General features: G+C 66.8%; 55 protein-coding genes, 1 tRNA gene and 2 pseudogenes. 53 read left to right on the plus strand and 5 right to left on the minus strand.

The window, feature by feature from the left end:
• Nucleotides 1-170: 170 nt before the first annotated feature.
• The gene (locus ABZV38_RS27305; protein WP_356331109.1) at nucleotides 171-782 is read left to right on the plus strand and encodes a TetR/AcrR family transcriptional regulator; all 612 of its coding nucleotides are present in this window, start codon (nucleotides 171-173) and stop codon (nucleotides 780-782) included.
• A 50-nt stretch (nucleotides 783-832) separates the two neighbouring features.
• Here the strand turns inward: ABZV38_RS27305 and ABZV38_RS27310 are convergent, their stop codons facing one another.
• Nucleotides 833-1,855: an adenosine deaminase gene (locus tag ABZV38_RS27310; protein ID WP_356331110.1), complete on the minus strand. Its 1,023-nt coding sequence runs from the start codon at nucleotides 1,853-1,855 to the stop codon at nucleotides 833-835.
• 159 nt (nucleotides 1,856-2,014) lie between these two features.
• Nucleotides 2,015-3,241: a pyridoxal phosphate-dependent aminotransferase gene (locus tag ABZV38_RS27315; protein ID WP_356331111.1), complete on the minus strand. Its 1,227-nt coding sequence runs from the start codon at nucleotides 3,239-3,241 to the stop codon at nucleotides 2,015-2,017.
• Between the two features lie 225 nt (nucleotides 3,242-3,466).
• Between ABZV38_RS27315 and ABZV38_RS27320 the strand changes: the two genes are divergently transcribed.
• From ABZV38_RS27320 to tuf, 14 genes are all read left to right on the plus strand, one after another.
• A tRNA-Trp gene (locus ABZV38_RS27320) sits at nucleotides 3,467-3,539 on the plus strand.
• Nucleotides 3,540-3,645: 106 nt separating this feature from the next.
• Complete coding sequence (gene secE, locus ABZV38_RS27325) at nucleotides 3,646-3,933, plus strand: preprotein translocase subunit SecE (RefSeq protein ID WP_267003030.1); 288 nt, start codon at nucleotides 3,646-3,648, stop codon at nucleotides 3,931-3,933.
• A gap of 73 nt (nucleotides 3,934-4,006) precedes the next feature.
• Nucleotides 4,007-4,885 (plus strand): transcription termination/antitermination protein NusG, encoded by an 879-nt coding sequence (gene nusG, locus ABZV38_RS27330; RefSeq protein WP_356331112.1) that lies wholly within the window; start codon nucleotides 4,007-4,009, stop codon nucleotides 4,883-4,885.
• A 176-nt stretch (nucleotides 4,886-5,061) separates the two neighbouring features.
• Nucleotides 5,062-5,499, plus strand: a complete 438-nt coding sequence (gene rplK / locus ABZV38_RS27335) for a 50S ribosomal protein L11 (protein WP_356331113.1) — start codon at nucleotides 5,062-5,064, stop codon at nucleotides 5,497-5,499.
• Between the two features lie 79 nt (nucleotides 5,500-5,578).
• Complete coding sequence (gene rplA, locus ABZV38_RS27340; protein WP_356331114.1) at nucleotides 5,579-6,301, plus strand: 50S ribosomal protein L1; 723 nt, start codon at nucleotides 5,579-5,581, stop codon at nucleotides 6,299-6,301.
• Between the two features lie 168 nt (nucleotides 6,302-6,469).
• Complete coding sequence (locus ABZV38_RS27345; protein WP_356331115.1) at nucleotides 6,470-7,366, plus strand: hypothetical protein; 897 nt, start codon at nucleotides 6,470-6,472, stop codon at nucleotides 7,364-7,366.
• Nucleotides 7,367-7,641: 275 nt separating this feature from the next.
• Nucleotides 7,642-8,202 (plus strand): 50S ribosomal protein L10, encoded by a 561-nt coding sequence (gene rplJ, locus ABZV38_RS27350; RefSeq protein ID WP_030914107.1) that lies wholly within the window; start codon nucleotides 7,642-7,644, stop codon nucleotides 8,200-8,202.
• A gap of 85 nt (nucleotides 8,203-8,287) precedes the next feature.
• Complete coding sequence (gene rplL, locus ABZV38_RS27355; RefSeq protein WP_030914109.1) at nucleotides 8,288-8,671, plus strand: 50S ribosomal protein L7/L12; 384 nt, start codon at nucleotides 8,288-8,290, stop codon at nucleotides 8,669-8,671.
• Between the two features lie 600 nt (nucleotides 8,672-9,271).
• On the plus strand, nucleotides 9,272-12,757 hold the full coding sequence (gene rpoB, locus ABZV38_RS27360) for a DNA-directed RNA polymerase subunit beta (RefSeq protein WP_352265674.1): 3,486 nt from the start codon (nucleotides 9,272-9,274) through the stop codon (nucleotides 12,755-12,757).
• A gap of 99 nt (nucleotides 12,758-12,856) precedes the next feature.
• A complete protein-coding gene (locus ABZV38_RS27365; protein WP_356331116.1) occupies nucleotides 12,857-16,756 on the plus strand; it encodes a DNA-directed RNA polymerase subunit beta' in 3,900 nt (1,299 codons plus the stop codon).
• A 358-nt stretch (nucleotides 16,757-17,114) separates the two neighbouring features.
• A complete protein-coding gene (gene rpsL, locus ABZV38_RS27370; RefSeq protein WP_003948652.1) occupies nucleotides 17,115-17,486 on the plus strand; it encodes a 30S ribosomal protein S12 in 372 nt (123 codons plus the stop codon).
• Nucleotides 17,487-17,488: 2 nt separating this feature from the next.
• Nucleotides 17,489-17,959 (plus strand): 30S ribosomal protein S7, encoded by a 471-nt coding sequence (gene rpsG, locus ABZV38_RS27375; protein ID WP_030977935.1) that lies wholly within the window; start codon nucleotides 17,489-17,491, stop codon nucleotides 17,957-17,959.
• A gap of 38 nt (nucleotides 17,960-17,997) precedes the next feature.
• The gene (gene fusA / locus ABZV38_RS27380; RefSeq protein WP_356331117.1) at nucleotides 17,998-20,127 is read left to right on the plus strand and encodes an elongation factor G; all 2,130 of its coding nucleotides are present in this window, start codon (nucleotides 17,998-18,000) and stop codon (nucleotides 20,125-20,127) included.
• Between the two features lie 160 nt (nucleotides 20,128-20,287).
• Nucleotides 20,288-21,481, plus strand: coding sequence for an elongation factor Tu (gene tuf, locus ABZV38_RS27385; RefSeq protein ID WP_356331118.1), 1,194 nt, complete (start codon nucleotides 20,288-20,290; stop codon nucleotides 21,479-21,481).
• Nucleotides 21,482-21,588: 107 nt separating this feature from the next.
• Here tuf and ABZV38_RS27390 read toward each other — a convergent pair.
• Nucleotides 21,589-23,516, minus strand: a pseudogene (locus ABZV38_RS27390) (PIG-L family deacetylase).
• A 194-nt stretch (nucleotides 23,517-23,710) separates the two neighbouring features.
• Complete coding sequence (locus tag ABZV38_RS27395; RefSeq protein WP_356331119.1) at nucleotides 23,711-24,211, minus strand: GNAT family N-acetyltransferase; 501 nt, start codon at nucleotides 24,209-24,211, stop codon at nucleotides 23,711-23,713.
• Between the two features lie 542 nt (nucleotides 24,212-24,753).
• On the opposite strand from ABZV38_RS27395, the gene rpsJ reads away from it, so the two are divergent.
• The 33 genes from rpsJ to ABZV38_RS27560 all read left to right on the plus strand — a co-directional run bounded on the left by rpsJ (nucleotide 24,754) and on the right by ABZV38_RS27560 (nucleotide 43,131).
• Entirely contained in the window at nucleotides 24,754-25,062 is a 309-nt protein-coding gene (gene rpsJ / locus ABZV38_RS27400; protein ID WP_003948644.1) for a 30S ribosomal protein S10, read from the plus strand.
• 13 nt (nucleotides 25,063-25,075) lie between these two features.
• Nucleotides 25,076-25,720, plus strand: coding sequence for a 50S ribosomal protein L3 (gene rplC, locus ABZV38_RS27405; protein ID WP_030914132.1), 645 nt, complete (start codon nucleotides 25,076-25,078; stop codon nucleotides 25,718-25,720).
• Nucleotides 25,721-25,724: 4 nt separating this feature from the next.
• A complete protein-coding gene (rplD, locus tag ABZV38_RS27410) occupies nucleotides 25,725-26,375 on the plus strand; it encodes a 50S ribosomal protein L4 (RefSeq protein ID WP_356331120.1) in 651 nt (216 codons plus the stop codon).
• The gene (gene rplW / locus ABZV38_RS27415) at nucleotides 26,375-26,698 is read left to right on the plus strand and encodes a 50S ribosomal protein L23 (RefSeq protein WP_030914135.1); all 324 of its coding nucleotides are present in this window, start codon (nucleotides 26,375-26,377) and stop codon (nucleotides 26,696-26,698) included. Before rplD ends, rplW begins: the two co-directional genes overlap by 1 nt.
• A gap of 40 nt (nucleotides 26,699-26,738) precedes the next feature.
• Nucleotides 26,739-27,575: a 50S ribosomal protein L2 gene (rplB, locus tag ABZV38_RS27420; protein WP_093773282.1), complete on the plus strand. Its 837-nt coding sequence runs from the start codon at nucleotides 26,739-26,741 to the stop codon at nucleotides 27,573-27,575.
• A 12-nt stretch (nucleotides 27,576-27,587) separates the two neighbouring features.
• A complete protein-coding gene (gene rpsS / locus ABZV38_RS27425; RefSeq protein WP_003966956.1) occupies nucleotides 27,588-27,869 on the plus strand; it encodes a 30S ribosomal protein S19 in 282 nt (93 codons plus the stop codon).
• 40 nt (nucleotides 27,870-27,909) lie between these two features.
• Nucleotides 27,910-28,257 carry a 50S ribosomal protein L22 gene (gene rplV, locus ABZV38_RS27430; RefSeq protein WP_004571827.1) on the plus strand — a complete coding sequence of 116 codons (348 nt, stop codon included), beginning with the start codon at nucleotides 27,910-27,912 and terminating at the stop codon, nucleotides 28,255-28,257.
• The gene (gene rpsC / locus ABZV38_RS27435) at nucleotides 28,257-29,093 is read left to right on the plus strand and encodes a 30S ribosomal protein S3 (RefSeq protein ID WP_037688007.1); all 837 of its coding nucleotides are present in this window, start codon (nucleotides 28,257-28,259) and stop codon (nucleotides 29,091-29,093) included. Before rplV ends, rpsC begins: the two co-directional genes overlap by 1 nt.
• A gap of 5 nt (nucleotides 29,094-29,098) precedes the next feature.
• A complete protein-coding gene (gene rplP / locus ABZV38_RS27440; RefSeq protein WP_014047785.1) occupies nucleotides 29,099-29,518 on the plus strand; it encodes a 50S ribosomal protein L16 in 420 nt (139 codons plus the stop codon).
• Nucleotides 29,518-29,742 (plus strand): 50S ribosomal protein L29, encoded by a 225-nt coding sequence (rpmC, locus tag ABZV38_RS27445; protein ID WP_356331121.1) that lies wholly within the window; start codon nucleotides 29,518-29,520, stop codon nucleotides 29,740-29,742. Before rplP ends, rpmC begins: the two co-directional genes overlap by 1 nt.
• Nucleotides 29,742-30,026 carry a 30S ribosomal protein S17 gene (gene rpsQ, locus ABZV38_RS27450; protein WP_030977953.1) on the plus strand — a complete coding sequence of 95 codons (285 nt, stop codon included), beginning with the start codon at nucleotides 29,742-29,744 and terminating at the stop codon, nucleotides 30,024-30,026. Before rpmC ends, rpsQ begins: the two co-directional genes overlap by 1 nt.
• Before the next feature lie 106 nt (nucleotides 30,027-30,132).
• The gene (rplN, locus tag ABZV38_RS27455) at nucleotides 30,133-30,501 is read left to right on the plus strand and encodes a 50S ribosomal protein L14 (protein WP_003966950.1); all 369 of its coding nucleotides are present in this window, start codon (nucleotides 30,133-30,135) and stop codon (nucleotides 30,499-30,501) included.
• 2 nt (nucleotides 30,502-30,503) lie between these two features.
• Nucleotides 30,504-30,827, plus strand: a complete 324-nt coding sequence (gene rplX / locus ABZV38_RS27460; RefSeq protein WP_266982596.1) for a 50S ribosomal protein L24 — start codon at nucleotides 30,504-30,506, stop codon at nucleotides 30,825-30,827.
• Nucleotides 30,827-31,384 (plus strand): 50S ribosomal protein L5, encoded by a 558-nt coding sequence (gene rplE, locus ABZV38_RS27465; protein WP_006126888.1) that lies wholly within the window; start codon nucleotides 30,827-30,829, stop codon nucleotides 31,382-31,384. The genes rplX and rplE overlap by 1 nt, the downstream gene beginning before the upstream one ends.
• A gap of 2 nt (nucleotides 31,385-31,386) precedes the next feature.
• Entirely contained in the window at nucleotides 31,387-31,572 is a 186-nt protein-coding gene (locus ABZV38_RS27470; protein ID WP_024491590.1) for a type Z 30S ribosomal protein S14, read from the plus strand.
• Nucleotides 31,573-31,796: 224 nt separating this feature from the next.
• Nucleotides 31,797-32,195 carry a 30S ribosomal protein S8 gene (gene rpsH, locus ABZV38_RS27475; protein WP_030977958.1) on the plus strand — a complete coding sequence of 133 codons (399 nt, stop codon included), beginning with the start codon at nucleotides 31,797-31,799 and terminating at the stop codon, nucleotides 32,193-32,195.
• A gap of 21 nt (nucleotides 32,196-32,216) precedes the next feature.
• Nucleotides 32,217-32,756 carry a 50S ribosomal protein L6 gene (gene rplF, locus ABZV38_RS27480; RefSeq protein WP_356331122.1) on the plus strand — a complete coding sequence of 180 codons (540 nt, stop codon included), beginning with the start codon at nucleotides 32,217-32,219 and terminating at the stop codon, nucleotides 32,754-32,756.
• Nucleotides 32,757-32,758: 2 nt separating this feature from the next.
• Nucleotides 32,759-33,142 (plus strand): 50S ribosomal protein L18, encoded by a 384-nt coding sequence (gene rplR / locus ABZV38_RS27485; protein WP_356331123.1) that lies wholly within the window; start codon nucleotides 32,759-32,761, stop codon nucleotides 33,140-33,142.
• Nucleotides 33,143-33,189: 47 nt separating this feature from the next.
• Nucleotides 33,190-33,795, plus strand: a complete 606-nt coding sequence (rpsE, locus tag ABZV38_RS27490; RefSeq protein ID WP_030977962.1) for a 30S ribosomal protein S5 — start codon at nucleotides 33,190-33,192, stop codon at nucleotides 33,793-33,795.
• On the plus strand, nucleotides 33,795-33,977 hold the full coding sequence (gene rpmD, locus ABZV38_RS27495; protein WP_030914154.1) for a 50S ribosomal protein L30: 183 nt from the start codon (nucleotides 33,795-33,797) through the stop codon (nucleotides 33,975-33,977). Before rpsE ends, rpmD begins: the two co-directional genes overlap by 1 nt.
• A gap of 1 nt (nucleotide 33,978) precedes the next feature.
• A complete protein-coding gene (gene rplO / locus ABZV38_RS27500) occupies nucleotides 33,979-34,434 on the plus strand; it encodes a 50S ribosomal protein L15 (RefSeq protein WP_356331124.1) in 456 nt (151 codons plus the stop codon).
• Between the two features lie 224 nt (nucleotides 34,435-34,658).
• Complete coding sequence (gene secY / locus ABZV38_RS27505) at nucleotides 34,659-35,978, plus strand: preprotein translocase subunit SecY (RefSeq protein ID WP_030914158.1); 1,320 nt, start codon at nucleotides 34,659-34,661, stop codon at nucleotides 35,976-35,978.
• The gene (locus ABZV38_RS27510) at nucleotides 35,978-36,637 is read left to right on the plus strand and encodes an adenylate kinase (protein ID WP_356331125.1); all 660 of its coding nucleotides are present in this window, start codon (nucleotides 35,978-35,980) and stop codon (nucleotides 36,635-36,637) included. The genes secY and ABZV38_RS27510 overlap by 1 nt, the downstream gene beginning before the upstream one ends.
• 138 nt (nucleotides 36,638-36,775) lie before the next feature.
• Nucleotides 36,776-37,612, plus strand: a complete 837-nt coding sequence (map, locus tag ABZV38_RS27515; RefSeq protein WP_356331126.1) for a type I methionyl aminopeptidase — start codon at nucleotides 36,776-36,778, stop codon at nucleotides 37,610-37,612.
• A gap of 290 nt (nucleotides 37,613-37,902) precedes the next feature.
• Complete coding sequence (infA, locus tag ABZV38_RS27520) at nucleotides 37,903-38,124, plus strand: translation initiation factor IF-1 (protein ID WP_003956442.1); 222 nt, start codon at nucleotides 37,903-37,905, stop codon at nucleotides 38,122-38,124.
• A 60-nt stretch (nucleotides 38,125-38,184) separates the two neighbouring features.
• On the plus strand, nucleotides 38,185-38,298 hold the full coding sequence (gene rpmJ, locus ABZV38_RS27525) for a 50S ribosomal protein L36 (RefSeq protein ID WP_003956441.1): 114 nt from the start codon (nucleotides 38,185-38,187) through the stop codon (nucleotides 38,296-38,298).
• A gap of 197 nt (nucleotides 38,299-38,495) precedes the next feature.
• Nucleotides 38,496-38,876 carry a 30S ribosomal protein S13 gene (gene rpsM / locus ABZV38_RS27530; RefSeq protein ID WP_014047799.1) on the plus strand — a complete coding sequence of 127 codons (381 nt, stop codon included), beginning with the start codon at nucleotides 38,496-38,498 and terminating at the stop codon, nucleotides 38,874-38,876.
• Nucleotides 38,877-38,981: 105 nt separating this feature from the next.
• Nucleotides 38,982-39,386: a 30S ribosomal protein S11 gene (gene rpsK / locus ABZV38_RS27535; protein ID WP_006376016.1), complete on the plus strand. Its 405-nt coding sequence runs from the start codon at nucleotides 38,982-38,984 to the stop codon at nucleotides 39,384-39,386.
• A gap of 29 nt (nucleotides 39,387-39,415) precedes the next feature.
• Nucleotides 39,416-40,042, plus strand: a complete 627-nt coding sequence (gene rpsD, locus ABZV38_RS27540; protein ID WP_030914174.1) for a 30S ribosomal protein S4 — start codon at nucleotides 39,416-39,418, stop codon at nucleotides 40,040-40,042.
• Nucleotides 40,043-40,151: 109 nt separating this feature from the next.
• Nucleotides 40,152-41,174, plus strand: a complete 1,023-nt coding sequence (locus ABZV38_RS27545) for a DNA-directed RNA polymerase subunit alpha (protein ID WP_030914177.1) — start codon at nucleotides 40,152-40,154, stop codon at nucleotides 41,172-41,174.
• A 232-nt stretch (nucleotides 41,175-41,406) separates the two neighbouring features.
• Complete coding sequence (gene rplQ / locus ABZV38_RS27550) at nucleotides 41,407-41,910, plus strand: 50S ribosomal protein L17 (protein ID WP_352267911.1); 504 nt, start codon at nucleotides 41,407-41,409, stop codon at nucleotides 41,908-41,910.
• Nucleotides 41,911-41,998: 88 nt separating this feature from the next.
• Nucleotides 41,999-42,853 carry a tRNA pseudouridine(38-40) synthase TruA gene (truA, locus tag ABZV38_RS27555; protein WP_356331127.1) on the plus strand — a complete coding sequence of 285 codons (855 nt, stop codon included), beginning with the start codon at nucleotides 41,999-42,001 and terminating at the stop codon, nucleotides 42,851-42,853.
• A 38-nt stretch (nucleotides 42,854-42,891) separates the two neighbouring features.
• The gene (locus ABZV38_RS27560; RefSeq protein ID WP_356331129.1) at nucleotides 42,892-43,131 is read left to right on the plus strand and encodes a hypothetical protein; all 240 of its coding nucleotides are present in this window, start codon (nucleotides 42,892-42,894) and stop codon (nucleotides 43,129-43,131) included.
• 28 nt (nucleotides 43,132-43,159) lie between these two features.
• Here the strand turns inward: ABZV38_RS27560 and ABZV38_RS27565 are convergent, their stop codons facing one another.
• Nucleotides 43,160-44,014 (minus strand): hypothetical protein, encoded by an 855-nt coding sequence (locus tag ABZV38_RS27565; protein ID WP_356331130.1) that lies wholly within the window; start codon nucleotides 44,012-44,014, stop codon nucleotides 43,160-43,162.
• Between the two features lie 58 nt (nucleotides 44,015-44,072).
• Here ABZV38_RS27565 and ABZV38_RS27570 point away from each other — a divergent pair, with 58 nt between their 5' ends.
• From ABZV38_RS27570 to ABZV38_RS27590, 5 genes and pseudogenes are all read left to right on the plus strand, one after another.
• Nucleotides 44,073-45,701 carry an ATP-binding cassette domain-containing protein gene (locus ABZV38_RS27570; protein ID WP_356331132.1) on the plus strand — a complete coding sequence of 543 codons (1,629 nt, stop codon included), beginning with the start codon at nucleotides 44,073-44,075 and terminating at the stop codon, nucleotides 45,699-45,701.
• A 312-nt stretch (nucleotides 45,702-46,013) separates the two neighbouring features.
• Nucleotides 46,014-46,457: a 50S ribosomal protein L13 gene (gene rplM, locus ABZV38_RS27575; protein ID WP_037688030.1), complete on the plus strand. Its 444-nt coding sequence runs from the start codon at nucleotides 46,014-46,016 to the stop codon at nucleotides 46,455-46,457.
• 44 nt (nucleotides 46,458-46,501) lie between these two features.
• Nucleotides 46,502-47,029: a 30S ribosomal protein S9 gene (gene rpsI, locus ABZV38_RS27580; protein ID WP_030979658.1), complete on the plus strand. Its 528-nt coding sequence runs from the start codon at nucleotides 46,502-46,504 to the stop codon at nucleotides 47,027-47,029.
• A 241-nt stretch (nucleotides 47,030-47,270) separates the two neighbouring features.
• Nucleotides 47,271-48,632 carry a phosphoglucosamine mutase gene (gene glmM, locus ABZV38_RS27585; RefSeq protein ID WP_356331131.1) on the plus strand — a complete coding sequence of 454 codons (1,362 nt, stop codon included), beginning with the start codon at nucleotides 47,271-47,273 and terminating at the stop codon, nucleotides 48,630-48,632.
• 19 nt (nucleotides 48,633-48,651) lie between these two features.
• A pseudogene (locus ABZV38_RS27590) lies at nucleotides 48,652-48,745 on the plus strand (glycosyltransferase); the annotation flags it as partial.

A 48,745-nucleotide genomic window follows, 5' to 3' on the forward strand; every position in this document is an offset into this window, starting at 1 on the left:
GCATTTTCAGCCCGTGCCGCTAGCCGCAACGCGCTGACCAGCATCGATCCCCGACCTGACCCACCGAAACCCCGCCGAACTGTGGAAGCCGGGTCCCAGGGTGGGTAAGTATTCACTCACCTCTGGAGTGAGTGGATACTCACCACGCGTCAAGCCTCATTGGAGTGCACATGGAGCAGAAGCCGGCCCGCGTCCGCATCATCGACGCCGCCCACCAGCTGATGCTCACCATCGGCCTGGCCCGGGCCACCACCAAGGAGATCGCCAGGGCCGCGGGCTGCTCGGAGGCGGCGCTCTACAAGCACTTCCCCAGCAAGGAAGAGCTGTTCGTGGCGGTGCTCAAGGAGCGGCTGCCCAAGCTCAACCCACTGCTGCGGCGGTTGACCGCCGACCCGGGGGCGGGGGAGCGGACCGTCGAGGAGAACCTCACCGACATCGCCCGCGAGGCTGCGCGTTTCTACGCCCAGAGCTTCCCGATCGCGGCCTCGCTCTACGCCGAGCCGCGGCTCAAGAACCGCCACGACGCGGCCCTGCGCGAGCTCGGCACCGGCCCGCACATGCCGATCCGGGGCCTTGCCGGCTACCTGCGCAGCGAACAGGCGGCCGGCCGGGTGCGGCCCGGCGCCGACACCTACGCGGCCGCGTCGCTGCTGCTCGGCGCCTGCGTCCAGCGCGCGTTCGCGTACGACGCGACGGAGGAGGGCCGACCGCCGCAGTCACTGGACGAGTTCGCCGCCTCCGTCGCGCGGACGGTGCTGCACGGGATCGGCACACAGACCTGAGCCGATACACAGAGAAGGCCCAGGCCCATAAGGGTGCCCGGAGGGGGCGGCTAGTCGGCCGGCTTCGCCAGCCAGTCGTCGACTCCCGCCAGCAGCCGTGCCCGCACGTCGGAGGGCGCTGCCGACCCCCGCACCGACTGCCGCGCCAGCTCCGCCAGCTCCTCGTCGGTGAATGCGTGGTGACGTCGTACGAGCTCGTACTGCGCGGCGAGGCGGGACCCGAAGAGCAGCGGATCGTCCGCGCCGAGCGCCATCGGCACCCCGGCCTCGAACAGAGTGCGCAGGGGTACGTCCGCAGGCTTCTCGTAGACACCCAGGGCCACATTCGACGCCGGGCACACTTCGCAGGTCACCCCGCGCTCCGCAAGCTTGCGCAGCAGCCGCGGGTCCTCGGCGGCCCGAACGCCGTGGCCGATCCTGGCCGCGTCGAGGTCGTCCAGGCAGTCCCGCACGCTCGAAGGGCCGGCCAGTTCGCCACCGTGCGGGGTCGCCAGCAGGCCGCCCTCCCTGGCGATGGCGAAGGCCCGGTCGAAGTCGCGCGCCATCCCGCGGCGCTCGTCGTTGGAGAGCCCGAAGCCGACGACACCCCGGTCCGCGTAGCGCACCGCGAGCCGGGCCAGCGTCCGTGCGTCCAGCGGGTGCTTCATCCGGTTCGCCGCGATCACCACACGGATCCCGAGCCCGGTCTCGCGCGCCGCGGAGTCCACCGCGTCCAGGATGATCTCGATCGCCGGGATGAGTCCGCCGAGCAGCGGGGCGTACGAGGTGGGGTCGACCTGGATCTCCAGCCAGCCGGAGCCGTCCGCGACGTCCTCCTGGGCACTCTCGCGCACGAGCCGCTGGATGTCCTCGGGCGACCGCAGGCAGGACCGGGCGATGTCGTAGAGCCGCTGGAAGCGGAACCAGCCGCGCTCGTCCGTCGCGCGCAGCCTGGGCGGCTCGCCGCTGGTCAGCGCCTCGGGCAGCCGTACGCCGTACTTGTCGGCGAGTTCGAGCAGTGTCGTGGGCCGCATCGACCCGGTGAAATGCAAGTGCAGGTGGGCCTTGGGCAACAGCCGTACGTCACGCTCCATTCGAAGATCCTGCCGCACCCGTGGGCTGTCGCGGTAGCGGGTTTCCCCATCGAGTTGGCTCTCGAACGCAAGCTCGAACGGCAGCTCGATCGAAAACGTGAACAAAAAAGGTGCCCCGCGGCCTCGGCCGGGGGGCACCTGCGCGGCAGGGCGCGGAGGTCAGTCCTTCGCCTCGCCCAGCAGCTTCTGGAGCCGCGCCACGCCCTCGACGAGGTCCTCGTCGCCCAGTGCGTACGACAGCCGCAGGTAGCCCGGTGTGCCGAAGGCCTCGCCCGGAACGACCGCGACCTCGGCCTCGTCCAGGATCAGCGCCGCCAGCTCGACCGAGCTGGCCGGGCGCTTGCCGCGGATCTCCTTGCCGAGCAGCGCCTTCACCGACGGGTACGCGTAGAACGCGCCCTCGGGCTCCGGGCACAGCACGCCGTCGATCTCGTTGAGCATCCGCACGATGGTCTGCCGGCGGCGGTCGAAGGCGGTCCGCATCTCGGCGACCGCGTCCAGGCTCCCCGAGACGGCGGCCAGCGCGGCGACCTGAGCGACGTTGGAGACGTTGGACGTGGCGTGCGACTGCAGGTTGGTCGCGGCCTTGACGACATCCTTCGGGCCGATGAGCCAGCCGACGCGCCAGCCGGTCATGGCGTAGGTCTTGGCGACACCGTTGACCACGATGCACTTGTCGCGCAGGGCGGGCACGAGCGCGGGCAGCGAGGTGAACGTCGCGGTGCCGTAGACCAGGTGCTCGTAGATCTCGTCGGTCAGCACCCACAGACCGTGCTCGACGGCCCACTCGCCGATCGCCTTGGCGTCGGCCTCGCTGTACACCGCACCGGTCGGGTTCGACGGGGAGACGAACAGAACGACCTTCGTGCGCTCGGTGCGCGCCGCCTCCAGCTGCTCGACGGAGACCCGGTAGCCGGTGGTCTCGTCGGCCACGACCTCCACCGGGACACCGCCGGCAAGACGGATCGACTCGGGGTAGGTGGTCCAGTAGGGCGCAGGGACGATGACCTCGTCGCCCGGGTCGAGGATCGCGGCGAACGCCTCGTAGATTGCCTGCTTGCCGCCATTGGTCACCAGGATCTGGGAGGCGTCGACCTGGTAACCGGAGTCGCGCAGCGTCTTCTCTGCAATGGCGGCCTTGAGCTCGGGGAGCCCGCCCGCCGGGGTGTAGCGGTGGTACTTCGGGTTGCGGCAGGCCTCGACCGCGGCATCGACGATGTAGCCGGGGGTCGGGAAGTCGGGCTCACCGGCACCGAAGCCGATCACCGGACGGCCGGCGGCCTTGAGGGCCTTGGCCTTGGCGTCGACGGCCAGAGTGGCGGACTCGGAGATTGCACCGATGCGGGCTGAGACCCGGCGCTCGGAGGGAGAAGTTGCAGCGCTCATGGGCCTCATGCTCCCAGACCGCAATCCCTGCCGGCACATGGGTTTCAGGGACCGGACAGCACCCGGACAGCATGCGGACAAGAACCGGACAGGAGTTGTCCGGAGCTATCTGTTCGACGCCGGGCCGCTGAGCACGTACACTCACCTGTCGTTGGCCTTCACCAGCCACACCGTTCCTGCACCCGGAGCATCGGGGAAGATGCGGTAGGTTGGTGGAAACCACAAAGGGTCGTAGCTCAATTGGTAGAGCACTGGTCTCCAAAACCAGCGGTTGGGGGTTCAAGTCCCTCCGGCCCTGCTACACACTCCTTCGCCAGGATGTGTGCGCATGTACGTACTTCAATGCACCGCCGTGCGGCTCCACCGGGCGCGGCACGGCCATGACCCGGAATCAGGTGAGTAGCGTGACGGACGCCGTGGGCTCCATCGACATGCCTGATGCCGAGGACGAAGTACCCGAGTCGAAGAAGAGGACTCGGAAGGGCGGCAAGCGCGGTAAGAAGGGCCCCATGGGCCGTCTCGCGCTGTTCTACCGCCAGATCGTCGCCGAGTTGCGCAAGGTTGTCTGGCCGACTCGCAACCAGCTGACGACGTACACGTCCGTGGTGATTGTCTTCGTGGTCGTCATGATTGGTCTTGTGACCGTGATTGACTTCGGATTCCAGCGGGTCATCAAGTACGTCTTCGGCTGATCCCGCGGAGGGCGCCTCATGGGCGCCCCTTTCGCATGTTCCACCCATTTGTATCCAGGAAGAAGCAGCCACCGTGTCTGACCCGAACCTGAACGACGCTGTCGAGCCGACGGCGGGCGCCTTCGAGTCCGCCGAGGCCGAGGCCGAGATCGTCGAGGCGGCTGACGCTGTGGAGCCGGACCAGGCCGAAGCTGCCGACGCCGACGCCGCGGGTGAGCCCGCCGTGAACGTCGAGGACGAGGCCGCCGAGGACGACTCCGATGAGGAGTCCGGCGAGGACGAGGCCGCCGAGGACGACGACGAGACCGAGGAAGAGGCCGAGCCGGCCGCTCCCATCGACGCCGTCACCGCTCTGCGTGAAGAGCTCCGTGGTCTCCCCGGCGAGTGGTACGTCATCCACACGTACGCCGGTTACGAGAAGCGTGTGAAGGCCAACCTGGAGCAGCGCGCCGTCTCGCTCAACGTCGAGGACTTCATCTACCAGGCCGAAGTGCCCGAGGAAGAGATCGTCCAGATCAAGAACGGCGAGCGGAAGAACGTCCGTCAGAACAAGCTCCCGGGTTACGTCCTGGTGCGCATGGACCTGACGAACGAGTCCTGGGGCGTCGTGCGCAACACTCCCGGTGTCACCGGCTTCGTGGGCAACGCCTACGACCCGTACCCGCTGACCCTGGACGAGATCGTCAAGATGCTCGCCCCGGAGGCCGAGGAGAAGGCCGCCCGCGAGGCTGCCGAGGCCGAGGGCAAGCCGGTTCCGTCCCGCAAGGTCGAGGTCCAGGTGCTGGACTTCGAGGTGGGCGACTCGGTCACCGTCACCGACGGCCCGTTCGCGACGCTGCAGGCGACGATCAACGAGATCAACGCCGACTCGAAGAAGGTCAAGGGCCTCGTCGAGATCTTCGGTCGCGAGACCCCGGTCGAGCTCAGCTTCGACCAGATCCAGAAGAACTGACGGTTTTCGCCGACTTCTGGACACATGCCTACCGAGCAGGTCAGACAGGCTGTAGAGCCTCTCTGACCTGCTCGGTTTTTGGTCGCGCAGCTATACCCGTTATCGTTGTGCGGTATGCCTGCATCCGGATGATCCGGATGACGGCGAAAAACTCTCACTAGGACCCGGAGAGAGCAATGCCTCCCAAGAAGAAGAAGAAGGTCACGGGGCTTATCAAGCTCCAGATCAACGCCGGCGCGGCCAACCCGGCCCCGCCGGTCGGCCCCGCGCTCGGCCAGCACGGCGTCAACATCATGGAGTTCTGCAAGGCCTACAACGCCGCGACCGAGTCGCAGCGTGGCATGGTCGTGCCGGTGGAGATCACGGTCTACGACGACCGCTCCTTCACCTTCGTGACGAAGACCCCGCCGGCTGCCAAGCTCATCCTCAAGGCCGCAGGTGTGGACAAGGGCTCCGGCGAGCCGCACAAGACCAAGGTCGCGAAGCTCACGAGCGCCCAGGTCCGCGAGATCGCCACGGTCAAGATGCCCGACCTGAACGCCAACGACCTGGACGCCGCGTCGAAGATCATCGCCGGCACCGCCCGTTCCATGGGCATCACGGTCGAGGGCTGATCAGCCCCGTAGTCCCCCAGTGGTAGGGCCAAGCGCTGGCCCGTACCACGCCTCCACACTTGAAACCACAGGAGCAGCAGTGAAGCGCAGCAAGAACCTCCGCGCTGCGGACGCCAAGATCGACCGGGAGCGCAACTACGCCCCCCTCGAGGCCGTCCGTCTCGCCAAGGACACCGCCAGCACCAAGTTCGACGGCACCGTCGAGGTCGCGTTCTGCCTGGGTGTAGACCCGCGCAAGGCCGACCAGATGGTCCGTGGCACCGTGAACCTCCCGCACGGCACCGGCAAGACCGCCCGGGTCCTGGTCTTCGCGACCGGTGACCGTGCTGCGGCCGCGGAAGCCGCGGGCGCCGACATCGTCGGCGCCGACGAGCTCATCGACGAGGTGGCGAAGGGCCGTCTGGACTTCGACGCCGTCGTCGCCACTCCGGACCTCATGGGCAAGGTCGGCCGCCTCGGCCGCGTGCTCGGTCCGCGTGGTCTGATGCCGAACCCGAAGACGGGCACCGTCACCCCCGACGTCGTGAAGGCTGTCAACGAGATCAAGGGCGGCAAGATCGAGTTCCGCGTCGACAAGCACTCGAACCTGCACTTCATCATCGGCAAGGTCTCCTTCGACGAGACGAAGCTGGTCGAGAACTACGCCGCGGCGCTGGACGAGATTCTCCGTCTCAAGCCGTCCGCCGCCAAGGGCCGCTACATCAAGAAGGCCACCCTGGCCACCACGATGGGCCCCGGCATCCCGCTGGACGCCAACCGCACCCGTAACCTCCTCGCCGAGGAGGACCCGGCCGCCGTCTGAGCCTTCGCGCTCGGCGACAAGCCGCGTCACGTGTGACATGGGACGGGCCCCGCAACCTTTCGAGGTGCGGGGCCCGTCCTCGTTTTTGTACGCAGCAGTGGCGGTCGGAACCGTGCGTTAGCGTGAAGCGACCGTAAGGAGCGAGGGGTGGAGAACAAGGTGACGACCATGACCGTGCGACGCGTGTGTCTGTCGGCTGCGGTGGCAGTGGCGCTGACGTCGGTGGCGGCCTGCGGGGGAGGGGACGACACCAGCAGCGGCAAGAGCGGCGCCGGTGGCGTCGTCAAGGCCGACCCGATCGCGGCGCTGCGCAGTGTGCAGAAGAAGACCAGCGGTGCCAGCTCGGCGAGGATCGAAGGCACCACGGTGATGGGCACGACGATGTCCATGAAGCAGACCGGTGTCATGGACTGGTCCGACGGCATGACCGGCTCGATGAAGATCACGTACACCGGCGGCACCATGGGCGATGCGCTGAAGCAGTCCGGCGGCGACGGCACGATGCAGGCCCGCTACTTCAAGGACGGGTACGTCGCCAACATGGGCGAGGCGTTCGCGAGGCAGTCGGGCGGCAAGCACTGGATCCGCTACTCCTACGACGACCTGGCCAAGCTGGCGGGCGCCTCCGGCGAGGTGATGAAGGACCAGCTGCAGAGCAGCACCCCCGGCCAGGGAGTGAAGGCACTGCTGGCCTCGGGCGACGTGAAGAAGGTCGGCCAGGAGGACGTACGGGGCGTCACCACGACGCACTACTCCGGCACGGTCGACGTCGCCGAGCTGACCGCGAAGAACTCCGCCATCGATGCCGATCAGCTCGCCGAGTTCAAGAAGCAGCTGAGCGACGCCGGCATCACGACGGAGAAGGTCGACATCTGGGTCGACAAGGACGATCTGCTGGTGAAGAAGACCGAGCGCGGCCGGATGAAGACCGGCGAGCTGAACTCCACGGTGTTCTACAGCGACTACGGCACCGACGTCACGGTCGAGGAGCCCCCGGCCTCCGACACCGTCGACTTCCAGAAGCTCCTGGAGCAGCAGCAGGGCAGCACCGCGGGCGCGTCTTAAACCTCCCGCACCGCCCGAACCGGGACGGATTTGCTCGGCGCGACCCCGGTCGCGTACTCTCCTACAGAAGCCAAAGACCGCTGGTCGTTGCTGTGCTCTCGCAAGAGGGGACAGTGACCGAAGGATCCGTTGAGTGCGGACGACCTGCGCAGGTGACTGTGGAAAGCTCCCGGACCTCGTCCGGTCGAGCTGCGCCCTGGCACTTGTGCCGGGGCGTTTCGTCTTTCCCGGCCCCTTCTGAGCGGTCCTCATCACCCGGAAGGAGGCCGACGCTCATGGCAAGGCCCGACAAGGCTGCCGCGGTAGCCGAGCTCGCGGACCAGTTCCGCAGCTCGAACGCCGCTGTGCTGACCGAGTACCGGGGTCTCACCGTGGCACAGCTCAAGCAGCTGCGCCGTTCGCTCGGTGAGAACGCCCAGTACGCCGTGGTGAAGAACACGCTGACCAAGATTGCGGCCAACGAGGCCGGGATCGACACGCTGGACGACCTGTTCGCAGGTCCGACGGCGGTTGCCTTCGTCACCGGTGACCCGGTGGAGTCGGCGAAGGGTCTTCGTGACTTCGCCAAGGACAACCCGAACCTCATCATCAAGGGCGGTGTCCTTGACGGTAAGGCGCTGTCCGCCGATGAGATCAAGAAGCTTGCGGACCTCGAGTCCCGCGAGGTTCTGCTCGCCAAGGTGGCCGGTGGAATCAAGGCGTCGATGGCCAAGGCCGCGGCGACTTTCCAGGCCCCTCTGTCGGAGTTCGTCCGCACCGCGGACGCCCTTCGCGCCAAGGTCGAGCAGGGCGGTGCCGGTACGCCGGCTCCCGCCGACGCCGAGGTGGCGGAGTAACACTCCGCCCCACGGCTCGCAGCGGGCCCGTACGCCCGCCTTCATATACACCCGGCACCTGCCGACTTAGTGGAAGGACGCCATCATGGCGAAGCTGTCCCAGGACGAGCTGCTCGAGCAGTTCGAGACCCTGACCCTCATCGAGCTCTCCGAGTTCGTCAAGGCGTTCGAGGAGAAGTTCGACGTCAAGGCTGCCGCTCCGGTCGCCGTTGCCGCCGCCGGTGGCGCTGCTGCCGCCGCCGAGGCCGTCGAGGAGCAGGACGAGTTCGACGTCATCCTCACCGGCGCCGGCGAGAAGAAGATCCAGGTCATCAAGGTCGTGCGTGAGCTGACCTCGCTGGGTCTCAAGGAGGCCAAGGACCTCGTCGACGGCACCCCGAAGCCGGTCCTCGAGAAGGTCGCGAAGGAGGCCGCCGAGAAGGCTGCCGAGTCCCTCAAGGCCGCTGGCGCCTCGGTCGAGGTCAAGTGACCCTGAGAGTCTTCTGACTCGTCTGGACTGCTCGTGCCGCACGGCACGGACGTCACATCGCGAAGGGCGATCACCCATCCGGGTGGTCGCCTTTCGGCGTACCCGAGGCGCTCGCCTTGCTCTTCCGTGGCTGACGAGTAGGGTGATCTTCGCCGTACGCCTCTGACGGAGGCTTGCGGCCGGTGCCGAGGGGCGGCGGATGAGGGTCTCGGGGCTCTGTCCTGGCAGGGGGGCCTTGACGAACCGCACGCGGCGCGCAATTCTCAGGACGCGTCGTCACATCGATCCGGATCCGAGGCATGGATCGTTGACGAAGAGGGCAGTAAAGAAGAGCGCATCCGCGCGAGGGCGATTCATAGGTGTTGAGAACAGCTGTTGCGAGCTTCGAGGGTCTCTGAGAACCCGGACTGGACATCAGTGTGCCGTTTGGCTACACTGACCCTTTGCGCTGCCTGTTAGCTGCCTCCTGCCCGTCACCAGGGGCATGCCCACGCTTGAGCACCGATGACTGATTCTCCACTGACCTGGGATTTCCGTCTTCGTGTCCAACGTGGGACCGGTACGCGCGTAGTGAGTCCGAGCCCTCGGAAGGACCCCCTCTTGGCCGCCTCGCGCAACGCCTCGACCGCGAATACGAACAACGGTGCCAGCACCGCCCCGCTGCGCATCTCTTTTGCAAAGATCAAGGAGCCCCTCGAGGTTCCGAACCTCCTCGCGCTGCAGACCGAGAGCTTTGACTGGCTCCTCGGCAATGCCGCGTGGAAGGCTCGCGTCGAGGCTGCTCTGGACAGTGGACAAGACGTCCCCACCAAGTCCGGCCTGGAGGAAATCTTCGAGGAGATTTCACCGATTGAGGACTTCTCCGGGTCGATGTCGCTTACGTTCCGCGACCACCGCTTCGAGCCCCCGAAGAACTCGATCGACGAGTGCAAGGAGCGCGACTTCACGTTCGCCGCCCCGCTCTTCGTCACGGCCGAGTTCACCAACAACGAGACCGGCGAGATCAAGTCCCAGACGGTCTTCATGGGCGACTTCCCGCTCATGACCAACAAGGGCACCTTCGTCATCAACGGCACCGAGCGTGTCGTCGTGTCGCAGCTCGTGCGCTCGCCGGGTGTCTACTTCGACTCCTCGATCGACAAGACGTCCGACAAGGACATCTTCTCCGCCAAGATCATCCCGTCCCGGGGTGCCTGGCTGGAGATGGAGATCGACAAGCGCGACATGGTCGGTGTCCGCATCGACCGCAAGCGCAAGCAGTCCGTGACCGTTCTCCTGAAGGCTCTCGGTTGGACCACCGAGCAGATCCTCGAGGAGTTCGGCGAGTACGAGTCCATGCGCGCCACCCTGGAGAAGGACCACACCCAGGGCCAGGACGACGCGCTCCTCGACATCTACCGCAAGCTGCGCCCGGGCGAGCCGCCCACCCGCGAGGCTGCTCAGACGCTGCTCGAGAACCTCTACTTCAACCCGAAGCGCTACGACCTCGCGAAGGTCGGCCGCTACAAGGTGAACAAGAAGCTCGGCGCCGAAGAGCCGCTGGACGCCGGCGTGCTCACCTCCGACGACGTCATCGCGACCATCAAGTACCTGGTCAAGCTGCACGCCGGGGAGACCGAGACGGTCGGTGAGTCCGGTCGTTCGATCGTCGTCGAGACCGACGACATCGACCACTTCGGCAACCGTCGCCTGCGTAACGTCGGCGAGCTCATCCAGAACCAGGTCCGTACGGGTCTCGCCCGTATGGAGCGCGTCGTGCGTGAGCGCATGACGACCCAGGACGTCGAGGCGATCACGCCGCAGACCCTGATCAACATCCGGCCGGTCGTCGCCTCCATCAAGGAGTTCTTCGGCACCAGCCAGCTGTCGCAGTTCATGGACCAGAACAACCCGCTGTCGGGCCTCACCCACAAGCGCCGTCTGTCGGCTCTTGGTCCGGGTGGTCTCTCCCGCGAGCGGGCCGGCTTCGAGGTCCGTGACGTGCACCCGTCCCACTACGGTCGCATGTGCCCGATCGAGACCCCTGAAGGCCCGAACATCGGTCTGATCGGTTCGCTCGCCTCGTACGGACGTGTCAACGCGTTCGGCTTCATCGAGACGCCGTACCGCAAGGTCGTCGACGGCCGGGTCACCGACGAGGTCGACTACATCACCGCCGACGAGGAAGACCGCTTCGTGATCGCCCAGGCGAACGCGACGCTCTCCGAGGACATGCGGTTCACCGAGCCCCGCGTCCTGGTCCGCCGTCGTGGCGGAGAGGTCGACTACATCCCGGGCGACGACGTCGACTACATGGACGTCTCGCCGCGCCAGATGGTGTCCGTCGCCACCGCGATGATCCCCTTCCTGGAGCACGACGACGCCAACCGTGCCCTCATGGGCGCGAACATGATGCGTCAGGCGGTGCCGCTGATCAAGTCGGAGGCCCCGCTCGTCGGCACGGGCATGGAGTACCGCTGCGCCACCGACGCCGGTGACGTCCTGAAGGCCGAGAAGGACGGTGTCGTCCAGGAGGTCTCCGCGGACTACATCACCGTCACCAACGACGACGGCACGTACACCACGTACCGCATCGCCAAGTTCTCGCGCTCCAACCAGGGCACCTCGGTCAACCAGAAGGTCGTCGTCTCCGAGGGCGACCGGGTCATCGAGGGTCAGGTCCTCGCCGACGGGCCGGCCACCGAGAACGGTGAGATGGCGCTCGGCAAGAACCTGCTCGTGGCGTTCATGCCGTGGGAGGGTCACAACTACGAGGACGCGATCATCCTGTCGCAGCGCCTCGTGCAGGACGACGTCCTCTCCTCGATCCACATCGAGGAGCACGAGGTCGACGCCCGTGACACCAAGCTCGGCCCGGAGGAGATCACCCGGGACATCCCGAACGTCTCCGAAGAGGTCCTCGCGGACCTCGACGAGCGCGGCATCATCCGTATCGGTGCCGAGGTCGTCGCCGGTGACATCCTCGTCGGCAAGGTCACGCCCAAGGGCGAGACCGAGCTGACCCCCGAGGAGCGTCTGCTCCGCGCGATCTTCGGTGAGAAGGCGCGCGAGGTGCGCGACACCTCGCTGAAGGTCCCGCACGGCGAGATCGGCAAGGTCATCGGCGTCCGCGTCTTCGACCGCGAAGAGGGCGACGAGCTGCCGCCGGGCGTGAACCAGCTGGTCCGCGTCTACGTCGCGCAGAAGCGCAAGATCACCGATGGTGACAAGCTTGCCGGCCGTCACGGCAACAAGGGCGTCATCTCGAAGATCCTCCCGATCGAGGACATGCCGTTCCTGGAGGACGGCACCCCGGTCGACATCATCCTCAACCCGCTGGGTGTCCCCTCCCGAATGAACCCGGGACAGGTCCTGGAGATCCACCTCGGCTGGCTCGCCAGCCGCGGCTGGGACGTCTCCGGCCTCGGTGACGAGTGGGCCAAGCGCCTGCAGGCCATCGGCGCCGACCAGGTCGCCCCCGGCACCAACGTCGCCACGCCCGTCTTCGACGGTGCGCGCGAGGACGAGATCTCCGGTCTCTTCGAGGCCACGATCCCGAACCGCGACGGCGACCGCCTGGTGCAGCCCTCCGGCAAGGCCCATCTGTTCGACGGCCGCTCCGGCGAGCCGTTCCCGGAGCCGGTTTCGGTCGGGTACATGTACATCCTCAAGCTCCACCACCTCGTCGACGACAAGCTGCACGCTCGCTCGACGGGTCCCTACTCCATGATCACCCAGCAGCCGCTGGGTGGTAAGGCTCAGTTCGGTGGACAGCGCTTCGGTGAGATGGAGGTGTGGGCGCTGGAGGCATATGGCGCCGCTTACGCCCTCCAGGAGCTGCTGACGATCAAGTCCGACGACGTGACCGGCCGCGTGAAGGTCTACGAGGCCATCGTCAAGGGCGAGAACATCCCCGAGCCGGGCATCCCCGAGTCCTTCAAGGTGCTCATCAAGGAAATGCAGTCGCTCTGCCTCAACGTGGAGGTGCTCTCCTCGGACGGCATGTCCATCGAGATGCGTGACACGGACGAGGACGTCTTCCGCGCGGCGGAGGAGCTCGGTATCGACCTGTCCCGGCGCGAGCCGAGCAGCGTCGAAGAGGTCTGACGGGTCTGGCCGGGGCCTCGCTCATGAGGCCCCGGCCCTGCCCCGGACCCGTTCAGACCATTGATTGAGACTCGACCCCGAAAGAGGGATTGACGACAAGTGCTCGACGTCAACTTCTTCGACGAGCTGCGGATCGGCCTTGCCACCGCGGACGACATCCGGACCTGGTCGCACGGCGAAGTGAAGAAGCCGGAGACCATCAACTACCGCACGCTCAAGCCCGAGAAGGACGGACTCTTCTGCGAGAAGATCTTCGGTCCGACCCGGGACTGGGAGTGCTACTGCGGCAAGTACAAGCGTGTCCGCTTCAAGGGCATCATTTGTGAGCGTTGTGGCGTGGAGGTCACGCGCGCCAAGGTGCGTCGTGAGCGCATGGGCCACATCGAGCTTGCCGCTCCCGTCACCCATATCTGGTACTTCAAGGGCGTCCCGTCGCGCCTCGGCTACCTGCTTGATCTCGCGCCGAAGGACCTCGAAAAGGTCATCTACTTCGCCGCGTACATGATCACGTTCGTGGACGAGGAGCGCCGTACGCGTGACCTGCCCTCGCTGGAGGCGCACGTCTCCGTCGAGCGTCAGCAGGTGGAGAACCGTCGCGACTCCGACCTGGAGGCCCGCGCCAAGAAGCTCGAGACCGACCTGGCCGAGCTCGAGGCCGAGGGCGCCAAGGCCGACGTGCGCCGCAAGGTGCGCGAAGGTGCCGAGCGTGAGATGAAGCAGCTGCGCGACCGTGCGCAGCGCGAGATCGACCGTCTCGACGAGGTGTGGAACCGCTTCAAGAACCTCAAGGTCCAGGACCTCGAGGGCGACGAGCTGCTCTACCGCGAGCTGCGTGACCGCTTCGGCACGTACTTCGACGGCTCCATGGGTGCCGCTGCCCTGCAGAAGCGCCTGGAGTCCTTCGACCTCAACGAGGAGGCCGAGCGCCTCCGCGAGATCATCCGTACCGGCAAGGGCCAGAAGAAGACCCGTGCGCTCAAGCGCCTCAAGGTCGTCTCCGCGTTCCTGCAGACCAGCAACAGCCCCAAGGGCATGGTGCTCGACTGCGTGCCGGTCATCCCGCCGGACCTGCGTCCGATGGTGCAGCTGGACGGTGGCCGCTTCGCGACCTCCGACCTGAACGACCTGTACCGCCGCGTGATCAACCGCAACAACCGCCTCAAGCGTCTCCTTGACCTCGGTGCCCCCGAGATCATCGTGAACAACGAGAAGCGGATGCTGCAGGAGGCCGTCGACGCGCTGTTCGACAACGGCCGCCGTGGTCGCCCGGTCACCGGTCCCGGTAACCGCCCGCTGAAGTCCCTGAGCGACATGCTCAAGGGCAAGCAGGGTCGTTTCCGTCAGAACCTTCTCGGTAAGCGTGTGGACTACTCCGCGCGTTCCGTGATCGTCGTCGGTCCGCAGCTGAAGCTGCACCAGTGCGGTCTGCCGAAGGCCATGGCACTGGAGCTCTTCAAGCCGTTCGTGATGAAGCGCCTGGTCGACCTGAACCACGCGCAGAACATCAAGTCGGCCAAGCGCATGGTCGAGCGCGGCCGCACCGTGGTGTACGACGTCCTCGAAGAGGTCATCGCTGAGCACCCGGTGCTGCTGAACCGTGCACCGACCCTGCACCGCCTCGGCATCCAGGCCTTCGAGCCGCAGCTGGTCGAGGGCAAGGCCATCCAGATCCACCCGCTCGTCTGCACCGCGTTCAACGCGGACTTCGACGGTGACCAGATGGCCGTGCACCTGCCGCTCTCCGCGGAGGCGCAGGCCGAGGCCCGCATCCTGATGCTGTCCTCGAACAACATCCTGAAGCCGGCCGACGGTCGTCCCGTCACCATGCCGACCCAGGACATGGTGCTGGGACTGTTCTTCCTCACCACGGACGAGGAGGAGCGCAAGGTCATCGGTCAGGGCCGCGCGTTCGGTTCCACCGCCGAGGCGATCATGGCGTTCGACGCCCGGGAGCTCTCGCTCCAGACGCAGGTCGACATCCGCTTCCCGGTGGGCACCATCCCGCCGCGCGGCTGGGTGCCGCCGGTCGCCGAAGAGGGCGAGCCCGAGTACCAGCCGGGTGACACCTTCCGGCTGCGTACGAGCCTGGGCCGCGCGCTCTTCAACGAGCTGCTGCCCGAGGACTACCCGTTCGTCGACTACTCGGTGGGCAAGAAGCAGCTCTCCGAGATCGTCAACGACCTGGCCGAGCGCTACCCCAAGGTCATCGTGGCGGCGACGCTCGACAACCTGAAGGCGGCCGGTTTCCACTGGGCGACCCGTTCCGGCGTCACCGTCTCCGTTTCGGACATCGTCGTGCCGGAGGCCAAGAAGGCCATCGTCCAGGGCTACGAGGCGCAGGACGAGAAGGTCCAGAAGCAGTACGAGCGCGGTCTGATCACCAAGGACGAACGCACGCAGGAACTCATCGCGATCTGGACCAAGGCGACCAACGAGGTTGCCGAGGCGATGAACGCGAACTTCCCGAAGACGAACCCCATCTTCATGATGGTTGACTCGGGTGCCCGAGGAAACATGATGCAGATGCGTCAGATCGCGGGTATGCGTGGTCTGGTGTCGAACGCGAAGAACGAGACGATCCCGCGTCCCATCAAGGCGTCGTTCCGTGAGGGCCTGACCGTTCTGGAGTACTTCATCTCCACGCACGGTGCCCGTAAGGGTCTGGCGGACACCGCCCTGCGTACCGCCGACTCGGGTTACCTGACCCGTCGTCTGGTGGACGTCTCGCAGGACGTGATCATTCGCGAGGAGGACTGCGGCACCGACCGCGGCCTCAAGCTGAAGATCGCCGTCAAGGGTGCGGACGGTGTGCTCCGCAAGACGGAGGACGTCGAGACCTCGGTCTACGCCCGCATGCTCGCCGAGGACGTCGTCGTCGACGGCAAGGTCATCGCGCCTGCCAACGTCGACCTCGGTGACGTCCTGATCGACGCCCTGGTGGGCGCCGGCGTCGAGGAGGTCAAGACCCGTTCGGTCCTGACCTGTGAGTCCGCGGTCGGCACCTGTGCCTTCTGCTACGGACGCTCGCTCGCCACCGGCAAGCTGGTCGACATCGGTGAGGCGGTCGGCATCATCGCCGCCCAGTCCATCGGTGAGCCCGGTACCCAGCTGACGATGCGTACCTTCCACACCGGTGGTGTGGCCGGTGACGACATCACCCAGGGTCTGCCCCGAGTCGTCGAGCTCTTCGAAGCCCGTACGCCCAAGGGTGTCGCCCCGATCTCGGAGGCGGCAGGCCGCATCCGGATCGAGGAGACCGAGAAGACCAAGAAGATCGTCGTCACCCCGGACGACGGCAGCGAAGAGACGCCGTTCCCGATCTCGAAGCGCGCCCGTCTGCTGGTGGGCGAGGGCGACCACGTCGAGGTGGGCCAGAAGCTCACCGTGGGTGCCACCAACCCGCACGACGTGCTGCGGATCCTCGGTCAGCGCGCGGTCCAGGTCCACCTGGTCGGCGAGGTCCAGAAGGTCTACAACTCGCAGGGTGTGTCGATCCACGACAAGCACATCGAGATCATCATCCGGCAGATGCTGCGCCGGGTGACGATCATCGAGTCCGGCGACGCGGAGCTGCTGCCGGGCGAGCTCGTCGAGCGCTCGAAGTTCGAGACCGAGAACCGTCGTGTGGTCACCGAGGGCGGTCACCCCGCCTCCGGCCGTCCGCAGCTGATGGGTATCACCAAGGCCTCGCTCGCCACCGAGTCGTGGCTGTCGGCGGCGTCCTTCCAGGAGACGACCAGGGTTCTGACCGACGCGGCGATCAACGCCAAGTCGGACTCCCTGATCGGCCTCAAGGAGAACGTCATCATCGGTAAGCTCATCCCGGCCGGTACGGGTCTGTCCCGCTACCGCAACATCCGGGTCGAGCCGACCGAGGAGGCCAAGGCCGCGATGTACTCGGCCGTCGGCTACGACGACATCGACTACTCGCCGTTCGGCACGGGCTCCGGCCAGGCCGTTCCGCTGGAGGACTACGACTACGGTCCGTACAACCAGTAAGGCGCGTGTCCCGTCCGCAGGGCGGTCACCCCGTTTCGCACGGGGTGGCCGCCCTGCGGCGTTGTCCGTCGGTGCGGGAACCAGGGTACTGTCGGCAATGTCACGCGCGGTGCGTCGTCGTGGACAGCATTTGTTTTGACCGGAGTCCGTGAGGTAGGTACGCTCAGACCTTGTGCCTGGGGTGTGCCTGGGCTCGTGTGCGTGTCCTCAACCGCATGGCGAGCCTGTCTTTTGGCCACCGCAATCTGCGCCCCTCCTGTCTTAGGGCAGGAGCCTGCAGCATTCGACACACCCGACCGCGTGGGTCGGCGACGTTCCAGGTTAGTTTCACGAACGGCACACAGAAACCGGAGAAGTAGTGCCTACGATCCAGCAGCTGGTCCGGAAGGGCCGGCAGGACAAGGTCGAGAAGAACAAGACGCCCGCGCTCGAGGGTTCGCCCCAGCGCCGCGGCGTCTGCACGCGTGTGTTCACGACCACCCCGAAGAAGCCGAACTCGGCACTCCGTAAGGTCGCGCGTGTGCGTCTGACCTCCGGCATCGAGGTCACGGCCTACATCCCGGGTGAGGGACACAACCTGCAGGAGCACTCCATCGTGCTCGTGCGTGGTGGCCGTGTGAAGGACCTGCCGGGTGTTCGTTACAAGATCATCCGCGGCTCCCTTGACACCCAGGGCGTCAAGAACCGCAAGCAGGCCCGCAGCCGCTACGGCGCCAAGAAGGAGAAGTAAGAATGCCTCGTAAGGGCCCCGCCCCGAAGCGCCCGGTCATCATCGACCCGGTCTACGGTTCTCCTCTTGTCACCTCGCTGATCAACAAGATCCTGCTCAACGGCAAGCGTTCCACTGCCGAGCGGATCGTGTACGGCGCCATGGAAGGCCTCCGCGAGAAGACCGGCAACGACCCGGTCATCACGCTGAAGCGCGCGCTTGAGAACGTCAAGCCCTCGCTCGAGGTCAAGTCCCGCCGTGTCGGTGGCGCCACCTACCAGGTGCCGATCGAGGTCAAGCCCGGTCGCGCCGCCACCCTCGCGCTGCGCTGGGTCGTGGGTTACTCCCGCGCCCGCCGCGAGAAGACGATGACCGAGCGCCTCATGAACGAGCTGCTCGACGCCTCCAACGGTCTTGGCGCTGCTGTCAAGAAGCGCGAGGACACCCACAAGATGGCCGAGTCCAACAAGGCCTTCGCGCACTACCGCTGGTAGTCGCTACCCACATCGAGACCGAGAGAAGATTGAGCCTTATGGCCACCACTTCGCTTGACCTGGCCAAGGTCCGCAACATTGGGATCATGGCCCACATCGACGCGGGCAAGACGACCACCACTGAGCGGATCCTGTTCTACACCGGCGTTTCGTACAAGATCGGTGAGGTCCACGACGGCGCTGCCACGATGGACTGGATGGAGCAGGAGCAGGAGCGCGGCATCACGATCACGTCCGCCGCGACGACCTGTCACTGGCCGCTCGATGATGTTGACCACACCATCAACATCATCGACACCCCGGGTCACGTCGACTTCACCGTCGAGGTGGAGCGTTCGCTCCGCGTCCTCGACGGCGCTGTCACCGTGTTCGACGGTGTCGCCGGCGTCGAGCCGCAGTCCGAGACCGTCTGGCGTCAGGCGGACCGCTACGGCGTCCCGCGTATCTGCTTCGTCAACAAGCTCGACCGTACGGGTGCCGAGTTCCACCGCTGCGTCGACATGATCGTCGACCGCCTCGGTGCGGTCCCGCTCGTCATGCAGCTCCCCATCGGTGCCGAAGCCGACTTCAAGGGCGTCGTCGACCTCGTGTCGATGAAGGCCTTTGTGTGGCCGGAAGAGGCCATCAAGGGCGAGATGTACGACACCGTCGACATCCCGGACACCCACATCGAGGCGGCTCAGGAGTGGCGCGGCAAGCTGCTCGAGGCCGTTTCCGAGAACGACGACCAGATGATGGAGCTGTACCTGGAGGGCGTTGAGCCCACCGAGGAGCAGCTGTACGAGGCGATCCGCCGGATCACCCTCGCATCGAAGGGCGGCGCGGGCTCCGTGACCGTCACCCCGGTGTTCTGTGGCACGGCGTTCAAGAACAAGGGCGTCCAGCCCCTGCTCGACGCGGTCGTCCGCTACCTGCCTTCCCCCCTGGACGTCGAGGCCATCGAGGGCCACGACGTCAAGGACCCCGAGGTTGTCGTCAAGCGCAAGCCCTCGGACGACGAGCCGTTCTCCGGCCTGGCGTTCAAGATCGCGAGCGACCCGCACCTCGGCAAGCTCACCTTCGTCCGGATCTACTCCGGTCGCCTCGAGGCCGGCACCGCGGTGCTGAACTCGGTCAAGGGCAAGAAGGAGCGCATCGGCAAGATCTACCGCATGCACGCGAACAAGCGTGAGGAGATCCCCTCGGTGGGTGCCGGTGACATCGTCGCCGTCATGGGTCTGAAGCAGACCACCACCGGTGAGACGCTGTGCGACGACAAGCAGCCGGTGATCCTGGAGTCCATGGACTTCCCGGCGCCGGTCATCCAGGTCGCCATCGAGCCGAAGTCCAAGGGTGACCAGGAGAAGCTGGGTGTAGCCATCCAGCGTCTCTCGGAGGAGGACCCCTCCTTCCAGGTCCACTCGGACGAGGAGACCGGCCAGACCATCATCGGTGGTATGGGCGAGCTTCACCTCGAGGTGCTCGTCGACCGCATGAAGCGCGAGTTCCGCGTCGAGGCGAACGTCGGCAAGCCCCAGGTCGCGTACCGCGAGACGATCCGCAAGGCCGTCGAGCGCATCGACTACACGCACAAGAAGCAGACTGGTGGTACCGGCCAGTTCGCGAAGGTGCAGATCGCCCTTGAGCCCATCGAGGGTGGCGACGCGTCCTACGAGTTCGTCAACAAGGTCACCGGTGGCCGCATCCCCCGTGAGTACATCCCCTCGGTGGACGCGGGTGCTCAGGAAGCCATGCAGTTCGGCATCCTGGCCGGTTACGAGATGGTCGGCGTCCGCGTCACCCTTCTCGACGGTGGTTACCACGAGGTCGACTCCTCCGAGCTCGCCTTCAAGATCGCCGGTTCGCAGGCGTTCAAGGAGGGTGCTCGCAAGGCGTCCCCCGTGCTCCTCGAGCCGATGATGGCCGTCGAGGTCACCACGCCCGAGGACTACATGGGCGATGTCATCGGTGACCTCAACTCCCGCCGTGGCCAGATCCAGGCCATGGAGGAGCGCAGCGGCGCTCGCGTCGTGAAGGGCCTCGTGCCCCTCTCGGAGATGTTCGGCTACGTCGGAGACCTCCGCAGCAAGACCTCGGGTCGCGCAAGCTACTCGATGCAGTTCGACTCCTACGCCGAGGTTCCGCGGAACGTCGCCGAGGAGATCATCGCGAAGGCCAAGGGCGAGTAACTCTCCCGAGCTCACGCTTTAGGCTTGTCACCGGAGCCTGACGGGGCATTCGTCGCAGAGCGCAAGCAATGCGGTGAATGCCCCCGGCCCCGGCATCCCAGCAAAGATCACCTGGCGCCGATGAAGCAAGGCGTACAGAACCACTCCACAGGAGGACCCAGTGGCGAAGGCGAAGTTCGAGCGGACTAAGCCGCACGTCAACATCGGCACCATCGGTCACATTGACCACGGTAAGACGACCCTCACGGCCGCCATTACCAAGGTGCTGCACGACGCGTACCCGGACCTGAACGAGGCCTCGGCCTTCGACCAGATCGACAAGGCTCCTGAGGAGCGCCAGCGCGGTATCACGATCTCGATCGCGCACGTCGAGTACCAGACGGCGTCGCGTCACTACGCGCACGTCGACTGCCCGGGTCACGCCGACTACATCAAGAACATGATCACGGGTGCGGCGCAGATGGACGGCGCCATCCTCGTGGTTGCGGCCACCGACGGCCCGATGCCGCAGACCAAGGAGCACGTGCTCCTGGCCCGCCAGGTCGGCGTTCCGTACATCGTTGTCGCCCTGAACAAGGCCGACATGGTGGACGACGAGGAGATCCTGGAGCTCGTCGAGCTCGAGGTCCGTGAGCTCCTCTCCGAGTACGAGTTCCCGGGCGACGACCTTCCGGTCGTCAAGGTCTCGGCGCTCAAGGCTCTTGAGGGTGACAAGGAGTGGGGCCAGACCGTCCTCGACCTGATGAAGGCCGTCGACGAGTCGATCCCGCAGCCCGAGCGTGACGTCGAGAAGCCGTTCCTGATGCCGATCGAGGACGTCTTCACGATCACTGGTCGTGGCACCGTCGTCACCGGTCGTATCGAGCGTGGCGTCCTCAAGGTCAACGAGACCGTTGACATCGTGGGCATCAAGCAGGAGAAGACCACCACCACGGTCACCGGCATCGAGATGTTCCGCAAGCTGCTCGACGAGGGCCAGGCCGGTGAGAACGTCGGTCTGCTTCTTCGTGGCATCAAGCGCGAGGACGTCGAGCGCGGCCAGGTCATCATCAAGCCGGGTTCGGTCACGCCGCACACCGAGTTCCAGGCGCAGTCCTACATCCTGTCGAAGGACGAGGGTGGCCGTCACACCCCGTTCTTCAACAACTACCGCCCGCAGTTCTACTTCCGTACCACGGACGTGACGGGCGTTGTGACCCTTCCCGAGGGCACCGAGATGGTCATGCCGGGTGACAACACCCTCATGAACGTCGTGCTGATCCAGCCGGTCGCCATGGAAGAGGGCCTGAAGTTCGCCATCCGTGAGGGTGGCCGGACCGTGGGCGCCGGCCAGGTCACCAAGATCGTCAAGTAATTACCTGACTGTCTGACCTGGTTGCTCCGCACAGAGCACCAAGGAGGGCCCCGGCCCGCCGCGCAAGCGGTGGACCGGGGCCCTTCGGCATTCCCCGGTGCTCGCCCTCACGGACGCCAGAGCCAGGGACGGGCGTCCGGTCCCAGGCCGACCACCGCCGGGCGTCCTGCGACGTACAGCGCGGGACCGTCGAGCGCCACCGGCCCTCGCGTCCGGACGGACAGCCGTTCGCCGGTACGCAGCTGGATCCGGCCCTCCTCGGTGCGGCCCAGCAGCACCGGCCCGAACGGCGAGTCGGCGGCGGTCACCGGCCCGTACCCGTCGAAGTCCGTCCGCTTCACGGCCGTCCTCCCGGTGACGGCCGTCAGCCGGGCCTGTGCTGCCGCCCGGTACAGCAGCTCGACGGAGCCCGTCCGCGGTGATCCGCGCGGCGGGCCCGTCACCCGGCACCGGCGCCCCGTCGATCTGCACATGGGCGGTCAGCCGCGCGCCAGGTGTCTCCTGCGTCCAGTGGTGCACCGCGTGATGCCCGGCGCCGTACACATGGACCAGACCGTGCCCGTCCACCACGGCGCTCAGCCCGTTCTGGATCTCGCAGCCTCCCAGGTCCGTCCACTCGCCCCACCGGCCGAACGCGCCCCGCACCCGCGTACTCACGTCCTTGTCCGCGTTCCGTACGAAAAGATGGACCCGCCCGTCGGGTGCGGTCACCGCCACCGGGACCCCGATCCGGCGGCCCCGGTCCGGGGGCGGTTCCGGGTTGCCCAGCCCGTGCCAGGCGCGGAAGGAGCCGCCCCGGGTTCGCTGTTCCAGGAGCACGATCTCCCGCTCGTTCTCCGCCCCGTGTCCGACGAGCGCCGCGAAGCGCAGCCCGAACAGGAGCAGCCTGCCGTCCGCCGTGACGACCTGGCCCAGCACCGGCGCGAGCGGCCCGCCTCCGAGATCGTCCGGCCCGTCCCAGACCCCGCTGCCGGGCGCGCTCTCGCGCCAGCGCACCAGCCGCAGCCCCAGCACCCCGTAGACGGCGAGCCGTCCGTCCGGCTCGGCGGTGACGGCGGGACGGGGTCCGGGATAGCAGTAGCGGGTGGAGCGGACCCAGCCTTTCCGGTTGGTCAGCGGCCGGTCGCCGCCCACGTTGTAGTCGCCGCAGCCCGCCCGGTTGCCGCATCTCCAGCCGGCCTCGCCGCCGTACGGGACCAGACGCGCGGCCTTCTCCTTCAGCACCCCGTGCGGCAGGTTCTTCGGCCAGTGCCGGTTGTAGTAGCCGTGGAAGGAGGTGGTGACGAACCGCGGCACGTTCCCACCGTCCTCGGTCGCGCGGGCCACCCAGCGGAGCAGCGCCGCCCAGGCGAACGAGGCGGCCGCGGTGTGGTCGGCATGGTCGGAGTAGCCCGGCTGCTCGATGTCCTGCCGGCGGACGGCCTCGGTGCTGTGCTGGATGTCCGGGTCCGGGTCGAGCGTGTGGACGACGGTCGGCCGGTACCGGTCGAACAGCCCGACGAGGACATCGAGCAACCCGTCGTACGTGTACGCACCCGCCCGCTCCAGCGGCGAGCCGTCGGCGACGACGGTTGCGCAGGTTCAGCGCCCGGTCGTGCCAGAGGCTGGGCAGACCGAGCCGCCCGCGGCCGATGTGCATCGCCGTATTGAGGAAGATCAGCTCGACCCGTCGGCCGCCGTCCGGCAGAGTGTTGATCTGCGCCCGGTGTCCGCCGGCCAGCCCGATGACGGACCTGTGCCAGCGGGTGAACACCGGCATCCCCAGCTGGGCCGCGTAGGACTGGCGCAACCCCTGGTGCCGGGCCGAGGAGTAGGCGGCCTTGTCGGGGGCGGGCAGCGGCCGGCCGGGGATCCTGTTGAGGCCGACGGACTCACCGGCGGTGAGGTACACACAGACCAGTGGTGTCCCGGCGGCCAGGGCCTGCTGCGTGTCCGGGTTCATGAAGTACAGATCGTCGTCCGGGTGGGCGAGGATCTGCATCATCAGGGCCGGCCGGGGGCCGGCGATCGGGAGACCGGGGGCCGGGTTGGCCATGGGGTCGCTGCGCCGCGGAAACGGTACCGGACAGGCACCGACGCCCACCAGGGCGGCCGCCGCGGCCACTCGGACGACGCTGCGCCGACGCACCCCGCCACCGCCGCGCTCCGGGCCGGATCGATCCGTCACGCGCCGTACTCCGTCCGCTCACTCCGTCGAAGCGGCCGGTCGGTACCGCTCCTCGCGGCAGATTAGACGGCGATCGGGGCGCTCACGGTGAGTGCCGCGGCTACACGCCGGACCGACCGGCGCACCAGATAGACATCGATCGGGTCCTCGCGCTCCAGCGTGAACCCGTGGCGCTCGTACAGCCGACGGGCCGCGCTGCCCTGCACGACGTCGAGGCGGACGTCCGCCCCGTCCGCGTCGGCGCGCTCCAGCAGGGTCCGCAGAACGGCGGAGCCGATCCCCTGGCCCTGCAGAACGGGGGAGAGGTAGAAGTTCTCCAGCCACCAGCCGTTGTCGACCGGACGCAGGGTGACGCAGCCGGCGATCTCGCCGTCCGCGAGGACGACCGAGGTGTGCTCCGGCGCGAAGATGTCCCGCAGCCGCTGCCGCACACGATGCTCGTCGTACCGGCCGAGGCGCTCCAGATCCGGGCGCATGACGAGGGCCCGGAGTTCGGTCATGGCCTCGAGATCCGCGGACTGCGCCGGGCGCAGCGTCCAGGCCGGCTTGGTGCTCGTATCCATGTCCGGAGTATCCCAGCGGCCGTGCGGCGGGCCTGAGCGGACCCGGTCACGCGCGTGCGGCGTGCTGTTGGTCACGGCGGCCGGTAGGTCCGCATCGGCCGTATCCGGACCTACCGGCATCGCCGCAGCTCCCCGGCGATGCCCGGCCGCGTTTGACCAGTCGGCCACGGGGGGTAAGATCCTCCGCCCGATTGGCCAGCGCCGTGCTGGCTATGGCACACTGACCAGGTTGCTCGGTTGAGTGTCAATGCTGCGCGCCTCCCGCCGGGAGGACCGGAAGCGAGTCCCACAGTACTCGTCGGCCCCATGCGGGCCGGACGTACGGGAATCTTCCGGGAAGTGACAGTGGGGCGTCGACCAGGCACCCGGTGGGTGTTCCGCCCCCGGTTCCGCGGTCCCACGGCCCGCACCCCCTTGGTTGGGAAATCCTTCGGGATTTCTGCGTAGAGGGGATGCGACACGCCCGACCGCGTGGGTCGGAGGTGGAGTTACGAGAGCCCTCGGGTTCCAGAGCGTTACGAGAGACAGGACTACTAGTAGCCATGGCGGGACAGAAGATCCGCATCCGGCTCAAGGCCTACGACCACGAGGTCATCGACTCCTCGGCGAAGAAGATCGTCGAGACGGTGACCCGCACTGGTGCGTCGGTCGCAGGCCCGGTGCCGCTGCCCACTGAGAAGAACGTGTACTGCGTCATCAAGTCGCCGCACAAGTACAAGGACTCGCGCGAGCACTTCGAGATGCGCACGCACAAGCGCCTCATCGACATCCTCGACCCCACGCCGAAGACGGTTGACTCGCTCATGCGTCTCGACCTGCCTGCCGGCGTCGACATCGAGATCAAGCTCTGAGGTGACGCGCGAGATGGCTAAGAACATTAAGGGCGTCCTGGGCGAGAAGCTCGGCATGACCCAGGTCTGGGACGAGAACAACCGGGTTGTCCCGGTGACCGTCGTCAAGGCCGGGCCCTGCGTCGTCACTCAGGTCCGCACCAACGACAGCGACGGCTACGAGTCGGTCCAGATCGCCTTCGGCGAGATCGACCCGCGCAAGGTGAACAAGCCCCTCAAGGGCCACTTCGCCAAGGCCGACGTGACCCCGCGCCGCCACCTGGTGGAGCTCCGCACCCCTGACGCCAGCGAGTACACGCTGGGCCAGGAGGTCACTGCCGCAGTGTTCGAGTCCGGCGTCAAGGTTGACGTCACGGGCAAGAGCAAGGGCAAGGGCTTCGCCGGTGTGATGAAGCGCCACAACTTCAAGGGTGGCAAGGCGTCCCACGGTGCCCACCGTGTGCACCGTATGCCCGGCTCCATCGGTGGCTGTGCCACCCCCGGCCGTGTCTTCAAGGGCATGCGCATGGCGGGTCGCATGGGCAACGAGCGCGTCACCACCCAGAACCTGACCATCCACGCGGTTGACGCGGAGAAGGGTCTGCTCCTCATCAAGGGCGCAGTCCCCGGTCCGAACGGCGGCCTCGTCCTGGTCCGTACCGCGGCCAAGGGGGCTTGAGGTAATGAGCACCATTGACATCCTTTCGCCGGCAGGCGACAAGGCCGGTACCGTCGAGCTCCCCGCGGAGATCTTCGACGCGAAGACCAGCGTTCCGCTGATCCACCAGGTCGTTGTCGCTCAGCTGGCTGCTGCCCGCCAGGGCACGCACAAGACCAAGCGTCGCGGCGAAGTCCGTGGTGGTGGCCGCAAGCCGTACCGCCAGAAGGGCACCGGCCGCGCCCGCCAGGGTTCGACCCGTGCGCCGCAGTTCGTCGGCGGTGGCGTCGTCCACGGCCCGCAGCCGCGTGACTACTCGCAGCGCACCCCGAAGAAGATGAAGGCTGCCGCCCTGCGCGGTGCCCTCTCCGACCGGGCACGCCACTCCCGCATCCACGTCGTCACCGGCGTGGTCGACGGTGCTGTCTCCACGAAGGCCGCCAAGACGCTGCTCGGCAAGATCTCGGAGCGCAAGAACGTGCTCCTGATCGTCGACCGCGCCGACGAGGCCGCGTGGCTGTCCGCCCGCAACCTGCCCCAGGTGCACATCCTGGAGCCGGGCCAGCTCAACACGTACGACGTGATCGTCTCCGACGACGTGGTCTTCACCCAGGCCGCTTTCGAGTCCTTCGTGTCTGGCCCCAAGGCCGATGAGACCGAAGGGAGCGACGCCTGATGAGCGAGGCGACCGTAACCAGCAAGACCTTCACGGACCCGCGCGACGTTCTCGTCAAGCCGGTCGTTTCCGAGAAGAGCTACGCGCTGCTCGACGAGAACAAGTACACGTTCATCGTCGCGCCCGGCTCCAACAAGACCCAGATCAAGCAGGCCGTGGAAGCGGTCTTCTCGGTCAAGGTCACCGGGGTCAACACGATCAACCGGCAGGGTAAGCGCAAGCGCACCAAGACCGGTTTCGGCAAGCGCGCCGACACCAAGCGCGCCATCGTGACCCTCGCCGAGGGCGACCGTATCGACATCTTCGGCGGTCCGACCGCCTAAGGGCGGTCTGGATCGTCCGAAATCGGACGAGGACTGAGAAATGGGTATCCGCAAGTACAAGCCGACGACCCCGGGCCGTCGTGGCTCCAGCGTCGCCGACTTTGTCGAGATCACGCGGTCCACGCCGGAGAAGTCGCTGGTCCGCCCCCTGCACAGCAAGGGCGGCCGTAACAACGCCGGTCGTGTGACCGTTCGCCACCAGGGCGGTGGCCACAAGCGCGCCTACCGAGTGATCGACTTCCGTCGTCACGACAAGGACGGCGTGCCGGCCAAGGTCGCGCACATCGAGTACGACCCGAACCGCACCGCGCGCATCGCGCTCCTGCACTACGCGGACGGCGAGAAGCGCTACATCATCGCGCCGCGTGGACTGACGCAGGGCGACCGTGTCGAGAACGGCCCGGCCGCCGACATCAAGCCCGGTAACAACCTGGCGCTGCGCAACATCCCGGTCGGTACGACCATCCACGCCATCGAGCTGCGGCCCGGCGGCGGCGCGAAGTTCGCCCGTTCCGCGGGTGCCTCCGTGCAGCTGCTGGCGAAGGAGGGCACCATGGCCCACCTTCGTATGCCGTCGGGTGAAATCCGCCTGGTCGACGCCCGCTGCCGCGCCACCATCGGTGAGGTCGGCAACGCCGAGCAGTCGAACATCAACTGGGGCAAGGCCGGCCGCATGCGCTGGAAGGGCGTTCGCCCGACCGTCCGCGGTGTTGCGATGAACCCGGTTGACCACCCGCACGGTGGTGGTGAAGGCAAGACCTCCGGTGGTCGCCACCCGGTCTCGCCGTGGGGTCAGAAGGAGGGTCGTACTCGCTCGCCGAAGAAGGCATCGAGCAAGTACATCGTCCGCCGCCGCAAGACGAACAAGAAGCGCTAGGAGCGGGTTTAGATGCCGCGCAGTCTCAAGAAGGGGCCCTTCGTCGACGGCCACCTCATCAAGAAGGTGGACGTACAGAACGAGGCAGGCACCAAGAACGTCATCAAGACCTGGTCCCGTCGCTCGATGATCGTCCCGGCCATGCTGGGTCACACCATCGCGGTGCACAACGGCAAGATCCACGTCCCGGTGTTCGTCACCGAGTCGATGGTCGGCCACAAGCTCGGCGAGTTCTCGCCGACTCGCACCTTCCGCGGCCACGTCAAGGACGACCGGAAGTCGAAGCGCCGCTAACGCGGGGTGACTGACTATGACTTACACCGAAGGGACAACCATGGAAGCCAGGGCCCAGGCGCGGTACATCCGCGTCACGCCCATGAAGGCCCGCCGAGTGGTGGACCTCATCCGTGGCATGGATGCCACGGAGGCTCAGGCGGTCCTGCGTTTCGCCCCGCAGGCCGCGAGCGTGCCGGTTGGCAAGGTGCTTGACAGCGCCATTGCCAACGCTGCACACAACTACGACCACACCGACGCCTCTTCGCTGGTCATCAGCGAGGCGTACGTGGACGAGGGCCCGACCCTGAAGCGGTTCCGTCCGCGTGCTCAGGGCCGTGCCTACCGGATCCGTAAGCGGACCAGCCACATCACCGTGGTCGTCAGCAGCAAGGAAGGAACCCGGTAATGGGCCAGAAGGTAAACCCGCACGGGTTCCGGCTCGGCATTACCACGGACTTCAAGTCCCGTTGGTACGCCGACAAGCTGTACAAGGACTACGTCAAGGAAGACGTTGCCATTCGTCGCATGATGACGAAGGGCATGGAGCGGGCCGGCATCTCGAAGGTCGAGATCGAGCGCACCCGCGACCGCGTCCGCGTTGACATCCACACCGCCCGCCCGGGCATCGTCATCGGTCGCCGTGGCGCCGAGGCCGACCGCATCCGTGGCGAGCTGGAGAAGCTGACCGGCAAGCAGGTCCAGCTGAACATCCTCGAGGTCAAGAACCCCGAGGTGGACGCTCAGTTGGTGGCCCAGGCCGTCGCCGAGCAGCTCTCCTCCCGCGTCTCCTTCCGTCGTGCCATGCGCAAGAGCATGCAGAGCTCGATGAAGGCCGGCGCCAAGGGCATCAAGATCCAGTGCGGTGGCCGCCTCGGCGGCGCCGAGATGTCCCGTTCGGAGTTCTACCGCGAGGGCCGCGTGCCCCTGCACACGCTCCGTGCGAACGTCGACTACGGCTTCTTCGAGGCCAAGACGACCTTCGGCCGCATCGGTGTGAAGGTCTGGATCTACAAGGGCGACGTCAAGAACATCGCCGAGGTCCGCGCCGAGAACGCTGCTGCCCGCGCTGGCAACCGCCCGGCCCGTGGCGGCGCTGACCGCCCGGCCGGCCGTGGTGGCCGCGGTGGCGAGCGTGGCGGTCGCGGTCGCAAGCCGCAGCAGTCCGCGCCGGCAGCCGAGGCCCCCAAGGCCGACGCTCCCGCCGCCGCTGCTCCGGCTGAGAGCACCGGAACGGAGGCCTGACCGAAATGCTGATCCCCCGTAGGGTCAAGCACCGCAAGCAGCACCACCCGAAGCGCAGCGGTATGTCCAAGGGTGGCACGCAGGTTGCGTTCGGCGAGTACGGCATCCAGGCGCTGACCCCGGCGTACGTGACGAACCGCCAGATCGAGGCAGCTCGTATCGCGATGACCCGCCACATCAAGCGTGGCGGCAAGGTCTGGATCAACATCTACCCGGACCGCCCCCTGACGAAGAAGCCTGCCGAGACCCGCATGGGTTCCGGTAAGGGTTCTCCCGAGTGGTGGATCGCGAACGTCAAGCCCGGTCGGGTGATGTTCGAGCTGTCCTACCCGAACGAGAAGATTGCTCGTGAGGCGCTTACCCGCGCTGCTCACAAGCTTCCGATGAAGTGCCGGATCGTTCGGCGCGAGGCAGGTGAGTCGTGATGTCGGCCGGTACCAAGGCGTCCGAGCTGCGCGAGCTGGACAACGAGGAGCTCCTCAACAAGCTCCGCGAGGCCAAGGAAGAGCTGTTCAATCTCCGCTTTCAGGCGGCGACCGGACAGCTCGAGAACCACGGCCGGCTCAAGTCCGTCCGTAAGGACATCGCCCGGATCTACACCCTGATGCGCGAGCGCGAGCTGGGCATCGAGACGGTGGAGAGCGCCTGATGAGCGAGAAGACTGTGACTGAGACGAACACCGACCGCGGTTTCCGCAAGACCCGTGAGGGTCTGGTCGTCAGCGACAAGATGGACAAGACCGTCGTCGTCGCTGTCGAGGACCGTGTCAAGCACGCGCTGTACGGCAAGGTCATCCGCCGTACGAACAAGCTCAAGGCGCACGACGAGCAGAACGCCGCCGGCGTCGGCGACCGTGTCCTCCTCATGGAGACCCGGCCGCTGTCCGCCACGAAGCGGTGGCGCGTCGTCGAGATCCTCGAGAAGGCCAAGTAATTCCTGAGGGGCACTCCCCTCAGGCAAGTTCCGCCAGGCTCGGTGGGGTTCGGACCTACCCAGGTTCGAACCCCGCCGGGAACCGGCAGACGATCAGGAGATAGACGTGATCCAGCAGGAGTCGCGACTTCGAGTCGCCGACAACACGGGTGCGAAGGAAATCCTCACCATCCGTGTTCTCGGTGGTTCGGGTCGCCGCTACGCGGGCATCGGTGACGTCATCGTCGCCACCGTCAAGGACGCGATCCCCGGTGGCAACGTGAAGAAGGGTGACGTCGTCAAGGCCGTCATCGTTCGCACCGTCAAGGAGCGTCGTCGTCAGGATGGCTCGTACATCCGCTTCGACGAGAACGCCGCCGTCATTCTGAAGAACGACGGCGACCCCCGCGGCACCCGTATCTTCGGCCCGGTGGGCCGTGAGCTGCGCGAGAAGAAGTTCATGAAGATCATCTCGCTCGCGCCGGAGGTGCTGTAAGCATGAAGATCAAGAAGGGCGACCTGGTTCAGGTCATCACCGGTAAGGACAAGGGCAAGCAGGGCAAGGTCATCGTGGCCTATCCCGTGCAGAACCGTGTCCTCGTCGAGGGTGTCAACCGGGTCAAGAAGCACACGAAGGCCGGTCAGACGGCTCGCGGCTCGCAGACCGGTGGCATTGTCACCACCGAGGCCCCGATTCACGTCAGCAACGTTCAGCTGATCGTGGAGAAGGACGGCAAGAAGGTCGTCACCCGCGTCGGCTACCGCTTTGACGACGAGGGCAAGAAGATCCGCGTTGCCAAGCGGACCGGTGAGGACATCTGATGACTGCCACCACTGCGCCGCGTCTCAAGACGCGCTACCGCGAGGAAATCGCCGGCAAGCTGCGTGAGGAGTTCTCGTACGAGAACGTCATGCAGGTTCCCGGTCTGGTCAAGATCGTGGTCAACATGGGTGTGGGCGACGCCGCCCGCGACTCCAAGCTGATCGATGGCGCCGTGCGCGACCTCACCACGATCACCGGCCAGAAGCCGGCCGTCACCAAGGCCCGCAAGTCCATCGCGCAGTTCAAGCTGCGCGAGGGTCAGCCGATCGGCTGCCACGTCACCCTTCGTGGTGACCGGATGTGGGAGTTCCTGGACCGTACGCTGTCGCTCGCGCTGCCGCGTATCCGTGACTTCCGTGGCCTGTCGCCGAAGCAGTTCGACGGCCGTGGCAACTACACCTTCGGTCTCACGGAGCAGGTCATGTTCCACGAGATCGACCAGGACAAGATCGACCGGGTCCGGGGCATGGACATCACCGTGGTCACCACGGCGACCAATGACGACGAGGGTCGTGCCCTCCTTCGTCACCTCGGCTTCCCGTTCAAGGAGAACTGACCGTGGCGAAGAAGTCTCTGATCGCTAAGGCCGCCCGTAAGCCGAAGTTCGGCGTTCGCGGGTACACCCGCTGCCAGCGCTGCGGCCGGCCCCACTCCGTCTACCGCAAGTTCGGCCTGTGCCGCGTGTGCCTTCGTGAGATGGCTCACCGTGGCGAGCTGCCGGGCGTGACCAAGAGTTCCTGGTAATTCTTCTTCGCCCTCTGGGCGTTGGGAATTGACGGAAGCTCTCGGTAAGCATCTGGTCGGCAGGAGTCCGGCCTCACATGCCGTAAGCTTGTGGGGTTGGGCGCCTGCCGCCCAAGACCGACTTACTACGCCGTAGGTCCCCGCACCGCACCCGTCCCGCCACTGAGTGGGGAGAGGGATGGCGCATACAGGAAACCCCGGCGAGAGAGGCCGAAGGCCAATTCATGACCATGACTGATCCCATCGCAGACATGCTCACGCGTCTGCGTAACGCGAACTCGGCGTACCACGACGACGTCGTGATGCCGCACAGCAAGATCAAGTCGCACATCGCGGAGATCCTCCAGCAGGAGGGCTTCATCACGGGCTGGAAGGTCGAGGACGCCGAGGTTGGCAAGAACCTCGTCCTCGAGCTGAAGTTCGGCCCGAACCGCGAGCGCTCGATCGCCGGCATCAAGCGAATCTCGAAGCCGGGTCTGCGTGTATACGCAAAGTCCACCAACCTGCCGAAGGTCCTCGGCGGCCTGGGCGTGGCGATCATCTCCACGTCCCACGGTCTCCTGACCGGCCAGCAGGCTCAGAAGAAGGGCGTAGGTGGGGAAGTCCTCGCCTACGTCTGGTAGTCGGGAACGGAGGAATAGCTAATGTCGCGAATCGGCAAGCTCCCCATCCAGGTTCCCGCCGGTGTGGACGTCACCATCGATGGCCGCACGGTCGCGGTGAAGGGGCCCAAGGGTTCCCTCTCGCACACCGTTCCCGCCCCGATCGAGGTCACCAAGGGTGAGGACGGCGTTCTGAACGTCGTCCGCCCGAACGACGAGCGTCAGAACAAGGCCCTTCACGGCCTGTCCCGCACGCTGGTGGCGAACATGATCACCGGTGTGACCCAGGGATACATCAAGGCGCTCGAGATCAGTGGTGTCGGTTACCGCGTCCAGGCGAAGGGCTCCAACCTGGAGTTCGCCCTGGGCTACAGCCACCCGATCCTGATCGAGGCCCCGGAGGGCATCACCTTCAAGGTGGAGTCCCCCACGAAGTTCTCCGTCGAGGGCATCGACAAGCAGAAGGTCGGCGAGACCGCGGCCAAGATCCGCAAGCTGCGGAAGCCTGACCCGTACAAGGCCAAGGGCGTCAAGTACGCCGGCGAGGTCATCCGCCGCAAGGTCGGAAAGGCTGGTAAGTAGCGATGGCATACGGCGTAAAGATCGCCAAGGGCGACGCATACAAGCGTGCCGCCCTCAAGCGTCGCCACATCCGCGTCCGCAAGCACATCTCCGGTTCGCCGGAGCGTCCCCGCTTGGTCGTGACGCGATCCAACCGCCACATGGTCGCTCAGGTCATCGACGACATCGCGGGCCGCACGCTCGCGTCGGCGTCGACCCTGGACGTGTCCATCCGTGGTGGCGAGGGTGACAAGAGCGCCCTGGCCAAGCAGGTCGGGGCCCTGGTCGCCGAGCGTGCCAAGGCCGCAGGCGTCGAGGCCGTCGTGTTTGACCGCGGTGGTAACCAGTACGCCGGGCGGATTGCCGCTCTGGCTGACGCCGCCCGTGAAGCCGGGCTGAAGTTCTAAGCCCCGGTTCCTACGCACAGCGGACGTAACAGAGAGAGGTAAATCCAATGGCTGGACCCCAGCGCCGCGGAAGCGGTGCCGGTGGCGGCGAGCGGCGGGACCGGAAGGGCCGTGACGGCGGCGCAGCTGCCGCCGAGAAGACCGCGTACGTTGAGCGCGTTGTCGCGATCAACCGCGTCGCCAAGGTTGTGAAGGGTGGTCGTCGCTTCAGCTTCACCGCGCTGGTCGTGGTGGGCGATGGTGACGGCACCGTCGGTGTCGGTTACGGCAAGGCCAAGGAAGTTCCCGCGGCCATTGCCAAGGGCGTGGAAGAAGCCAAGAAGAACTTCTTCAAGGTTCCGCGTATCCAGGGCACCATCCCTCACCCGATCACGGGTGAGCGGGCCGCGGGTGTCGTGCTGCTGAAGCCGGCGTCCCCCGGTACCGGTGTTATCGCCGGTGGCCCGGTGCGCGCCGTTCTGGAGTGCGCCGGCGTTCACGACATCCTGTCGAAGTCGCTTGGCTCGTCCAACGCGATCAACATCGTGCACGCGACCGTGGCGGCCCTCAAGGGCCTGCAGCGTCCCGAGGAGATCGCGGCTCGCCGTGGTCTGCCCCTCGAGGACGTCGCCCCCGCGGCTCTGCTTCGTGCACGTGCGGGAGCGGGTGCGTAATGGCTCGCCTCAAGATCACGCAGACGAAGTCGTACATCGGCAGCAAGCAGAACCACCGCGACACCCTTCGTTCGCTCGGGCTCAAGCGCCTGAACGACGTGGTTGTCAAGGAGGACCGTCCCGAGTTCCGCGGCATGGCTCACACCGTCCGCCACCTCGTGACGGTTGAGGAGGTCGACTGACATGGCGGAGAACAAGCCGCTGAAGGCCCACGACCTCCGGCCTGCCCCGGGCGCCAAGACCGCCAAGACCCGTGTGGGTCGTGGTGAGGCGTCCAAGGGTAAGACCGCTGGTCGTGGTACCAAGGGCACGAAGGCCCGTTACCAGGTTCCGGAGCGCTTCGAGGGTGGCCAGATGCCCCTCCACATGCGTCTCCCGAAGCTCAAGGGCTTCAAGAACCCGTTCCGCACCGAGTACCAGGTCGTGAACCTGGACAAGCTCGCGGTGCTCTACCCCGAGGGTGGAGAGGTCACCGTGGCAGACCTGGTCGCCAAGGGTGCGGTGCGCAACAACCACCTCGTCAAGGTCCTCGGACAGGGCGAGATCTCCGTGGCGCTGCAGGTTTCGGTTGACGCCGTCTCCGGCTCCGCCAAGGAGAAGATTGCCGCCGCCGGCGGCACCGTCACTGAGCTCGTCTGAGACAACTCGGACAACTCGATGGCCTGAACATCCGACCGGGGATGCCTCTTATTTGGGGCATCCCCGGTCGGTCGTTCCTAGGGGGGCATGGTCGCCGGTAAGGTGGCCAGCACTGTTGCTGTGGTAACCCCTGGGCACACGCCCGGGGAATCTTTGACTGTTACGTATTCGTCGATCCTCAAGACCGTCACCTCTCGCTCTGCGCGGGGGTCGCAGGAGGCACCGTGCTCACCGCGTTCGCCCGGGCGTTCAAGACGCCCGACCTGCGCAAGAAGCTGCTCTTCACGCTCGGCATCATCGTGCTCTACCGGCTCGGGGCACACATCCCGGTACCGGGAGTGAGCTACGAGAACGTCCAGACCTGTGTTGACCAGGCAAGCAAGGGCAACAACAGCCTCTTCGGCCTGGTGAACATGTTCAGCGGTGGTGCACTGCTGCAGATCACGATCTTCGCGCTCGGCATCATGCCGTACATCACGGCCAGCATCATTCTTCAGCTGCTGACCGTGGTCATTCCCCGACTCGAGGCGCTCAAGAAGGAGGGGCAGTCCGGCCAGGCCAAGATCACGCAGTACACGCGTTATCTGACCGTCGCGCTCGCCATCCTCCAGGGCACCGGCCTGGTGGCCACCGCCACCAGTGGCGCACTGTTCAGCGGCTGCCCGGTCGCCGACCAGATCGTCCCGAACCACTCCATCTTCACGACCATCGTCATGGTGGTCACGATGACCGCAGGCACCGCCGCCGTCATGTGGCTCGGTGAGCTCATCACCGACCGCGGCATCGGCAACGGCATGTCGATCCTGATGTTCATCTCGATCGCCGCCAGCTTCCCCGGCGCCCTGTGGGCCATCAAGCAGAGCGGCAAGCTGGCCGACGGCTGGATCGAGTTCGGAACCGTCATCCTGGTCGGCTTCGTGATGGTGGCCCTCGTCGTCTTCGTCGAGCAGGCCCAGCGCCGGATTCCGGTGCAGTACGCGAAGCGCATGATCGGCCGCAGGTCCTACGGCGGTACGTCCACGTACATCCCGCTGAAGGTGAATCAGGCGGGTGTGATTCCCGTCATCTTCGCTTCTTCGCTGCTCTACATCCCGGCCCTGATCGTCCAGTTCTCCAACTCCACGGCGGGCTGGGCCACATGGATCAAGGACCACTTCGTCAAGGGCGACCACCCGTACTACATCACGGCGTACTTCCTGTTGATCGTGTTCTTCGCCTTCTTCTATGTGGCGATTTCGTTCAACCCCGAGGAAGTCGCCGACAACATGAAGAAGTATGGTGGCTTCATCCCGGGTATCCGGGCTGGTCGACCTACTGCCGAGTACCTGAGCTACGTGCTCAACAGGATTACTTGGCCGGGCTCGCTGTACCTGGGTCTGATCGCTCTGGTGCCGACGATGGCGTTGGCAGGCTTCGGTGGCGCTAACCAGAACTTCCCGTTCGGCGGGACGAGCATCCTCATCATCGTGGGTGTGGGTCTGGAGACCGTGAAGCAGATTGAGAGTCAGCTCCAGCAGCGCAATTACGAAGGGTTCCTCCGCTGATGCGAATCGTCCTCGTCGGGCCGCCCGGTGCCGGCAAGGGAACGCAGGCTGCGTACCTTGCCAAGAACCTGTCGATTCCGCAGATCTCCACGGGCGACCTCTTCCGCGCCAACATCAGCCAGGGCACTGACCTTGGCAAGCAGGCCCGCGCCTACATGGACGCAGGCCAGCTGGTGCCGGACGAGGTCACCATCGGGATGGCCAAGGACCGCATGGCTCAGCCGGACGCCGCGAGCGGTTTCCTGCTCGACGGCTTCCCCCGCAACGTGGGACAGGCCGAGGCTCTTGACGCGATGCTCAAGGAGCAGGGCACCAAGCTGGACGCGGTTCTGGACCTGGAGGTCCCCGAGGACGAGGTGGTCAAGCGCATTGCCGGCCGCCGCATCTGCCGGAACGACGGTGCGCACGTCTTCCACGTCACGTACAACCCGCCGAAGACCGAGGGTGTCTGCGACACCTGCGGCGGCGAGCTGTACCAGCGCGACGACGACACGGAGGAGACGGTCCGCACCCGGCTCGAGGTCTACCACTCGCAGACCGAGCCGATCATCGACCACTACCGGTCCCAGGGCCTGGTGGTCACGATCTCCGCGCTCGGCAAGGTCACGGACGTGACCGAGCGGGCGATGGAGGCCCTCAATAAGTCCGTCGAGGACTGAGGAAACACCCGTAGTACTTGTACAGACGGCCGCGGCGTCCTTGGGCGCCGCGGCCGGCTCTGTTTGCGCCGTATCGTGGAGTACGCCGCAGCACCCGTCACCCTCCGATACCCGTCCGATGCAGAGAGGCGCCGCGCAATGGTGCAGATCAAGACCCCTGAGCAGATCGCGAAAATGCGTGAGGCAGGGCTGGTGGTCGCGGCCATTCACGCGGCGACGCGGGAAGCGGCGGTGCCCGGTGCCACCACCCAGGACCTGGACCAGGTCGCGCGCAAGGTGATTGCCGACAACGGTGCGAAGTCGAACTTCCTCGGGTACGGCGGGTTTCCCGCCACGATCTGCACGTCGGTCAACGAGGTCGTCGTCCACGGCATCCCGGACGACAAGACCGTCCTCAAGGACGGCGACATCATCTCCATCGACGCCGGCGCGATCGTGGACGGCTGGCACGGCGATGCCGCGTACACCGCGTTCGTCGGCACCGGTCACGCTCCGGAGCTCATCGAGCTGTCCCGGGTGACCGAGGAGTCCATGTGGGCCGGGATCGCCGCGATGAAGGTGAACAACCGGCTGGTCGACGTCTCGAAGGCGATCGAGTCCTACATCCGTCGCCAGCCCCGCCCGGCCACGGGCAAGTACGGGATCATCGAGGACTACGGCGGCCACGGCATCGGCACCGAGATGCACATGGACCCGCACCTGCTGAACTATGTCGCGCGCAAGCGTGGCAAGGGCATCAAGCTCGTGCCCGGCGTCTGCCTGGCGATCGAGCCGATGGTCTCGCTCGGTACGGCGCAGACCGAGGTGCTCCAGGACGACTGGACGGTCATCACGACGGACGGCACCTGGTCCTCCCACTGGGAGCACTCGATCGCCCTCACCGAGCAGGGCCCCCTGGTCCTGACGGCTCCCGACTGCGGCCGCGCGAAGCTCGCGCAGTACGGCATCGAGGCGGCCCCGGACCCGCTGGGCTGATCACTTACCCGACGGACGGAGTCCGGCGCAGCCGGCCGAAGCTTGTGAGGTGCCCCGGCGCCGAGCCCGCGAGGGCTGCGTGAGGGAGGAGTCGGCATCGAGGCGGCGCCGGACCCGCTGGGCTGAGAACGGCCCTCCGGGCAGGTCTAAGGATCTACTCCGGTGGGCAAACTTGACGGATTCGTCTTTTGGGGTCCGCTGACGTAGACTGACTCGTCGGCTCTCGTGCATCCGTGTGTCCACATACGGGGCAGAGGGTCGATCAAGGTAGCCGATTCGAAAGGCGAAGCGTGGCCAAGAAGCAAGGTGCCATCGAAATTGAGGGCACCGTGATCGAGTCCCTCCCGAACGCCATGTTCAAGGTGGAACTCCAGAACGGTCACAAGGTCCTCGCGCACATCTCCGGCAAGATGCGGATGCACTACATCCGAATCCTCCCGGACGACCGGGTCGTGGTGGAGCTCTCTCCGTACGACCTGACGCGTGGCCGGATCGTCTACCGATACAAGTAGATCTTGCCCACGCCCTGCTTCGGCAGAGTGGTGGCACTGACCCGGAGAACCTGACATCCCATGAAGGTCAAGCCGAGCGTCAAGAAGATCTGCGACAAGTGCAAGGTGATCCGCCGTCACGGTCGGGTCATGGTCATCTGCGACAACCTGCGCCACAAGCAGCGCCAGGGCTGACGCACGACCCCCTGCATCTCGCAGTACTTCGCGCGACGCACGTCATACGTACATACGCAGAGCCCGTCCAAGCCACGGCTGACGACACCTCCGGCGGGGGCCGGGGACCCGGACGTACCATCTCTCCTTCCACGGAGCGGTCGGCGGCCGGGAGTGGCACTGCGGAAGACCCCCGAAATAACAACTGGAGCCATTGAATGGCACGCGTTTCAGGTGTTGACATCCCGCGCGAAAAGCGCGTGGAGGTTGCCCTCACCTACGTCTTCGGTATCGGGCGCACCCGGTCCAAGGAGATCCTCGCCACCACCGGCGTGAACCCGAACACCCGCGTTCGTGACCTGGCCGAAGAGGACCTGGTCAAGATCCGCGAGTACGTGGACGCCAACCTCCGCACCGAGGGTGACCTTCGCCGCGAGATCCAGGGCGACATCCGCCGCAAGATCGAGATCGGCTGCTACCAGGGCATCCGCCACCGTCGTGGTCTGCCGGTCCACGGCCAGCGCACCAGCACGAACGCCCGTACCCGCAAGGGTCCGCGTCGCGCGATCGCCGGTAAGAAGAAGCCGGGCAAGAAGTAGTCCTCAGCGGACGCACTGCGGCAGTCCGGATCCCCGGATCGTCGCAGCATCCAGCGGTCTTCGCTGTAGGACCGATCACCTCCCCTCTCCATCTGGAGTCAAGACATGCCCCCCAAGGGTCGTCAGGGCGCAGCCAAGAAGGTGCGTCGCAAGGAAAAGAAGAACGTCGCTCACGGCCACGCGCACATCAAGAGCACGTTCAACAACACGATCGTCTCGATCACGGACCCCGCGGGCAACGTGATCTCCTGGGCCTCCGCCGGCCACGTCGGCTTCAAGGGCTCGCGCAAGTCCACCCCCTTCGCGGCGCAGATGGCCGCCGAGTCGGCCGCCCGCCGCGCGCAGGAGCACGGCATGCGCAAGGTGGACGTCTTCGTCAAGGGTCCGGGCTCCGGCCGCGAGACCGCGATCCGCTCCCTCCAGGCCACGGGCCTCGAGGTCGGTTCGATCCAGGACGTCACTCCCACTCCGCACAACGGATGCCGGCCGCCCAAGCGCCGTCGCGTCTGACGCACTGAAGCAACGGAGACAACTGGAAAATGGCGCGATACACCGGGGCCGACTGCAAGCGTTGCCGTCGGGAGAAGCAGAAGCTGTTCCTTAAGGGCAGCAAGTGCGAGAGCGCGAAGTGCCCGATCGAGATCCGTCCTTACCCCCCGGGTGAGCATGGACGCGGGCGCACCAAGGACAGCGAGTACCTTCTTCAGCTTCGTGAGAAGCAGAAGTGCTCGCGGATCTACGGTGTCCTCGAAAAGCAGTTCGTGAACTACTACAAGGAAGCGAACCAGAAGTCCGGCAAGACCGGTGAGAACCTTCTGCGCATCCTTGAGACCCGCCTCGACAACGTGGTCTACCGGGCCGGCTTCGCCAAGTCCCGCGACCACGCCCGTCAGCTGGTGCGTCACGGACACATCGCCGTGAACGGCACGAAGACCGACATTCCGTCGGCCCGCGTCGCCGCGAACGACGTCATCGAGGTCCGCCAGAAGTCCAAGGCCCTGACCCCCTTCCAGGTGGCCCAGGCCGAGGCCGGCGAGCGCACCGTTCCGGCGTGGCTCGAAGCCGTGCCGTCGACGATGCGGATCCTCGTGCACTCCCTGCCCGAGCGCCAGGTGATCGATACCCAGGTGCAGGAGCAGCTGATCGTCGAGCTCTACTCCAAGTAGAAGAGCTCGTGGGTCCGGGCGGTACGGCGCTTTCGGGTCGTGCCGCCCGTACTCTTGTCAGTATCTGGGGGCGTCAAATAGTGGGCGCCCACGACTGAAGGATCGCAGCATGCTTATCGCTCAGCGTCCCTCGCTGACCGAAGAGGTCGTTGACGAGTTCCGCTCCCGGTTCGTGATCGAGCCGCTGGAGCCGGGCTTCGGCTACACCCTCGGTAACTCTCTCCGTCGCACGCTCCTCTCCTCGATCCCCGGCGCTGCTGTCACCAGCATCCGGATCGACGGTGTCCTGCACGAGTTCACCACCGTGCCGGGCGTCAAGGAGGACGTCACCGACCTCATCCTCAACATCAAGCAGCTGGTCGTCTCCTCGGAGCACGACGAGCCGGTCGTGATGTACCTGCGCAAGCAGGGCCCCGGCCTGGTCACCGCTGCTGACATCGCCCCGCCGGCCGGTGTCGAGGTCCACAACCCGGACCTGGTCCTGGCCACGCTGAACAGCAAGGGCAAGCTGGAGATGGAGCTGACCGTCGAGCGCGGTCGCGGCTACGTCTCCGCCGTCCAGAACAAGCAGGCGGGCCAGGAGATCGGCCGTATTCCGGTCGACTCCATCTACTCGCCGGTGCTCAAGGTCACGTACAAGGTCGAGGCGACCCGTGTCGAGCAGCGCACCGACTTCGACAAGCTGATCGTCGACGTCGAGACCAAGCAGGCCATGCGTCCCCGTGACGCCATGGCCTCGGCCGGTAAGACCCTGGTCGAGCTGTTCGGTCTGGCGCGCGAGCTCAACATCGACGCCGAGGGCATCGACATGGGCCCGTCCCCGACGGACGCCGCGCTCGCCGCCGATCTGGCGCTGCCGATCGAGGAGCTCGAGCTCACGGTCCGTTCGTACAACTGCCTCAAGCGTGAGGGCATCCACTCCGTGGGTGAGCTCGTGGCTCGTTCCGAGGCCGACCTGCTCGACATCCGCAACTTCGGTGCGAAGTCGATCGACGAGGTCAAGGCGAAGCTGGCCGGTATGGGCCTGGCGCTCAAGGACAGCCCGCCCGGATTCGACCCGACCGCGGCTGCGGACGCGTTCGGCGCCGATGACGACGCGGATGCCGGGTTCGTCGAGACCGAGCAGTACTAGTACGCCTCCGGCTGGGGTACTCGGGTTTTGCCGGGTGCCCCGGACCGGGGTGAGGCTTTGTCCTCAATCGCCGGACGGGCTTGAATTCCGGGCTCGTGCGTGAAGCTCTGTCCTCAGTCGCCGGGCGGGCTCGCACAGCCTGTCCGGCCCATGATCTTCCGTGAGGCGGCCGCTTCACGGGAACTGACACCGGTACCTCGTACGGCCGGTGCAGCACACAAGGAGATACACCATGCCGCGTCCCGCAAAGGGTGCCCGTCTGGGCGGCAGCGCCGCGCACGAGCGTCTGCTTCTCGCGAACCTCGCGAAGTCGCTGTTCGAGCACGGCCGCATCACGACGACCGAGGCCAAGGCCCGCCGCCTGCGTCCGGTCGCCGAGCGTCTGATCACCAAGGCGAAGAAGGGCGACATCCACAACCGTCGCCTGGTTCTGCAGACGATCACGGACAAGGGCATCGTGCACACGCTCTTCACCGAGATCGCCCCGCGCTACGAGAACCGCCCCGGTGGTTACACGCGCATCACCAAGATCGGCAACCGTCGTGGCGACAACGCCCCGATGGCCGTCATCGAACTGGTCGAGGCGCTGACCGTGGCGCAGCAGGCCACCGGTGAGGCCGAGGCCGCGACGAAGCGTGCGGTCAAGGAAGACTCCCTCAAGAAGGACGCGGCCCCGGCCGAGTCCGCCGAGGTCGTCGAGGACGCCGCTCCGGCGGAGGAGTCCAAGGACGCCTGAGCGTTCTGAGACCACTGGACGGGCCCGCACCACCCTTCGGGGCGGTGCCGGGCCCGTTCTGTTTGTTCAGGCCTGAGAGGATCGTTCAGTGAGTGACGAAGCAGAGCCCGGGTTCGTGCGGGTGCGGCTGGACCTTGCGTACGACGGCAAGGATTTTTCCGGCTGGGCGAAGCAGACCGCGCGGCGCACGGTGCAGGGGGAGATCGAGGACGCGCTGCGGACCGTGACGCGGTCCCCGCGGACGTACGACCTGACGGTCGCCGGGCGCACCGACGCCGGGGTGCACGCCCGTGGCCAGGTCGCGCATGTCGATCTGCCGGCCGAGGTGTGGGCCGAGCACGGCGAGCTGCTGCTGCGGCGGATGGCCGGGCGGATGGCACCCGACGTACGGATCTGGCGGGTGGCCGAGGCCCCGGCGGGGTTCAACGCGCGCTTCTCCGCGCTGTGGCGGCGTTACGCGTACCGGATCTCCGACCGGCCCGGTGGCGCCGACCCGCTGACCCGTGGTCATGTGCTCTGGCACGACCGTCCGTTGGATGCGGACGCGATGAACGCGGCGTCGGACCGGATGCTCGGGGAGCACGACTTTGCCGCGTACTGCAAGAAGCGCGAGGGCGCGACGACCATCCGTGCGCTGCAGAAGCTGAGTTGGGTACGGGACGCGGAGTCCGGGGTCATCACGGGGACCGTGCAGGCCGACGCCTTCTGCCACAACATGGTGCGTGCGCTGGTGGGGGCGATGCTGTTCGTGGGCGACGGGCGCCGCCCCGACCCGTGGCCGGCCCAGGTGCTGGCGGCCGGGGTGCGGGATCCCGGAGTGCATGTGGTGCGGCCGCACGGGCTGACGCTGGAGGAAGTCGCCTACCCGGCCGACGAATTGCTTGCCGTGCGCAACAAGGAGTCCCGCAATGTGCGGTCGCTGCCGGGGCGCGAGTGCTGCTGAGCCCCGGGGGCGGGGTCGGCCGCGGGCGGCAGCACGGATTGCGGCGGTCGCAATGTGCCGTACGCCTGCACGGGGCGAGAGTCTTCCTGCTGTCGACGCACGACGTCGCGGATCTCGCCGAGGAGGCGGACCACGTCACTGTGATGCGCCAGGGGTCCGTCCTGCGTCACGGGACCACGGACACCTTCCTCGCACTCACTCCGCCCGGCACGGTTGTCGGCAGAGCAGCGGAAGGGGCGTACACGGCCCTGCTGAGGAGCCGCGGGGTGTCGGCCTGACCCCGCGGTCCCCGCGGGCAGCGAGGATTCAGCCGTTCGGTGCGGTGGCCGCGGCGGAGGCCTGGACCTCGCCTCGGTGGCGTATCTGACGGAACGTGAAGTTGCGTAGGTCGTCGCCGACGGTGAAGACGTTCTTGTCGGCCTTGGTGACGTTCTTGCCGTTCGTGAAGCCGCCGATGGTGAAGTAGGCGTAGCGGCCGTACCAGTTGGTCGTACGGCGGCAGATCGAACCGCCGCGGCAGAACGTCTGCACACCCGCGCCGCTCAGCGACGCCAGGCCGCCGGAGGCCTGTTGTGCCGACTTCTTCGCCTGTGCCTCCGTCTCGAAGACCGCGACACCGACGGTCACGGCGACCCCTGCCCTGCTGTACGTGGCGCGGATGACCTGGTCGCAGCCGTTGTTCACGAGGATCGAGCCGAGCGCGCCCTGCGTGGTCGCCGCGCAGTTCGTGGTGCGGTGCGTGGCGCCCTTGGCGTACACGCGGTCGCCCATCGTCAGCTTCTTGCCCGGGTAGAAGGAGTCGATGGTGAGCGGCGCCTTGTCCTTCTTCACGTCGGAGACGTAGTCCTTCGGGTCCGGCGGGGGCGGGGGCGCCACCATGGAGAAGGACGGCTCGGGCTCGGCCGAGCCGGTCGGCAGATCGGCGGGCCCCGGCAGCCGGCTCGCGTTCCTGTCGGAGCCGGTGGAGCCACCGTTGCTGTTGGTCGAGATGACGGCTGCGGCGACGATTGCCGCCACCGCGGCGGTGGCGAGCGCGCCGCCGCCGATCAGCAGCCACTTCTTACGACGGCTCCGCGCGGCGGATGCCTCGGCCAGCGCCGCCCAGTCCGGAGTCTGACTGCCCCCGGGCCCCCAGGAGGGCCCCCCTTGCCCAAAGCTCATGCGGCGAATCCTAGACGGAACGTAAACCGGTTGGGCCAGGGCTTCGCGGGCCGTGACAATGCTGTGCATGGGACATCTTGAAGCGGGCCATCTGGAGTACTACCTACCGGACGGGCGGGTGCTGCTCGGCGATGCTTCGTTCCGGGTCGCGGACGGGGCCGTCGTCGCCCTCGTCGGGGCGAACGGCGCCGGAAAGACGACGCTGCTGCGACTCCTGTCCGGGGAGCTCCAGCCGCACGGCGGCACGGTGTCGGTGAGCGGCGGGCTCGGGGTGATGCCGCAGTTCGTGGGATCGTTCCGGGACGACCGTACGGTCAGGGACTTGCTGGTCTCCGTCGCCCAGCCGCGCATCCGCGAGTCCGCGCAGGCCGTCGACAGGGCCGAGGAGCTGATTCTCACCGTCGACGACGAAGCCGCGCAGATGACGTACGCGCAGGCTCTCAGCGACTGGGCGGAGGCCCGCGGGTACGAGGCCGAGACCGTCTGGGACATGTGCACCATGGCCGCGCTCGGCGTTCCGTACGAGAAGGCGCAGTGGCGTGAGGTGCGGACGCTCAGCGGGGGTGAGCAGAAGCGGCTCGTGCTGGAGGCGCTGCTGCGCGGCCCGGACGAGGTGCTGCTGCTCGACGAACCGGACAACTATCTCGACGTCCCCGGCAAGCGGTGGCTGGAGTCGAAGCTCAAGGAGACGCGGAAGACGGTGCTCTTCGTCTCCCACGACCGGGAGCTGCTGTCGCGGGCGGCCGAGAAGATCGTCAGCGTGGAGCCCAGCCCGGCGGGCAGCGATGTGTGGGTGCACGGCGCCGGCTTCGATACGTACCACCAGGCCCGCAAGGACCGGTTCGCGCGGTTCGAGGAACTGCTGCGCCGCTGGGAGGAGGAGCACGCCCGGCTCAAGGCGCTGGTCCACCGGCTGCGGCAGCAGGCGGCGATCAGTCCCGACATGGCGTCGCGCTACCGGGCCATGCAGACCCGCTTCAAGAAGTTCGAGGACGCGGGGCCGCCGCCGGAGCCGCCGCGCGAGCAGGACATCAAGATGCGGCTGCGCGGTGGCCGGACCGGGGTACGGGCCGTGACCTGCAAGGGGCTCGAGCTGACCGGGCTGATGAAACCGTTCGACCTGGAGATCTTCTACGGGGAGCGGGTCGCCGTCCTCGGCTCGAACGGGTCGGGCAAGTCGCACTTCCTGCGGCTGCTGGCCGGGGAGCCGGTGGCGCACACGGGCGAGTGGAAGCTCGGCGCGCGGGTCGTGCCCGGGCACTTCGCGCAGACGCACGCCCATCCGGAGCTGATGGGGAACACGCTCGTCGAGATCCTGTGGACCGAGCACGCGAAGGACCGGGGCGGGGCCATGTCCGTACTGCGTCGGTACGAGCTGGAGCGGCAGGGGGACCAGCCCTTCGAGAAGCTGTCGGGCGGGCAGCAGGCACGGTTCCAGATCCTGCTGCTGGAGCTGGCGGGGACCACTGCGCTGCTGCTGGACGAGCCGACGGACAACCTGGACCTGGAGTCGGCGGAGGCGCTGCAGGACGGCCTCGAGGCGTACGACGGGACCGTGATGGCCGTCACGCACGACCGGTGGTTCGCGAAGTCGTTCGACCGCTATCTGGTGTTCGGGTCCGACGGGGTGGTGCGGGAGACCAGGGAGCCGGTGTGGGACGAGCGGCGGGTGGAGCGGGTGCGGTAAGGGGCTGCGCACGGGTGCGGGTGTGTTGCGGGGGATCCGCCCCCGGGCCCCGCTCCTCGAACGCCGCAGGGGCTGGGTTTTGGGGGCGGGCTGCGGCGCGTTTTGACCCGTGCGGGGGGACAACGGTATTCTTCTGGTTTGTTATGCGTATTGGCTTGGTCGTTCTCACGCGAGGGGCCCTTACGCCGGTTCACCGGGCCGATGACCAGCGGCAGGCACTCGGGTTGCGTCCCCGTAGCGCCGCCACGGCTGGTTCGATCGTCCGGGTGGCCTTGTCAGGACTCACTCACTGAAGAAGCGAAGGCTACGACCGTGCGTACGTACAGCCCCAAGCCCGGCGATGTGACGCGCCAGTGGCACATCATCGACGCGCAGGACATCGTCCTGGGTCGTCTGGCCACCACGGCTGCGAACCTCCTCCGAGGCAAGCACAAGGCGATTTACGCCCCCCACATGGACATGGGCGACTTCGTCATCATCATCAACGCCGAGAAGGTTCACCTCTCCGGCAACAAGAAGACCCAGAAGATGGCGTACCGCCACTCCGGGTTCCCGGGTGGTCTGCGCTCCGTGCGCTACGACGAGCTGCTCTCCAAGAACCCGGAGAAGGCCGTCGAGAAGGCCATCAAGGGCATGATCCCCAAGAACACCCTGGGCCGTCAGATGCTCTCGAAGCTCAAGGTCTACGCGGGCGACCAGCACCCGCACGCTGCTCAGCAGCCGGTCCCGTTCGAGATCACTCAGGTCGCGCAGTAGTTCCGGCCTCCCCCTAAGACATAAAGAAAGATCTGAGGAGAATCGTGGCCGAGACCACTGTTGAGAACCCCATCGAGGGCACCGAGGGCGAAGAGGTCTTCGCCGAGGTGACCACCTTCGAGTCCGAGGTTCCCGTCGAGGGCGAGTACACCAGCGAGTCGCTGGCGTCCCGCTTCGGCGACCCGCAGCCCGCCGCCGGCCTTGGCCGTCGGAAGAACGCCATTGCCCGCGTCCGGATCGTTCCGGGCACCGGCAAGTGGAAGATCAACGGTCGCACCCTTGAGGACTACTTCCCCAACAAGGTGCACCAGCAGGAAGTCAACGAGCCCTTCAAGGTGCTCGAGCTCGACAACCGCTACGACGTCATCGCCCGCATCTCGGGTGGCGGCGTCTCGGGTCAGGCCGGTGCCCTGCGCCTCGGTGTCGCCCGTGCGCTGAACGAGGCGGACGTGGACAACAACCGCGCCCCGCTGAAGAAGGCCGGATTCCTCTCCCGCGACGACCGTGCGGTCGAGCGCAAGAAGGCCGGTCTCAAGAAGGCCCGTAAGGCCCCGCAGTACAGCAAGCGCTAATCCGCCTGCTCACCTGCTTTACACGTTCGCCCCGGCGGCACTTCTCGTGCCTCCGGGGCGTTCGTCTATGGACGCCCTCTGGCGTATAACGGCATGAGACGTTCATAGGTCCGCCCTGGCCGGCATCACTCCTCGCGCTGTCATGCGTCTCGCCTTGCGTCTTGCCCTGAGTCGTTTTGACTTGTCGTGGCTTGTTTTGTTTTTTTGCGGTTCGGTTTCGGAGCATCTTCGGAGGACACCAGTGGGACGACTCTTCGGCACGGACGGTGTGCGCGGTGTCGCCAATGCGGATCTGACGGCCGAGCTCGCGCTCGGTCTGTCGGTCGCTGCGGCGCATGTGCTTGCTGAGGCGGGCATCACCGGCGGAGGGCGGCGGCCGACAGCCGTGGTGGGCCGTGACCCCCGCGCGTCCGGAGAGTTCCTGGAGGCCGCTGTGGTGGCCGGTCTGGCGAGCGCCGGCGTGGACGTCCTGCGCGTCGGTGTGCTGCCCACCCCCGCGGTGGCGTACCTCACCGGCGCGCTGGGCGCCGACCTCGGCGTGATGCTCTCCGCTAGCCACAACGCCATGCCGGACAACGGGGTCAAGTTCATCGCCCGTGGTGGTCACAAGCTCTCCGACGAGCTCGAGGACCGGATCGAGACGCTGTACGAGCAGCACCGCACCGGTGCGCCGTGGGAGCGTCCGACCGGCGCCGGTGTGGGCCGTGTCACGGAGTACGCCGAGGGCTTCGACCGGTACGTGGCGCACCTCGTCGCGGTCCTGCCGAACCGGCTCGACGGGCTGAAGGTCGTCCTCGACGAGGCGCACGGCGCGGCCGCCAGGGTCTCGCCCGAGGCCTTCGCACGGGCGGGCGCCGAGGTGATCACGATCGGTGCCGCCCCGAACGGTCTGAACATCAACGACGGCTGCGGCTCCACCCATCTGGACCTGCTGAAGGCTGCCGTCGTCGAGCACGGCGCCGACTTCGGTATCGCGCACGACGGCGACGCCGACCGCTGCCTCGCCGTGGACGCCGCGGGCGAGGAGGTCGACGGCGACCAGATCCTGGCCGTGCTCGCCCTCGCCATGCGCGAGGCCGGACAGCTGCGCAAGGACACCGTGGTCGGCACGGTCATGTCCAACCTCGGCTTCAAGATCGCCATGGAGCGGGAGGGCATCCACCTCGTCCAGACCGCCGTGGGCGACCGTTACGTACTGGAGTCGATGAAGGCCGAGGGCTTCGCGCTGGGCGGCGAGCAGTCCGGCCATGTCATCGTTCTCGACCACGCCACGACCGGTGACGGCACGCTGACCGGCCTGCTGCTGGCGGCCCGGGTCGTCGCCACCGGGCGTACGCTCGCCGAGCTCGCCGGGGTCATGCAGCGGCTCCCGCAGATCCTGATCAACGTCCCGGACGTCGACAAGTCCCGCGTCGAGACGTCGGCGGAGCTGGCGGCCGCGGTCGACGAGGCGGAGCGCGAGCTGGGTGACACCGGCCGCGTACTGCTGCGCCAGTCGGGCACCGAGCCGCTGGTGCGGGTCATGGTCGAGGCAGCCGACATCGAGCAGGCGCGGTCGGTGGCCGGACGGCTGGCCGATGTGGTGAAGTCCGCGCTCGGGTAGCGCGTCGTCCTGCTGTTCCAGAACGCCGGAGGGGCCCGACGCACGCGTCGTCGACAACGGCTCCACCGACGGATCGGCGGACCTCGCCCGCACCCTCGGGGCGACCGTCGTGC

The organism is Streptomyces sp. NPDC005181 (assembly GCF_040608395.1).
GTDB lineage: Bacteria > Actinomycetota > Actinomycetes > Streptomycetales > Streptomycetaceae > Streptomyces.

Excerpts from the sequence above, each read along its gene's own strand:
- ABZV38_RS27305 (WP_356331109.1), top strand. The coding sequence starts at position 171 with ATGGAGCAGAAGCCGGCCCGCGTCCGCATCATCGACGCCGCCCACCAG.
- ABZV38_RS27310 (WP_356331110.1), bottom strand. The coding sequence starts at position 1,855 with ATGGAGCGTGACGTACGGCTGTTGCCCAAGGCCCACCTGCACTTGCAT.
- ABZV38_RS27315 (WP_356331111.1), bottom strand. The coding sequence starts at position 3,241 with ATGAGCGCTGCAACTTCTCCCTCCGAGCGCCGGGTCTCAGCCCGCATC.
- rplK (WP_356331113.1), top strand. The coding sequence starts at position 5,062 with ATGCCTCCCAAGAAGAAGAAGAAGGTCACGGGGCTTATCAAGCTCCAG.
- ABZV38_RS27345 (WP_356331115.1), top strand. The coding sequence starts at position 6,470 with ATGACCGTGCGACGCGTGTGTCTGTCGGCTGCGGTGGCAGTGGCGCTG.
- rplJ (WP_030914107.1), top strand. The coding sequence starts at position 7,642 with ATGGCAAGGCCCGACAAGGCTGCCGCGGTAGCCGAGCTCGCGGACCAG.
- rplL (WP_030914109.1), top strand. The coding sequence starts at position 8,288 with ATGGCGAAGCTGTCCCAGGACGAGCTGCTCGAGCAGTTCGAGACCCTG.
- rpsG (WP_030977935.1), top strand. The coding sequence starts at position 17,489 with ATGCCTCGTAAGGGCCCCGCCCCGAAGCGCCCGGTCATCATCGACCCG.
- fusA (WP_356331117.1), top strand. The coding sequence starts at position 17,998 with ATGGCCACCACTTCGCTTGACCTGGCCAAGGTCCGCAACATTGGGATC.
- ABZV38_RS27395 (WP_356331119.1), bottom strand. The coding sequence starts at position 24,211 with ATGGATACGAGCACCAAGCCGGCCTGGACGCTGCGCCCGGCGCAGTCC.
- rpsJ (WP_003948644.1), top strand. The coding sequence starts at position 24,754 with ATGGCGGGACAGAAGATCCGCATCCGGCTCAAGGCCTACGACCACGAG.
- rplC (WP_030914132.1), top strand. The coding sequence starts at position 25,076 with ATGGCTAAGAACATTAAGGGCGTCCTGGGCGAGAAGCTCGGCATGACC.
- rplD (WP_356331120.1), top strand. The coding sequence starts at position 25,725 with ATGAGCACCATTGACATCCTTTCGCCGGCAGGCGACAAGGCCGGTACC.
- rplW (WP_030914135.1), top strand. The coding sequence starts at position 26,375 with ATGAGCGAGGCGACCGTAACCAGCAAGACCTTCACGGACCCGCGCGAC.
- rplB (WP_093773282.1), top strand. The coding sequence starts at position 26,739 with ATGGGTATCCGCAAGTACAAGCCGACGACCCCGGGCCGTCGTGGCTCC.
- rpsS (WP_003966956.1), top strand. The coding sequence starts at position 27,588 with ATGCCGCGCAGTCTCAAGAAGGGGCCCTTCGTCGACGGCCACCTCATC.
- rplV (WP_004571827.1), top strand. The coding sequence starts at position 27,910 with ATGGAAGCCAGGGCCCAGGCGCGGTACATCCGCGTCACGCCCATGAAG.
- rpsC (WP_037688007.1), top strand. The coding sequence starts at position 28,257 with ATGGGCCAGAAGGTAAACCCGCACGGGTTCCGGCTCGGCATTACCACG.
- rplP (WP_014047785.1), top strand. The coding sequence starts at position 29,099 with ATGCTGATCCCCCGTAGGGTCAAGCACCGCAAGCAGCACCACCCGAAG.
- rpmC (WP_356331121.1), top strand. The coding sequence starts at position 29,518 with ATGTCGGCCGGTACCAAGGCGTCCGAGCTGCGCGAGCTGGACAACGAG.
- rpsQ (WP_030977953.1), top strand. The coding sequence starts at position 29,742 with ATGAGCGAGAAGACTGTGACTGAGACGAACACCGACCGCGGTTTCCGC.
- rplX (WP_266982596.1), top strand. The coding sequence starts at position 30,504 with ATGAAGATCAAGAAGGGCGACCTGGTTCAGGTCATCACCGGTAAGGAC.
- rplE (WP_006126888.1), top strand. The coding sequence starts at position 30,827 with ATGACTGCCACCACTGCGCCGCGTCTCAAGACGCGCTACCGCGAGGAA.
- rpsH (WP_030977958.1), top strand. The coding sequence starts at position 31,797 with ATGACCATGACTGATCCCATCGCAGACATGCTCACGCGTCTGCGTAAC.
- rplF (WP_356331122.1), top strand. The coding sequence starts at position 32,217 with ATGTCGCGAATCGGCAAGCTCCCCATCCAGGTTCCCGCCGGTGTGGAC.
- rplR (WP_356331123.1), top strand. The coding sequence starts at position 32,759 with ATGGCATACGGCGTAAAGATCGCCAAGGGCGACGCATACAAGCGTGCC.
- rpsE (WP_030977962.1), top strand. The coding sequence starts at position 33,190 with ATGGCTGGACCCCAGCGCCGCGGAAGCGGTGCCGGTGGCGGCGAGCGG.
- rpmD (WP_030914154.1), top strand. The coding sequence starts at position 33,795 with ATGGCTCGCCTCAAGATCACGCAGACGAAGTCGTACATCGGCAGCAAG.
- rplO (WP_356331124.1), top strand. The coding sequence starts at position 33,979 with ATGGCGGAGAACAAGCCGCTGAAGGCCCACGACCTCCGGCCTGCCCCG.
- ABZV38_RS27510 (WP_356331125.1), top strand. The coding sequence starts at position 35,978 with ATGCGAATCGTCCTCGTCGGGCCGCCCGGTGCCGGCAAGGGAACGCAG.
- map (WP_356331126.1), top strand. The coding sequence starts at position 36,776 with ATGGTGCAGATCAAGACCCCTGAGCAGATCGCGAAAATGCGTGAGGCA.
- rpmJ (WP_003956441.1), top strand. The coding sequence starts at position 38,185 with ATGAAGGTCAAGCCGAGCGTCAAGAAGATCTGCGACAAGTGCAAGGTG.
- rpsM (WP_014047799.1), top strand. The coding sequence starts at position 38,496 with ATGGCACGCGTTTCAGGTGTTGACATCCCGCGCGAAAAGCGCGTGGAG.
- rpsK (WP_006376016.1), top strand. The coding sequence starts at position 38,982 with ATGCCCCCCAAGGGTCGTCAGGGCGCAGCCAAGAAGGTGCGTCGCAAG.
- rpsD (WP_030914174.1), top strand. The coding sequence starts at position 39,416 with ATGGCGCGATACACCGGGGCCGACTGCAAGCGTTGCCGTCGGGAGAAG.
- ABZV38_RS27545 (WP_030914177.1), top strand. The coding sequence starts at position 40,152 with ATGCTTATCGCTCAGCGTCCCTCGCTGACCGAAGAGGTCGTTGACGAG.
- rplQ (WP_352267911.1), top strand. The coding sequence starts at position 41,407 with ATGCCGCGTCCCGCAAAGGGTGCCCGTCTGGGCGGCAGCGCCGCGCAC.
- ABZV38_RS27565 (WP_356331130.1), bottom strand. The coding sequence starts at position 44,014 with ATGAGCTTTGGGCAAGGGGGGCCCTCCTGGGGGCCCGGGGGCAGTCAG.
- ABZV38_RS27570 (WP_356331132.1), top strand. The coding sequence starts at position 44,073 with ATGCTGTGCATGGGACATCTTGAAGCGGGCCATCTGGAGTACTACCTA.